The sequence below is a fragment of the Microbacterium sp. 77mftsu3.1 genome (assembly GCF_900100525.1).
Taxonomy (GTDB): domain Bacteria; phylum Actinomycetota; class Actinomycetes; order Actinomycetales; family Microbacteriaceae; genus Microbacterium; species Microbacterium aquilitoris.
On the sequence record NZ_FNCR01000001.1, the window covers coordinates 1 to 55147 of the forward strand.

At 67.6% G+C, this 55147-nt stretch carries 61 protein-coding genes, 2 tRNA genes and 1 pseudogene (1 of these 64 cut by a window edge); 31 read left to right on the forward strand and 33 right to left on the reverse strand.

The window, feature by feature from the left end; all coding sequences use genetic code 11:
* The 3 genes and pseudogenes from BLR68_RS00005 to BLR68_RS00015 all read left to right on the forward strand — a co-directional run.
* Window positions 1-598 (forward strand): hypothetical protein (locus tag BLR68_RS00005; RefSeq protein ID WP_218123338.1); only part of this gene is annotated, 598 nt, incomplete at its 5' end.
* Window positions 598-1038 carry a very short patch repair endonuclease gene (locus BLR68_RS00010; RefSeq protein WP_256335275.1) on the forward strand — a complete coding sequence of 147 codons (441 nt, stop codon included), beginning with the start codon at window positions 598-600 and terminating at the stop codon, window positions 1036-1038. The genes BLR68_RS00005 and BLR68_RS00010, both read left to right, overlap by 1 nt.
* Before the next feature lie 10 nt (window positions 1039-1048).
* A pseudogene (locus tag BLR68_RS00015) lies at window positions 1049-1943 on the forward strand (IS5 family transposase).
* Here the strand turns inward: BLR68_RS00015 and BLR68_RS00020 are convergent.
* Complete coding sequence (locus tag BLR68_RS00020) at window positions 1915-2604, reverse strand: CatA-like O-acetyltransferase (RefSeq protein WP_018186382.1); 690 nt, start codon at window positions 2602-2604, stop codon at window positions 1915-1917. The pseudogene BLR68_RS00015 and the gene BLR68_RS00020 sit on opposite strands and share 29 nt — an antisense overlap.
* Before the next feature lie 236 nt (window positions 2605-2840).
* Between BLR68_RS00020 and BLR68_RS00025 the strand changes: the two genes are divergently transcribed.
* On the forward strand, window positions 2841-3821 hold the full coding sequence (locus BLR68_RS00025) for a DNA cytosine methyltransferase (RefSeq protein WP_018186383.1): 981 nt from the start codon (window positions 2841-2843) through the stop codon (window positions 3819-3821).
* Here the strand turns inward: BLR68_RS00025 and BLR68_RS00030 are convergent, their stop codons facing one another.
* Entirely contained in the window at window positions 3822-4760 is a 939-nt protein-coding gene (locus BLR68_RS00030) for a NaeI family type II restriction endonuclease (protein ID WP_051082774.1), read from the reverse strand.
* A 1548-nt stretch (window positions 4761-6308) separates the two neighbouring features.
* On the opposite strand from BLR68_RS00030, the gene BLR68_RS00035 reads away from it, so the two are divergent.
* From BLR68_RS00035 to BLR68_RS00045, 3 genes are all read left to right on the forward strand, one after another.
* Window positions 6309-7136, forward strand: a complete 828-nt coding sequence (locus BLR68_RS00035) for a ubiquitin family protein (RefSeq protein WP_018186385.1) — start codon at window positions 6309-6311, stop codon at window positions 7134-7136.
* Between the two features lie 323 nt (window positions 7137-7459).
* On the forward strand, window positions 7460-8374 hold the full coding sequence (locus BLR68_RS00040) for a cutinase family protein (RefSeq protein ID WP_081626435.1): 915 nt from the start codon (window positions 7460-7462) through the stop codon (window positions 8372-8374).
* Window positions 8375-8487: 113 nt separating this feature from the next.
* Window positions 8488-8727 (forward strand): hypothetical protein, encoded by a 240-nt coding sequence (locus tag BLR68_RS00045; RefSeq protein WP_256335276.1) that lies wholly within the window; start codon window positions 8488-8490, stop codon window positions 8725-8727.
* 458 nt (window positions 8728-9185) lie between these two features.
* On the opposite strand, the gene BLR68_RS00050 is transcribed toward BLR68_RS00045, so the two are convergent.
* Window positions 9186-9767 carry an HAD domain-containing protein gene (locus tag BLR68_RS00050; protein ID WP_018186387.1) on the reverse strand — a complete coding sequence of 194 codons (582 nt, stop codon included), beginning with the start codon at window positions 9765-9767 and terminating at the stop codon, window positions 9186-9188.
* Window positions 9764-10246, reverse strand: a complete 483-nt coding sequence (locus BLR68_RS17655; protein WP_143015709.1) for a hypothetical protein — start codon at window positions 10244-10246, stop codon at window positions 9764-9766. The genes BLR68_RS00050 and BLR68_RS17655 overlap by 4 nt, the downstream gene beginning before the upstream one ends.
* A gap of 207 nt (window positions 10247-10453) precedes the next feature.
* On the opposite strand from BLR68_RS17655, the gene BLR68_RS17660 reads away from it, so the two are divergent.
* Entirely contained in the window at window positions 10454-10702 is a 249-nt protein-coding gene (locus BLR68_RS17660; protein WP_026302823.1) for a hypothetical protein, read from the forward strand.
* Here BLR68_RS17660 and BLR68_RS00060 read toward each other — a convergent pair.
* Both BLR68_RS00060 and BLR68_RS00065 read right to left on the reverse strand, forming a co-directional pair.
* Window positions 10678-11490, reverse strand: a complete 813-nt coding sequence (locus BLR68_RS00060) for a metallophosphoesterase family protein (protein WP_018186389.1) — start codon at window positions 11488-11490, stop codon at window positions 10678-10680. The genes BLR68_RS17660 and BLR68_RS00060 overlap by 25 nt on opposite strands.
* Window positions 11487-11939, reverse strand: a complete 453-nt coding sequence (locus tag BLR68_RS00065; protein WP_018186390.1) for a hypothetical protein — start codon at window positions 11937-11939, stop codon at window positions 11487-11489. Before BLR68_RS00065 ends, BLR68_RS00060 begins: the two co-directional genes overlap by 4 nt.
* Window positions 11940-12131: 192 nt before the next feature.
* On the opposite strand from BLR68_RS00065, the gene BLR68_RS00070 reads away from it, so the two are divergent.
* On the forward strand, window positions 12132-12416 hold the full coding sequence (locus BLR68_RS00070; protein ID WP_081626436.1) for a helix-turn-helix transcriptional regulator: 285 nt from the start codon (window positions 12132-12134) through the stop codon (window positions 12414-12416).
* A gap of 28 nt (window positions 12417-12444) precedes the next feature.
* On the opposite strand, the gene BLR68_RS17665 is transcribed toward BLR68_RS00070, so the two are convergent.
* The 6 genes from BLR68_RS17665 to BLR68_RS00105 all read right to left on the reverse strand — a co-directional run bounded on the left by BLR68_RS17665 (window position 12445) and on the right by BLR68_RS00105 (window position 17372).
* Window positions 12445-13548 carry a recombinase XerD gene (locus BLR68_RS17665; protein ID WP_143015710.1) on the reverse strand — a complete coding sequence of 368 codons (1104 nt, stop codon included), beginning with the start codon at window positions 13546-13548 and terminating at the stop codon, window positions 12445-12447.
* Window positions 13549-13948: 400 nt separating this feature from the next.
* On the reverse strand, window positions 13949-14344 hold the full coding sequence (locus tag BLR68_RS00085; protein WP_371129968.1) for a helix-turn-helix domain-containing protein: 396 nt from the start codon (window positions 14342-14344) through the stop codon (window positions 13949-13951).
* Window positions 14292-15392 carry a tyrosine-type recombinase/integrase gene (locus tag BLR68_RS00090; RefSeq protein ID WP_018186393.1) on the reverse strand — a complete coding sequence of 367 codons (1101 nt, stop codon included), beginning with the start codon at window positions 15390-15392 and terminating at the stop codon, window positions 14292-14294. The genes BLR68_RS00085 and BLR68_RS00090 overlap by 53 nt, the downstream gene beginning before the upstream one ends.
* A 258-nt stretch (window positions 15393-15650) precedes the next feature.
* Window positions 15651-16694: a hypothetical protein gene (locus BLR68_RS00095; protein WP_018187970.1), complete on the reverse strand. Its 1044-nt coding sequence runs from the start codon at window positions 16692-16694 to the stop codon at window positions 15651-15653.
* Window positions 16687-16908 carry a helix-turn-helix domain-containing protein gene (locus BLR68_RS00100; RefSeq protein ID WP_018187971.1) on the reverse strand — a complete coding sequence of 74 codons (222 nt, stop codon included), beginning with the start codon at window positions 16906-16908 and terminating at the stop codon, window positions 16687-16689. Before BLR68_RS00100 ends, BLR68_RS00095 begins: the two co-directional genes overlap by 8 nt.
* Window positions 16908-17372, reverse strand: coding sequence for a DUF2975 domain-containing protein (locus tag BLR68_RS00105; RefSeq protein WP_018187972.1), 465 nt, complete (start codon window positions 17370-17372; stop codon window positions 16908-16910). Before BLR68_RS00105 ends, BLR68_RS00100 begins: the two co-directional genes overlap by 1 nt.
* Before the next feature lie 84 nt (window positions 17373-17456).
* On the opposite strand from BLR68_RS00105, the gene BLR68_RS00110 reads away from it, so the two are divergent.
* On the forward strand, window positions 17457-18389 hold the full coding sequence (locus BLR68_RS00110; RefSeq protein WP_026302961.1) for an AEC family transporter: 933 nt from the start codon (window positions 17457-17459) through the stop codon (window positions 18387-18389).
* Between the two features lie 16 nt (window positions 18390-18405).
* Here BLR68_RS00110 and BLR68_RS00115 read toward each other — a convergent pair whose 3' ends face one another.
* Window positions 18406-19167: an SDR family oxidoreductase gene (locus BLR68_RS00115; protein WP_018187974.1), complete on the reverse strand. Its 762-nt coding sequence runs from the start codon at window positions 19165-19167 to the stop codon at window positions 18406-18408.
* Between the two features lie 136 nt (window positions 19168-19303).
* Here BLR68_RS00115 and BLR68_RS00120 point away from each other — a divergent pair, with 136 nt between their 5' ends.
* The 4 genes from BLR68_RS00120 (at window position 19304) to BLR68_RS00135 (ending at window position 21981) form a co-directional block, all read left to right on the forward strand.
* Window positions 19304-19774, forward strand: coding sequence for an NfeD family protein (locus tag BLR68_RS00120; protein ID WP_018187975.1), 471 nt, complete (start codon window positions 19304-19306; stop codon window positions 19772-19774).
* Complete coding sequence (locus BLR68_RS00125) at window positions 19771-20733, forward strand: SPFH domain-containing protein (RefSeq protein ID WP_018187976.1); 963 nt, start codon at window positions 19771-19773, stop codon at window positions 20731-20733. Before BLR68_RS00120 ends, BLR68_RS00125 begins: the two co-directional genes overlap by 4 nt.
* Window positions 20730-21503, forward strand: a complete 774-nt coding sequence (locus BLR68_RS00130) for a glycerophosphodiester phosphodiesterase family protein (protein WP_018187977.1) — start codon at window positions 20730-20732, stop codon at window positions 21501-21503. Before BLR68_RS00125 ends, BLR68_RS00130 begins: the two co-directional genes overlap by 4 nt.
* Window positions 21504-21609: 106 nt before the next feature.
* A complete protein-coding gene (locus tag BLR68_RS00135; RefSeq protein ID WP_018187978.1) occupies window positions 21610-21981 on the forward strand; it encodes an RNA polymerase-binding protein RbpA in 372 nt (123 codons plus the stop codon).
* Between the two features lie 3 nt (window positions 21982-21984).
* Here the strand turns inward: BLR68_RS00135 and lnt are convergent, their stop codons facing one another.
* The 6 genes from lnt to BLR68_RS00165 form a co-directional block, all read right to left on the reverse strand.
* On the reverse strand, window positions 21985-23538 hold the full coding sequence (gene lnt / locus BLR68_RS00140; RefSeq protein ID WP_018187979.1) for an apolipoprotein N-acyltransferase: 1554 nt from the start codon (window positions 23536-23538) through the stop codon (window positions 21985-21987).
* A gap of 68 nt (window positions 23539-23606) precedes the next feature.
* Window positions 23607-24137: a gamma carbonic anhydrase family protein gene (locus BLR68_RS00145; protein ID WP_018187980.1), complete on the reverse strand. Its 531-nt coding sequence runs from the start codon at window positions 24135-24137 to the stop codon at window positions 23607-23609.
* 11 nt (window positions 24138-24148) lie between these two features.
* Window positions 24149-25651: an amidohydrolase gene (locus tag BLR68_RS00150; protein ID WP_018187981.1), complete on the reverse strand. Its 1503-nt coding sequence runs from the start codon at window positions 25649-25651 to the stop codon at window positions 24149-24151.
* A complete protein-coding gene (locus tag BLR68_RS00155; RefSeq protein WP_026302963.1) occupies window positions 25648-26301 on the reverse strand; it encodes an FMN-binding negative transcriptional regulator in 654 nt (217 codons plus the stop codon). Before BLR68_RS00155 ends, BLR68_RS00150 begins: the two co-directional genes overlap by 4 nt.
* Before the next feature lie 22 nt (window positions 26302-26323).
* Window positions 26324-27316: an Fpg/Nei family DNA glycosylase gene (locus BLR68_RS00160; protein WP_018187983.1), complete on the reverse strand. Its 993-nt coding sequence runs from the start codon at window positions 27314-27316 to the stop codon at window positions 26324-26326.
* Window positions 27316-27852 (reverse strand): ribose-5-phosphate isomerase, encoded by a 537-nt coding sequence (locus BLR68_RS00165; protein ID WP_018187984.1) that lies wholly within the window; start codon window positions 27850-27852, stop codon window positions 27316-27318. The genes BLR68_RS00160 and BLR68_RS00165 overlap by 1 nt, the downstream gene beginning before the upstream one ends.
* Before the next feature lie 124 nt (window positions 27853-27976).
* Here BLR68_RS00165 and pepN point away from each other — a divergent pair, with 124 nt between their 5' ends.
* The 7 genes from pepN to BLR68_RS00200 all read left to right on the forward strand — a co-directional run bounded on the left by pepN (window position 27977) and on the right by BLR68_RS00200 (window position 35904).
* Entirely contained in the window at window positions 27977-30526 is a 2550-nt protein-coding gene (pepN, locus tag BLR68_RS00170; protein ID WP_018187985.1) for an aminopeptidase N, read from the forward strand.
* A gap of 106 nt (window positions 30527-30632) precedes the next feature.
* On the forward strand, window positions 30633-31547 hold the full coding sequence (locus tag BLR68_RS00175; RefSeq protein ID WP_018187986.1) for an ABC transporter ATP-binding protein: 915 nt from the start codon (window positions 30633-30635) through the stop codon (window positions 31545-31547).
* On the forward strand, window positions 31544-32368 hold the full coding sequence (locus BLR68_RS00180) for an ABC transporter permease (RefSeq protein ID WP_018187987.1): 825 nt from the start codon (window positions 31544-31546) through the stop codon (window positions 32366-32368). Before BLR68_RS00175 ends, BLR68_RS00180 begins: the two co-directional genes overlap by 4 nt.
* 9 nt (window positions 32369-32377) lie before the next feature.
* Window positions 32378-33631 (forward strand): sensor histidine kinase, encoded by a 1254-nt coding sequence (locus tag BLR68_RS00185; protein ID WP_256335277.1) that lies wholly within the window; start codon window positions 32378-32380, stop codon window positions 33629-33631.
* Window positions 33628-34356: a response regulator transcription factor gene (locus BLR68_RS00190; RefSeq protein ID WP_051082847.1), complete on the forward strand. Its 729-nt coding sequence runs from the start codon at window positions 33628-33630 to the stop codon at window positions 34354-34356. Before BLR68_RS00185 ends, BLR68_RS00190 begins: the two co-directional genes overlap by 4 nt.
* A gap of 10 nt (window positions 34357-34366) precedes the next feature.
* Window positions 34367-35458, forward strand: a complete 1092-nt coding sequence (locus tag BLR68_RS00195) for a mechanosensitive ion channel family protein (protein WP_018187990.1) — start codon at window positions 34367-34369, stop codon at window positions 35456-35458.
* 8 nt (window positions 35459-35466) lie between these two features.
* The gene (locus BLR68_RS00200) at window positions 35467-35904 is read left to right on the forward strand and encodes a globin (RefSeq protein WP_040570621.1); all 438 of its coding nucleotides are present in this window, start codon (window positions 35467-35469) and stop codon (window positions 35902-35904) included.
* 12 nt (window positions 35905-35916) lie between these two features.
* Here BLR68_RS00200 and BLR68_RS00205 read toward each other — a convergent pair whose 3' ends face one another.
* The gene (locus BLR68_RS00205; RefSeq protein WP_018187992.1) at window positions 35917-36591 is read right to left on the reverse strand and encodes a DUF8185 domain-containing protein; all 675 of its coding nucleotides are present in this window, start codon (window positions 36589-36591) and stop codon (window positions 35917-35919) included.
* Window positions 36592-36653: 62 nt separating this feature from the next.
* Between BLR68_RS00205 and BLR68_RS00210 the strand changes: the two genes are divergently transcribed.
* Window positions 36654-37526: an acyl-CoA thioesterase gene (locus tag BLR68_RS00210; protein WP_018187993.1), complete on the forward strand. Its 873-nt coding sequence runs from the start codon at window positions 36654-36656 to the stop codon at window positions 37524-37526.
* Window positions 37527-37532: 6 nt separating this feature from the next.
* Here the strand turns inward: BLR68_RS00210 and BLR68_RS00215 are convergent, their stop codons facing one another.
* The 5 genes from BLR68_RS00215 to msrA all read right to left on the reverse strand — a co-directional run bounded on the left by BLR68_RS00215 (window position 37533) and on the right by msrA (window position 41485).
* Window positions 37533-38012: an acyl-CoA thioesterase gene (locus BLR68_RS00215; protein ID WP_018187994.1), complete on the reverse strand. Its 480-nt coding sequence runs from the start codon at window positions 38010-38012 to the stop codon at window positions 37533-37535.
* On the reverse strand, window positions 38005-39684 hold the full coding sequence (gene ettA / locus BLR68_RS00220; protein ID WP_018187995.1) for an energy-dependent translational throttle protein EttA: 1680 nt from the start codon (window positions 39682-39684) through the stop codon (window positions 38005-38007). The genes BLR68_RS00215 and ettA overlap by 8 nt, the downstream gene beginning before the upstream one ends.
* A 50-nt stretch (window positions 39685-39734) precedes the next feature.
* The gene (locus BLR68_RS18140) at window positions 39735-40232 is read right to left on the reverse strand and encodes a DUF6993 domain-containing protein (protein WP_256335278.1); all 498 of its coding nucleotides are present in this window, start codon (window positions 40230-40232) and stop codon (window positions 39735-39737) included.
* 46 nt (window positions 40233-40278) lie between these two features.
* Complete coding sequence (locus BLR68_RS00230) at window positions 40279-40764, reverse strand: single-stranded DNA-binding protein (protein WP_018187997.1); 486 nt, start codon at window positions 40762-40764, stop codon at window positions 40279-40281.
* Window positions 40765-40960: 196 nt separating this feature from the next.
* Window positions 40961-41485, reverse strand: a complete 525-nt coding sequence (msrA, locus tag BLR68_RS00235; RefSeq protein ID WP_018187998.1) for a peptide-methionine (S)-S-oxide reductase MsrA — start codon at window positions 41483-41485, stop codon at window positions 40961-40963.
* A 125-nt stretch (window positions 41486-41610) separates the two neighbouring features.
* Between msrA and BLR68_RS00240 the strand changes: the two genes are divergently transcribed.
* A complete protein-coding gene (locus BLR68_RS00240) occupies window positions 41611-41856 on the forward strand; it encodes a hypothetical protein (protein ID WP_018187999.1) in 246 nt (81 codons plus the stop codon).
* A gap of 5 nt (window positions 41857-41861) precedes the next feature.
* Here BLR68_RS00240 and BLR68_RS00245 read toward each other — a convergent pair whose 3' ends face one another.
* Window positions 41862-43286, reverse strand: coding sequence for a MocR-like transcription factor YczR (locus BLR68_RS00245; protein WP_018188000.1), 1425 nt, complete (start codon window positions 43284-43286; stop codon window positions 41862-41864).
* 60 nt (window positions 43287-43346) lie between these two features.
* Here BLR68_RS00245 and BLR68_RS00250 point away from each other — a divergent pair, with 60 nt between their 5' ends.
* The 7 genes from BLR68_RS00250 (at window position 43347) to BLR68_RS00280 (ending at window position 45983) form a co-directional block, all read left to right on the forward strand.
* On the forward strand, window positions 43347-43955 hold the full coding sequence (locus BLR68_RS00250) for a membrane protein YczE (protein WP_018188001.1): 609 nt from the start codon (window positions 43347-43349) through the stop codon (window positions 43953-43955).
* 27 nt (window positions 43956-43982) lie between these two features.
* Window positions 43983-44055: transfer RNA gene (locus BLR68_RS00255), tRNA-Arg, on the forward strand.
* A 46-nt stretch (window positions 44056-44101) separates the two neighbouring features.
* Complete coding sequence (gene orn / locus BLR68_RS00260; RefSeq protein ID WP_018188002.1) at window positions 44102-44722, forward strand: oligoribonuclease; 621 nt, start codon at window positions 44102-44104, stop codon at window positions 44720-44722.
* Between the two features lie 34 nt (window positions 44723-44756).
* A tRNA-His gene (locus BLR68_RS00265) sits at window positions 44757-44832 on the forward strand.
* A 25-nt stretch (window positions 44833-44857) separates the two neighbouring features.
* Window positions 44858-45208 (forward strand): metallopeptidase family protein, encoded by a 351-nt coding sequence (locus BLR68_RS00270; RefSeq protein WP_026302964.1) that lies wholly within the window; start codon window positions 44858-44860, stop codon window positions 45206-45208.
* The gene (clpS, locus tag BLR68_RS00275) at window positions 45199-45498 is read left to right on the forward strand and encodes an ATP-dependent Clp protease adapter ClpS (RefSeq protein WP_018188004.1); all 300 of its coding nucleotides are present in this window, start codon (window positions 45199-45201) and stop codon (window positions 45496-45498) included. The genes BLR68_RS00270 and clpS overlap by 10 nt, the downstream gene beginning before the upstream one ends.
* Entirely contained in the window at window positions 45495-45983 is a 489-nt protein-coding gene (locus BLR68_RS00280) for a DUF2017 family protein (RefSeq protein WP_256335279.1), read from the forward strand. Before clpS ends, BLR68_RS00280 begins: the two co-directional genes overlap by 4 nt.
* A gap of 10 nt (window positions 45984-45993) precedes the next feature.
* Here BLR68_RS00280 and BLR68_RS00285 read toward each other — a convergent pair whose 3' ends face one another.
* From BLR68_RS00285 to gatC, 6 genes are all read right to left on the reverse strand, one after another.
* On the reverse strand, window positions 45994-46566 hold the full coding sequence (locus BLR68_RS00285) for a nucleoside/nucleotide kinase family protein (RefSeq protein WP_018188006.1): 573 nt from the start codon (window positions 46564-46566) through the stop codon (window positions 45994-45996).
* Entirely contained in the window at window positions 46550-46870 is a 321-nt protein-coding gene (locus BLR68_RS00290) for a hypothetical protein (RefSeq protein WP_018188007.1), read from the reverse strand. The genes BLR68_RS00285 and BLR68_RS00290 overlap by 17 nt, the downstream gene beginning before the upstream one ends.
* Before the next feature lie 54 nt (window positions 46871-46924).
* Window positions 46925-48181 (reverse strand): DNA polymerase IV, encoded by a 1257-nt coding sequence (gene dinB, locus BLR68_RS00295; protein WP_018188008.1) that lies wholly within the window; start codon window positions 48179-48181, stop codon window positions 46925-46927.
* Window positions 48182-48254: 73 nt separating this feature from the next.
* Window positions 48255-49772 carry an Asp-tRNA(Asn)/Glu-tRNA(Gln) amidotransferase subunit GatB gene (gatB, locus tag BLR68_RS00300; RefSeq protein ID WP_018188009.1) on the reverse strand — a complete coding sequence of 506 codons (1518 nt, stop codon included), beginning with the start codon at window positions 49770-49772 and terminating at the stop codon, window positions 48255-48257.
* Complete coding sequence (gatA, locus tag BLR68_RS00305; protein ID WP_018188010.1) at window positions 49772-51283, reverse strand: Asp-tRNA(Asn)/Glu-tRNA(Gln) amidotransferase subunit GatA; 1512 nt, start codon at window positions 51281-51283, stop codon at window positions 49772-49774. The genes gatB and gatA overlap by 1 nt, the downstream gene beginning before the upstream one ends.
* Complete coding sequence (gene gatC, locus BLR68_RS00310) at window positions 51280-51579, reverse strand: Asp-tRNA(Asn)/Glu-tRNA(Gln) amidotransferase subunit GatC (protein WP_018188011.1); 300 nt, start codon at window positions 51577-51579, stop codon at window positions 51280-51282. The genes gatA and gatC overlap by 4 nt, the downstream gene beginning before the upstream one ends.
* Before the next feature lie 56 nt (window positions 51580-51635).
* On the opposite strand from gatC, the gene BLR68_RS00315 reads away from it, so the two are divergent.
* On the forward strand, window positions 51636-53336 hold the full coding sequence (locus BLR68_RS00315; protein WP_018188012.1) for a long-chain-fatty-acid--CoA ligase: 1701 nt from the start codon (window positions 51636-51638) through the stop codon (window positions 53334-53336).
* Between the two features lie 3 nt (window positions 53337-53339).
* Here the strand turns inward: BLR68_RS00315 and ligA are convergent, their stop codons facing one another.
* Window positions 53340-55147, reverse strand: partial view of an NAD-dependent DNA ligase LigA gene (ligA, locus tag BLR68_RS00320; protein ID WP_018188013.1) — the 3' portion only. The gene runs 517 nt beyond the window's last position; 1808 of the gene's 2325 nt are visible here — the last part of the coding sequence; its start codon lies off the right edge, out of view; the stop codon is at window positions 53340-53342.

Here is a 55147-nt window from a genome sequence, read left to right on the forward strand (position 1 = left end):
ACCTCCCACCGAGACAGTGTCGTTGGGCGGCTCCGCGCGGCGGTCGAAGCACTCATCGGTTGAAGCCACCATGAGCGCGACGCAATCGACACCGATCGCTCACAAAGAGGCGTACGAGCTGTGGTCTCGCCTGGAGGCTGAGTTTGAGCGTTATCACAGCGCGATCGGTTACATCCCGATCGACCAGACCCGTATTCAGGACGATCTGCGCCGCTACCTCTGCCTACGCTGTGCGGGGTTCCTCGAGCGGCTGGTGCATGAGTGTGTCCTTCGGTATCTGGAAGAAAAGTCATCCGGCCCAGCGCTTGAGTTCGCGAAGTCCTTCTACCGGACAACCCCGAACCTGAACGCAGAGTCGTTCGCGAAGCTCATGGCTCGTTTCGGAGACGATCACGCGGCTCGGTTTGGAGTCTTCCTGACCGTCACGCTGCGCGACAGCCTCAATGACCTATCTGCGATCCGAAATCCTATTGCACACGGTGATACTGCTGGCGGGCAGAAGCTTGATCCCGAACGTTATCGCCGACTCTGCAAGGCGGTTTACGAGTGGTTGGTGGGGGATTTCTTGAAGCCGGTGGGCGTCTCGGTAGTCAGCTAGTGACAAAGGACGGCCTATCTTGCTCCGACGGTGTTGGAGTCGACCCGACGACGCCGGGCCGCAGTCGGAACATGGCAGCTATTCGGCGCGCGGACACGAAACCCGAGATCCCACTGCGTTCTGCGCTCCACGCTCGTGGGGTCCGGTTCCGGAAAGACCTCTGCCTCGACCTTGAAGGGGCGCGCGTTCGACCGGACATTGTGTTAACTGCCAAACGGCTAGCCGTCTTCGTCGCCGGGTGCTTCTGGCACTCCTGCGCCGAGCACGGGTCGCGGCCGACGAAGAACGCAGATTACTGGCTGCCCAAGCTTGCGCGCACCGTCGAGCGCGATGCAGCGGCCACGGCCGCGCTGGTCACCGCTGGGTGGATAGTGGTGCGCGTTTGGGAACACGTCCCCCTAGGCCGTGGTGATCAAGTGCTTCCGCCACTGGCTGGGTGAGTCTTGAACGGTGACGCGGCAGGAAATCTCTGATGAGGTGTGGTCGGTTATAGGAGCGTTGATGCCGACGGTGACCGGGCGGTCGCGGCCGTGGACAGATCATCGACTCGCTGTCGAAAGGATGGCGTGGAAGTACCGCACCGGGGTGCCGTGGCGGGACGTGCCGGAGCGGTTCGGGAAGTGGAACTCGATCTACAAGCGGTTCAATCGGTGGGCCGAGGACGGCACCTGGGAGAAGCTGCTTGCCGAGGTGCAGAAGCAGGCCGACGCTGCGGGGAAGATCGACTGGGTTGTCTCCATCGGCTCGACCATCGCGCGCGTGCATCAGCACGGTGCGACCCTGAAGCGGGACACAGGGGGCCTTGCCGAATCACAAGAATCCGTGGCTCGAGCCGCCTGATCACGGCATCGGCCGCTCCCGTGGCGGGCTGACGACCAAGCTGCATCTGGTCTGCGACGGCCGCGGTAGACCTCTGGGGATGATGGTCACCGGCGGGAATGTCAACGACACGACGATGACGACCGCTGTGCTCGAGGACATCGGCGTGCCCCGCGCCGGGAAGGGCAGACCCCGCACCCGTCCCGACCGGGTGCTCGCCGACAAGGGATACCCGTCGAAGGCGAACTGCGCATGGCTCCAGGACCGCGGGATCGCCGCGACGATTCCTGAGCGGCACGATCAGATCGCGCACCGTCGCAAGAAGCAGGGCCGGCCGATCGACTTCGGCGACCAGCAAAAGACCCGCTAACGCGGCCGGAACGTCGTCGAGCGCTGCTTCAACCGGCTCAAGCAATGGCGCGGCATCGCGCCGCGCTCAGACAAGACCGCTCGCAACTACCCGGCCGCGATCAGCCTCGCTTCCACGCTGATCTGGATCAAGACTGACTTGATCGGTACGGCCTAAGGGCTGAGCGCTCCACCCATTCCGGCATCGCCATCAGTTCCCGGATGTCGTCGACGAGCCGCGCCGTATGGAACCCGTCGGCCGAGGCGTGGTGCGCCTGGACGGCCAGCGGCATGAACGTGCGCCCGCCGCGTTCGAGGTGCCGGCCGATCGTAAAGATGGGCAGCAGATGCCGGGGGCCACCGTCGATCTGAAGCGAGAACCCGGTGAAGTGCGTCCACGGCACGCTCGAGACGTCGAATACGTCGGGCGGTAGCTCGCCCTGCGGGAACATTGTGGTCGCGGATGCCGCATCCGCGACCACCTCGGCAGTGCGCTCGTGGAAAGCGACGAAGTCCCCGTCGTACTGCGACCAGACCACGGCGAACGTTTCGCGTTCCGCGTTGAACACGGTGAACGCTGGATGCAATACGGGCCACGTCGCGGGCGCGCCATCCTCGGTGAGCGCCATCCGGAACTCACGGCGACGATTCACAGCGTTCGCTATCGCCCAGACCTGCGCGAGGTAGGTCTTGCGCCCTGTGCGTCGCAGCGCAGCGAGGAGCTGGGTCACGTCGATCTCGACGGTGATGGCGTAGGTGCAGGGCACCTTCTCGCGGTAGTACTCGAACGTCTCGCGGCGCGTCCACGTTTCGAGGTCAATCGGTTCGGGCAGGACCATTCGCCCATACTCGCAGCACCTAGCGACGCGTCACCGTTCAACATCCGCCGAGAAGTCCCCGAACCCCTTGATCAACACGGCCTAGGGCTGGCAACTGAAGCCGTCCTTTCCGTAGCCGAACGTCGGCCTCGCGGAGGCTCGCCGGGGCAGCTCGTCCAGGTCAACTAACGCGGAAGGTACAGTGTCAGACGCCCCTGGCATTGTGGTGGCAGTACGGCAACCGAAAGGACCTCAATATGGCCTCCTCTGACCTCAGCGTCCTCGAGATCTGCGCGGGGGCCGGCGGGCAGTCGTATGGCCTGGAGCAGGCAGGGTTCGGGCACGAGCTGGCGGTGGAGATCGACCGCGATGCCGCAGCAACATTGCGGCTGAATCGGCCTGAGTGGCGCGTACACGAGGGGGACGTACGCGAGGTCAACGGGCGCGACTACCGCGGTGTGGATCTACTTGCGGGAGGCGTGCCGTGCCCCCCGTTCAGCGTCGCGGGTAAGCAGCTTGGTGCCGAGGACGAACGTGATCTATTCCCCGAGGCGATCAGGCTCGTCCGTGAGGCGAAACCTGCTGCGGTCATGCTTGAGAACGTGAAGGGACTGGCGTCCGCTCGATTCCAGACTTACCGTGACTCGATCCGGGGCGAGCTGGAAAAGCTCGGCTATCAGACGGACTGGCAACTTCTCTTGAGTTCGGAGTTTGGTGTCCCGCAGCTACGTCCGCGTTTCATCCTCGTGGCCATCAAAGGAGCGAAGTTCAAGCAGTTCGAGTGGCCCGGGGCCGTCGGTACACCGCGAGTGGTCGGCGAAACTCTACTGCCACTCATGAGTGTCAACGGCTGGGCGGGGGCGACTGCGTGGGCCAAGCGCGCGAACGCGATCGCTCCGACGATCGTCGGCGGTTCGAAGAAGCACGGTGGCGCTGATCTCGGGCCTACTCGTGCGAAGGCTGCGTGGCTCGCGCTTGGCGTCGATGGCAAGGGCGTCGCCGATGAGGCGCCATCCGCGGATCACCCAATCCGTCATATTCCCCGATTGACGAACGAGATGGTCGCTCGTGTTCAGGGCTTCGATGAGTCGTGGAAGTTCTCCGGGCGGAAGACCGCCGTCTACCGGCAGATCGGCAATGCGTTCCCGCCGCCCGTGGCGCAAGGTGTTGGCAGCGCGATCAAGCGCGCGATCGGTGCAGAAGCAACGAAGCGGCGTGCACTTTCCGTCGTCGCGTAGTCACTCGTCTCGAGAACCGACCTTCGGAAGTCTCGGAGCGGGTACTGTCGACGCCTCCCCAGGTTGTGCTCTGCGCCAACGGCCGGCGCCGATTGGCACGCCGTCGCCGTTCTCGGTTGGGACAATTCGAACCGAAACGTACTCGTCGCGCTGAGGAATGGGAACGCCGAGCCATTCCGCCAGATGCGGGTAGAAGGCGCCGCTCAGAATGATGATTCCCTCGCCCTTCAACGCTGAACGGGCACCTCCGTTGTAGCGCACGCGCTTCTGGTGGTCGAGCTGACGGCTGACTGTGGCGACGGCGTTACGGTGCACAATCATCCCCTCTGCGGCCCGGAAAAGTCGGTTGGTGCGTTGAGTTCCGGCGCGGTGGCCAAAGATGTGGTCGATGGTCGGGCGTGGCAGCTGCAAGAGTACGTTCGGGCGCAGTGGCGCCTCGCGCCACAACCAGCGGACGGCGCTCCTGCCGGCGGCATTGAGCTGACTTTTCTTGTCGCGATTTCCCCCCTCGCGCCGATACTCCTGTCGCACTCTGACGAGCCCAAGCGACCATCGCGACTCTGCGTCGTCACCTGTCGCGACGAGAGCAAGCTCGCCAAATACTTCGGGCGGTAACATCCACCCGCCCATCGATTGACTCCACTTGGCATCAACTTGGTGCCCCGCGATTCGGAAGTCGGTGGCATCGCCGCCATCGAACTCGAACTCGCGCTGCGCGTTTATTTCGAAGAGCGTGCCGAAGTGGGTCTTCTCAGTCTTCATGAGCTGATCCCACCGGAATCGGCCCGTCTCCTGACCGTTGTAGATCATGTCGTATGTGTGTCGCACGATAGCTGCCCATCGAGCACCCGTTGGGTCGAGCTCGAGAAGCGCGTCCGCTACTTCCTGGAGCGCGGGGTCTGGGAACGGCTCGAATTCCGCGAGCACATCATCTGCCATGCTGGCGAGCTTATCCACGCTGAGCTTTCAGCACTTGCCGAGGAACGGATCGCGCGGCCGCTTTCGACGCGGCTGCGGCGCTTCTGCGTGGATTAGTAGGTTGCTCGAGTACTTGTTCGGGCTCAGCAGGCCTAGCAGAGCACTTTCGATCAGCCACTCGGCTTAAAGAACAAATGTGTGAAACTCGGAGCTATGGCGTCGTGGCACCCCCTACTCGCTACATGGGAGGATCGCCCGGGTTGGTGGGAGCTTGGGACGCCTGACGGTGAACCTTATGGGCATGTGGAGATCCGGCTGTCAGGCAGCGCCGTTTTCTATCGCTGCTGGTTCGGGGAGATCGAGCTCACACCCGCCACCTCGCTACGCGCCGCGACGATGCGAGTTCATCGCGCCTACATCTCGACGCTCTCACCCGATCCTGCCGCCGGGAGGGGTGTATCCCGACCTGACCGGGATCCTCAACCCTTTTCGGCAGCATGATGACTAATGGGTGCGATCACCAGGATGTCGGATGAGTCGCAGTACGAAGAACGACGAGGCCGCACCCCAAGCACTCGTAGCCGCCAGCCGCATCTCGCATCAGCGTGCCGCAGTGAGAACATCGGGGTTGCTGCCCGTCATCGAATCCGTCGTCCGCCATCATTCCTGGCGACGCTAGCGCGGTGAACCACGAGATGCTGCGTCTCTCCACAGGCTCTCGAGTCGGGGGCGCGGCGCTCCTCCGGTGACCCACGATCGATCGTTCTGGTCGTACGGCATCGATTGGGCAGGTCGCCGTCCCGGGGACGGGACTCGGTGATCTATAGATCGAGCCGGACATCGAAGTAGATGAGGCGGAGCAACGGCACCCGTTTCAGGGCCCGCTCGATGAAAGTGAACCGTCTGTGTGGTCTTGTGGCACGAAGCCCAGATGTCCGAACGAATCGCCAAAGCGCTGAGCCAACGAACCTCACAGCGTCTGGCGCGTAGCGGATCATTGCAGTCGACAATCAGATAACCGTCCTTCATGCTGAGGAGGCCACAGCCGCGCGGACGAAGTGGTCGGTCGGCGACAACTTCTCATGTGAGCTCCACCTCGTCGATGCAGACTGTAACCGCGTCATTCATCAGCCGCTTCATGAAGGGCGGCTGATCACCCACGGGCGGTCAATTCGGACTGCCCTGCTTCACCGCGCTCTAGACCTTCTATACCTCCGACTGCGGGATCCCGTTCGAATACTTGGTCCCAGCCAACGACAAACCAGGACGCGGTCGACTGTTCCTGGTCTTCGCCGCCGCACGCGGCGATCCAGTCGCCGTCACACTCTCGGATGACGAGGAGTATTGGGCGGGTGCGATCGAGAACGTGCGGGCAGACGTAAGAGGCCGAGTCAGTCGGCCGCGCCGGGAGCTTTGGCACTCACGCCCCACATACTCCTCCGGGTTCGCGTCCGGTGTCACCGCCGACACAGTCGCTTGCCCCTGCCGAAAACCATCGGATTTGGGATGCAGAATCCACCTAGGAGCCCGCCGCCACGGAGAACTGGGGGTGCCTGATAGTTTCTCGCTATGGACGCACAGGGCACCGAGTTCGATTTCTGGGCGGCGGCCTACCCGTGGATTCAGGGCCTCGTGTTCTTCGCGCTGGGCATCGTGGCGACAATCATGGTGGAACGTCGCAGGGGCGCCCGCGGCGACTTCGAGTTGTGGGTTTGGGCGACGAGCGAAAGCTTGACCAAGCCTGAAATAGGGCGCGGCGGCGACCATTTGCAGTACGTCATCAACGGAACCGTCGTAAAGGACCCGTACGAGGTGACGGTGGACGTCTGGGCGAACGGCAGACGGGATATCCCTACGAACGTATTCAACGGCCGGGACGCTCGGGTCGAGCTGAACGTACCGATCGTAAGCCAGTTGGAACATCGGGTCGCGAGCGCCGACGAGACGCTTCTAGAGGTGAGCTACACAAACGGAACCGTTCTGATACATCCATCGGTTGTGCGGCGCGGCATGGCCGCCAGATGGACATTCCTGACTGACGGCAAGCCTTCCCTGCGCTTGAAAGACGCACCTATGGATACCGATTTCGTTTCTTGGCGGGACACCTACGTGGGCCCGCGTCGGTCTAAAACGGCAGCGAAGATCATCGGATTCTCGATGGTGGGGTTGGGAATCCTCTTGTTCGTTCTGTCACTGGTGTTCCGTGATTCTTCTGCGGAGCTCTCCACGGCGGAGCTCGAATCCGCCGCGATGCTAGTGGGCGTCTCGACAAGCTTCCTTATCGTGGGAGGTGGTGCAACCGTGATGTTCGGAACCTCTGCTCTCGGCAGCCGGCTCCGCACAGCGAGGAAGTCGCTCTCGAGTCGAACGCTTCACCCCATGCCCGGCTCCGAGTGAAGTCAGCGGGCGTCAGCCCCAGAGCATGCGCGGTGTGTCAGCCTCGCCTTAAGCGCCGTGGAGGAGTTGACGAGACGCTCACGCGCTTCGTTGGCTTTGACGGCGACCAATTCCCCGGAACAAGTTGCGCGCCGTAGTCGAAGACAGACCCACTGGTGGAGCCCACCACTCACTCTCGGGGCCGCGCCGGAATTGATCGATTTCGGCAGCCGTGATACCTGACGGAGGGGAGTTCCAAACGACAGCGCCGATCTTTTCATCCACCTGGAGGATTTAATCCTTGATAGCGGGATCAACTCCCGCTAGCTTGAGCAACGGCGAGCATGGGGCGCGCTCAAAGCCGATTCGAAGACCTCAAAAAACTGACGACAAGGGTGCCGTTGATGCGACGAAGTGACGTTCGGGGAAGTAGTAATCACATCGCAGGCGGGTCACGACGCCGCCTCCTCACGACCATCGCGGCCTTCCTCGGCTTGATCGCCGCCCTCGTCGTTGGGCCGCCAGCGAACGCCGAGGTCGCAACTAGTAAGTGCTCCGCTTACGCGGTCTTGATCACAGCCCGAGGAGTTGATGCGTCGAAAGGCAGCAATCTTCGCGACGGCAGAGTCTGGCTCAGCGGGGGTCACGGAGATCAGCTCGTACCGCTGGTCACCAAGATGCGGTCGGACTTCGGCGCGGGTTTCCCGGTTTGGACGGAGAGCCTGGCATGGACTGCGTCGTCAGGGTCGGACAACTTTTACGAAGCGCAGGTCAATGAGGGCGTGCGGCTTCTGTCGGATGAGATCAAGTCGATCATCGCCTGCCCGAGGGTGCCGAAGATTCTTCTGGCTGGCCACTCAGGCGGCGCCGATGTTGTCACTAGAACTCTTTGGAATCTCGCAGGGACTAGCACGGCGGCCTTCATCGACGCAGCAGCTGTCTACGGCGATCCCTCAACGAATCAGAACCAAAAGTGGAACGCGAAAGGCGTATCGGCATCGAATGGCTTCCTTAAGCGGACCGATGCCAGGACGACCGCAATCAACAACGGTTACCGGTTCTACGGCTGGAACTACGACAACCTGTCGAGCACGACGTCGGGGTACTTTCCTCGTGTCCGCGCCTATTGCAACGTTGGCGACTGGGCATGTCGCAGCCCGTACACGGGGGCGTGGAGTGACACGGCTCACAACTCGTACACCGGCAAGACCCAGGACGTCTTCAACTGGTACATGTACGTAACCGACAACTTCAACTGACCATGACGCGGAATACTGTCCGTGTGGCGAAATCAGGGCGAACAGCTGGAGGGGCAGTCGCTGCCGTCGCAGTGCTGCAGGTCGTAACAGCCGTCGTCACAACGGGGATCTGGGTGTGGCACACCATCTTCGCCGGTAACGCTTGTTCGCCCGACTGTGATTGGGCAGGGGCTGACCGAGCCGGCATGCTGTTCTTCGCCTTCACGGTCGGCAGTTTCGTCGTTACGGCCGTCGGCGTCGTGGTGGCTTGGCGCAAACAGATCGATCTCGCCTGGCTGCCTCTTTTGAGCAGTGCCATGATTGTCGCCGGCCTGTTTCTAGCACTGTTCTTATTCGATCAGGCGATGACCTGAGGCAGATTCGCGCGGCTCGGTCGGCTTCGGGCCGTCGACTCCAGATGCGCCGCGAGGATGGTGAGGAGCTTCCCGGGTTCGTCGTGGAGATCCCCGGTGACCGCGTGTCAACGGCGCCGACCTGGATGAGTTTCTCGAGAGCGAGATAACCGGTTCGCGACGGGACACCTGCCTCGTCCGCGAGCTCCCCGACACTTGCCCACCGGCACCGGCACCGGCACCGGCCACCGAGTGCCGCGTCCGCGAGGGTTCTTCAGACCAGCTCATTCCCCTTCACGGCAGGGATATCCAATGCATGCTTCTCTGCAAGGCGGCTTGCAGGTATTGCTGCGATTCGTGACGCGGGTTCGGGTTCGATCCTGGAGTGGGGGCATTCACTGCCAGCTTGATGTGCGTCGTCGTGGTGGCTCGACGCGATCACCCCGAAATACCGATGTGCGCCTCGAGGAGGTGGCTGATCACAACCGTCGAGCCACCCACTGCTCGCACGCGTCCGCATCGGCGGAGGTGAACCCTCTCTCGCGGTCGGTGACGCGGTGATAGCGGGTGGCGTCGCTTCCACCCTTTCGTCGGGCGAAGTGGAACGCGCCTGCCCAGGTGGGTTGGATCTCGTCGTCGATCCAGAGCAGCGGGTGGCCTGGTCGGTACTCGGCCAGCTGCCTCGCCTTCCAGATGATCGCGTCCTCGTCGTGGATGCCGTCGTTGACAACAGCGACGGGCAGGGATGGAAGACCGAGAGGGCGGCTGAAGTGCTGGTTGACGTACTGGACCCAGGTGGTCGCCCAGACGACTTCGACGTCGCGCGCCAGGAGGCTGCGGATCCAGTCGACGGCGGCGCCTGAGAAGGAATGCCTTTCGCGCCAGAGGCCGTGCTCGTCCCAGAGGGGTGGCATGTGGTGCTCGGTCGGGAACGCGTCTTCACTGATCGCGATCTCGGCGGTGAGGATGTTGTCGCGGTACTCCATGCCGGGTCTCGCGTTTGGGATGCGGATCACGCCGTCGAAGTCGAAGGCGATGATGGGGCGGTTCGATTCGTTCATGCGTCTGTCTTCCTGTTCGGGTCAGTCTTGCGGGCACTATCGGCTTGCTTGATCACGGCCTCGATCAGTCCCACGATCTCCTTGACGGAGCCGAGGTCAGCCAGGTCGTAGCCTCGCTCCTGGAGTACACCTCGGATCCCGCCGATGAGTTGCGTGACCCACGCGTCCACAATCGGGAACCGTTCGTTTAGTAAGTCGACCTCAGCCCTCGGGGGAAGCCGTCCTCCGATCGGCACGGTCCGTGGCGCGTCGCGGGGAGGCCGCGCGCGCATCCTCCGCCGGTGACGTCGCAGAGCCTCCTGGCCCGGGGCAGTGCGTGCGAGCGCGAGCCACCCATCCATCTCCGCCATCGTGGTGAGGGCGTGTCCGTCGGACCGTGTGATCGTCCTCAGCGCAGTGATCGCCCGGTCTGCGGGACGGCGCGAGCGGATGTAGTCCTCCTCGACCTTCTGTAGCCGGAGGTTGGTGACGATCAGCAACGGGCGTCCCTTGGCCCGCATATGGAGCGGTGACTCCACGAACTCGCTAGGCGACGGGTCGCCGGACTTGTCGGGATGTCGCGCGGAAGGCATCCGCGGCAGGCCCGGGGCGTGACCGAAGTACTCGTACCCAGAGTCGTGCCACCGTGACCACCAGACAACCTCGATACCGCGAGCGAGAAGGCTGAGCACCCACGATCGGCCGTCATGGGACAGCCACCCCCACCGGTCCCCCCGACCGGGCTCATCACCCTCACTGCACTCCGTCTCCCCGGCGGCGTCATCGGGCGTCTCGGCCTCGCGGGGATACTTCATCGCCGCGAAGCGCGGTGGGGGGTCCTTGTCGACGGCGAGCAGACCTTCCAGCTCGATTGCGACGACGGGTCGGTGCCGGTCATCGACTGGTTCGCTCTCCGTGCCCGCACCCACCGCTACTTCTCCGTCTCTGCCTCGTGAGCGCGGAGCTCACGCAGCGACGGCACCTCGGTGGACAGATCACGCAAGTCCACGATCGCGACATTGCCTTCCTGCCCGTTGCAGCCCAGGCTGATCAGCCGACGGCCATCCGGGGTGGTGCCCCCACCGGTGGCGTGCATATGCCCGTGGAACGCGAGCTTCGGGTTGACGGCATCCCACACCTGACGGACACGCACGCGCGACGCGGCCGACTCGACGATTGACTCGCGGGGGAAACCGAGAGGGTTCGTGCGGAGGATGTGACGGACTGCGCGGACCGGGGTGTCGGACGGGGATTCGTGGGTGACCATGATGTCCGCAGGCCCCCCGCTGATAGCCGCGGCCACATCCTCATCCCTGATGGTCTCGTCCGACGACCACTCATTCGGGAGCCGCCAGTACCGGTCGACCGAGGTGGCACCAGAGAGGGCGAGCACGGTCCGACCGCCCACGCTCATCCTGAAGGGCCTGGGCAATAGCCAGGAGCTTCGACTCACACGAACGGCCACACCGGGGTGCGTATTCAGCACATTCGATAGGGCGGGATAGTCGTGGTTGCCCGGAACCACCAGAACACGCTCGATCCCGAACGCGGCGCAGATCTCGTCACTCTTGCTGAGGTTCATCGACCAGTCGCCGACATGGATCACGGTGGACACGTCCGGCGCGATCCGCGAGAGGCCCCTGAGTACCAGCCGGGCCCAGCCACATTGACCGTGCCAGTCTCCGCACACCGCAACGCGGCGATCAGGGAGGTCGATCGCGGCCGCGGTACCCTGCACCTTCATGAGGGGTCGCCTCCGCGCAGCCCGCTCGATTGTTTCTTGGCACGGTCCCGACGATCAGCCTGGCGCTGACGTGACTGCTGGCGGAACGCGCGCCCGACTCGCAAGCTTCGGGACACGTTGGTGTCGAAGTTGATCCACCCTCGACGCTTCCACTCGATCGCGACATGAAGTCGGAAGAGCCGCATCGTCTGAGCTCGAGCGGACCGGGTGACGCCACTGGGCCACCTCGGGTGGATGTAACTGGTCTCGGGCAGTAGGGCTTCGAAGAGCTCGGCGAAGGTGGGTCCCTGACCGGTCTTGCGGCGCACACGTGCGATGAGAACTGCGGCGGCAAGACCCCACTCGTCCGCCAGCTCGTCGCCGGTCAGGCCTTCGAAGGCGAGGTCCCATTCAGTGGGCGGGTTTCCCTCGATAGCTCGCCACCATATTGGTCGCGTGTCGACGGTCACAACATCTCAACAATCAGGGCCGACTCTGACACGGAGCCGCTCGACGACTCGACCCGACTGTCGTCTACGGCATCACACGTGCAGTTCGAGGGCGCACCGGCGCCGCAGCGAGGACAGATTGTTTCGTATGGCTTGACGATTATGCCACACCAGTTAGGCCACACAAGTTAGGCATGTGAGGAGCCTTGAAGTGTGCAGCAGGGTGGATCAGAGGCGTCGGAGCAGTGGGCCGCGTATGGCCGCCAACTCGGGCTGAATCTGCACGCAGCCCGGATCGCGCGCGGGCTGAGCCAGGAGGACGTAGCTTACGGGGCTGGGCTGTCCCGCTGGACGTACCAAAAGTATGAGCGAGGCCTCTCCAAGCCTGGCGAGCCGATGAACCCCCGCCTCCGTGCTCTTCTTGCACTCGCTCAAGTTCTACAGGCAGAACTGGCAGATCTGCTCCCGGCCGATCCGCCAGACCTACGCTCTCGTTGATGTCGAGGCTGTCGCGCGCACGACCTCTTCAAGACTCGTCAGCGCCATCCCCGGGGTGCATTCCGTGCACGTAGCGCCGATAGCGCAGCCCGCCATACTCTTCGTGTTTGCTCAGCGCACCGTAGCTATAGCCAAGCGCGTCCGCGACGACCGGAGCCGGCATCGCAGCAACCAGTTCGTCGAGCGAGGTGTTCTTCGCAGCCAGTACATCCACCCCCGCCATGTTGAGTTCTGCTTTGAGTTGCTCACGGGAGATATGGCTGCTGGCACGTAAGCCCGGGAACAGGAAGGGGTTGGCGCTCACAGACACTGTGCGTGTGCGCGCCCGCGACACGATGTGTCGACGCAGAACGTCGTCGAACGGAGGCGGCACAGGGACGGGATCGTCACTGAACGTGATCGACATGCCCTCCTCAGGACTGTCACGAATCGCATCCAACCTCATGGCCGCGACACGGCTGAGCGGCTGCCCGTACAGCAGCAGAAGGAGTGCGACAGACCGGGCCGACAAGGTGAGCGACTCGTCGGTGAGGTAATACCGAATCCGAGCGAGTCTCTCTTCACTTGTGATCCGCCTCGTCCGTGCGCGTGCATGTCGTGTTGGTACAAAAAGCGGAGGGGCTATCCGCGCCTCTCTCGTGAACTCCAGAAAGCCGCGAACGGTATATCGACTCGTATTTCCCTCAGTGAGCCAAGTGTCGACATCCGTCTGCTCGCAGTGCGCCAGCGGCACGTGCCTTTCCTGGAGCCATACGAGAAAGTTGACTGCAGCTGTGACTTGTTGCTTCGCGTTGTGCACCGCCGGATGCGTGTCCTGACCGAGGCTACTCAGTTGCCTGACTCGGCGCAGGTGGTACCAGATGGCATACCGTTCGATGGCCCGTCGATGTTCGCCGGCGAACAGCGCAACTTTCGCCCGAACCCAGACTTCGAAACGGGTCAGCGACTCATCTCGGTGTCCCAGTACGCCTGTCCCGGTGAGGAGCGACCGCAAGTGCCGCACAGCGGGAGACTGGGGGAGTGCATCGAGTGCCGCGTGTGTCACTGGCTCGGGGTTTTCGGCGAGCCAACGGAGAAGAGCTTTGACCTTTGCTGAGCGGAGCCAGGTGAGCGTGCTGGCGGGGCGCTCCACCCGAAGAAGATAGTCTCTGAGGTGAGCTAGATCAGTGCGGCTGCTGTGTGACGGGTGCCCGAGGAGGGCATTGAGGTCGTCGCTTAGAGCGCATCTCTCGCAAAGACCCTTGCGGAAGATTGCACCTTCGGTCGCGCACCGGGTGCAACGGAAGTCGCGATCTAGTCCCGCGCATGTCACGCAAATCGGCTCACGATACTCATTCAGGCCGGGGAGTAGACGGTCTGAACCACAGGTGGCGCACGGCCCATGGGTGTGAACGGCCTTCTCGTAGCAGCGTCCACAAATGATCCCTTCAGGGAACGAATATTTGGTTGTTGAGTCAGAGCCACGTTCCCCGCATCGGGCGCACACGGCATCGCCGGACGCTCGCGGCCGACCTTTTGGCCGACGAGATTCGCTACTCAACATCATCCCGAAGTACTCGCGCTCGTCGAGGACGAGCCTTCCCGGGGGTCGAGCGCAGGTTCGCTACCTCGTTCACTGCCTTCCTAATGGTGGACGCGTCCTCAGAGTGCACGGATATGAGCTCGGCTGGACTGCAGTTGAAGATGTCGCAGAGCGCCGCCAGAAGCGGAAGGGAGAGACGTTCTGGCCGCTGAGTGACAAGCCGCCATATCTGCGCGGGGGAGAGGTCGATGCCTCGGTTGACCAGGTGTGGGGCCAGGTCGGTTGAGTTGTGCATGGAGTTCCGAGCCATGAGCTCTGCCAAATTCCAGGTGTAATCAGCTTTCCGGCGCATTTCAGTTCTCCACTCCGAGCTTGAGAGCTTGGCCGATCGTGCCGTCAAGAGCATCCCGAAGCGTCTTGATCCTGTAGTTGCTCGATACCCCGGTGTACAGAGCGGTGGTGGAAGCGTACTCATGACCGACCTGTTGTTGCACGAAGAGGGGATCAAATCCCGCCTCAATGAGGTGCGTGATATATGAATGACGGAACGAGTGGAACTTGAGTTCGGTGCCCAGACCCAGGTCGTCGCGGTATGTCCGGAATCGATCATTCAGGGCGGACTCTGAGACGAGAGTGTTTCGCTCTGTAGGAAAGAGGGCGGTCTGCGGACCGAACAGGGGTAGTCCGCGTTCGATCCACTCGGCGAGGATGTCTGATCCCCATGGAAAGACGGCCAACACATTTCGTTGTTTGTAGTCCGAACCTCTCATAGCTTTTCCGAATCGAACATTGAGGTGACCGTACTTTCCGAACTCCGGAGCATGCGGATTGCGACTGAAGTCGAATGTTTCCAGATGACGAATCTCGTTCCTTCGTAGCCCAAAACAGTACGCAAGCTTGAATAGGGTGCTGTCCCTGAACGCGGCCGCCCAGCCCTTTCTGCCGCGCCGGGCGATGATGTCCGCCTCATCGTCCGCGCGGTCGAAGAACAGTTGCAGCTCCGCATGCCGAAACGGTCGGCGCCGCCCTCCGTGCTCTGCCTCCTGGATGTGCCTCGCCATATTCCATTGATGAATAACCCGAACAGGATGGGTTCCGAACAAATCGGTACAGCGCTCCGCCCAGGCGTACGCGGGGGAGCAGATGTAGTCCGTAAAAAGCTTCAGCGCATCCTGGTAACTCCGTACCGTCGTGCGCTGATTTCCGTGGATTTCCCGGCGGTCGCCAAAGAACTCGTCAACCTGTTCAAGAGTCCACAACCAGGGATAGGTGTTCGTCGATTTCATGAATCGCCGCACAGCCTTCTCCCGCCCGTCGATCGTGTTGATCGACAGATTCCGCGCGAGTTGCTGCCGTCGCCAGCCGAGCAGCATCTCGTCGAACATCTGCTCCTCAGGGTGGAGGAGCGTGATCCCCGGCGTCCTCCTCGCGTACTCCATGATGTCGATTGGCACGGCGACCCCTTTCGTCAGATGACGGTATCTTGCATCAGATGAAACATCCGCGCAACCATCCTCGTTGAAAGCGGGTAAAGGCCAGGTCGCACCTCCGCCGGGAGTGCGTGTGTGGCACGAGCGATCTGGGGAGCGCCCCAATCAGCGCGGAATCATGCCGCTCAATCTGGGGAGTGCTGTACCGTTGCGCCTACTGAGTGATGGGGAACAGGGTTTCATCCGATGCAATAATGGATGGTCGAGTTGACATAATGTGCATTATCGGATGTCCTCTTGTTTGGAGAGACACCCTGAGGTGATCGTCCCGTGGATCGTTCCGTCGATCGTTGAACGATCGGCGATGCGCAGGGTGACCGTCGTGATCGGATCGAAGCGGATGTCCGTCTGGATCGCACGATCGACCTCGTACCCGGCGGCATCCCACGTCGCGAGGATCTTCTCCAGTGACGCCGCGTTGTCCTCGGTTGCGAACGCGAACGTCAGCGCCGATTGCGCGGCGCCACGATCGCATGTCGTCCGTGTCGGCGCGGACGACGCCACGGCGCGGCCGTCCGTGCCGACGGCTCCGGGAACCGCAGCGAGTGTCGCTGCGTACATGCGCTCCAGTTCCGCCTCGGCGCGTTCCATACTGACGGGTGCCGGCGCAGTCGGCGTCGGCGACGGACGATCCGCCTGATACGTCGGACGCTTCAGCCCGCACTCCGGCACGTGCCCCGTCAGCTCAGGCACGGTCACCGTTTCGACGACACCACTGCCCGCGGAGGCAGCCGACACCCGGAGAGTTCCGTTCTCGTCCGAAACGCCGTATGCGCCCTCGTGGAACGGCATCCCGCCATCCGCGTTCGAGATCGACGCCACGCTCGTCGCAACGAGACCGTCCATGCGGTATAGGGAGCTCGAGCTCGACAGCCAGTGGTTCTCCTCGCGGACGAGGTAAACGGTGTCGCATCCATCATCGTCGATGAGCGGCGACACGATGGTGGTCGGGAACGTCGCCAGGAACACACCTGCTCCCGCGACGAGCACCGCTCCGGTTGCCGCGACCCTCGCCACGATCACGGCAACGCGGGCCGCGACCCTCGTCGCTCGCAGACTGAAGACGAGGACGGCGAGGTCGATCATGCCCAGCAGGATGAGCACGGCCACGATTTGCGGCGAATCCAGCGTCCCCACGAGAACCGTCGTGCCCTCGCCTTCCTCGCTCGTCGCGGCGGCGACAGCGATCATCGCGGCGGCGACGAGTACCGCCACCACCGCTGTGAGGACTCGGATGCCGACGGCCACGCGCCGTGCGTCAGCCACCCGTCTCCTCGGCCGGCTCCCAGCGCAGCAGGTCACCCGGTTGGCAGTCGAGCGCCTCGCAGAGCGCGTCGAGCGTCGTGAACCGGACGGCTTTCGCCCGTCCGTTCTTCAGCACCGCGAGGTTCGCGGGTGTGATGCCGATACGTGCTGCCAGGTCGCCCACGGCCATCTTCCGGCGCGCGAGCATGACGTCGATGTCGACGACGATGGGCATCAGACGACCTCGTCGAGCTCGGAACGCATCTCGATCGCCTTCCGCAGCAGTGACCGCATCACGACCACGACGAGCGCGACTCCCCCGGTCGCCAGGGCTGCGCCGTAGACGATCCCCACCACTCCGGGGGCGGCCGATCCCGGTACCAGCATCGTCGCCAGCGCCCCGGTGAGGACGGCGGCTACGGCGATCGCTGCGATGACCACGTCGACGAAGCGGAAAGCACCAACCGAGAACACCGCGTCGGCTGCAGCCATCGACACGAGCCGCCAGATGCAGAGCGCGACGACCTGCAGGCACACGAGCCAGAGGGCGAGAATCACGATGACCGTCACTCGCCACGCGGTCGGCAGCGCCCCGAGGTCGTTCCAGATCGTCGGAAGCACCAGGATCTGCACCGCCAAGGACCCGAGCAACGACAGAACGAGCGCCGTCCGCAGGGTGAGGATCGTTACGGGACTCATGAGCGCCTTTCGATAGCCATCTATCGAAAAACGATAGCCACTCCCCCGTCTCCGGGCAACCGTGACTCCCCGTAGGCTCGAATGATGATCGAGGTGCTCACCGGATTCGCCGTCATCGGCGTCGCGATCATGGTCGGGTGGATCATCGGACGCATCGACCTCCTGGGTCCCACCGGTGGCCAGGTCCTCGGTCGGATCACGTTCTTCGTGCTGAGTCCGTTCCTCCTCTTCGTCGTGCTGGCGCGCGCCGACGTCGCGACGCTGTTCTCCGCGCTCCTGCCCGTCTCGGCGCTCGCAGCCGTCTCGGTGTTCGCCATCTTCGCCGCCGTCTCGCGATTCGTCTGGCGACGACCGGCCGGCGAGATCCTCATCGGCCTCCTCTCGGCCGGTCAGGTCAACTCGAACAACATCGGCATCCCGCTGTCGCTCTACGTGCTCGGAAGCGCGGCGTACCCCGCACCGGTGATCCTCTTCCAGCTGCTCGTGCTCACACCCGTCGTGATGGCGATCTTCGAAGCCCTGACGACGGACGGACGACGGCGGCCGTGGCCGATCCTGCGCCGGACGATCACGAACCCCATCGTGGTGGGATCGCTTCTCGGCACGATCGTCTCTGCCACCGGCATCCCGCTTCCGCAGATCGTGATCGCGCCGATGGAGCTGATCGCGGGCGCCGCCGTCCCCGTCCTGCTGATCAGCTACGGCATCTCACTCCACGGCCAGCGGGTGCTGGGGACGCCGGGACGACGCCGCGACATCCTCCTCGCCGCCGGCCTGAAGCTGCTCGTCATGCCCGTCGTGGCGTGGGTCCTCGCACAATTCGTCTTCGGCCTCTCCCCCGCCGAGGTCCTCGTCGTGACCGTGCTCGCCGCGCTCCCGACCGCGCAGAACGTCTTCAACTACGCGCAGCGATACGCGATCGGGCAGACGATCGCCCGGGACACCGTCTTCGTGACGACGATCGGATGCGTCCCCGTACTGTTCGTCGTGGTCCTGCTCCTGCGACCGGGCGGTTGAACCCGCCGGGGCGCCGTCAGACGCCGAACGAGCTCGTGTCGCCGATGAGGCGGGTGTTGTCGGCGGGGATCGGCTCCACCGCGGCGCGGGCGACCTCGGCCGCGAACTCCGACACGTTGTAGAGCTTGCCGGCGCTCTCGCGACGCTCGGCGATCGCACCGGGGTTGGCGCGCTCCAGCAGCGTCGCGGTGATGGTGCCCTCGATCATGTCGCCCGAGACCACGACGAACTCGACGCCCTTCTCGGTGAGAGCCGGGATCCGCTCGCGCAGGGCGTCCTCTCCGGCACGCTTGGAGCGGGCGACGGGCTCGTATTCGGGCATCGTCGGCGTCGTGTGGATGAAGTGGGCCTGGTGGCTCGTGACGAAAACGACGCGGCCACCGGCCGGGATCAGCGGGAGCGCGGCCTCGAGCGCACCCACCTGGGCGTCGCGGTTCAGGGTCAGGGCGTAGTCCTCGGCCATGCCGCCCTCCATGCCGCCGGACGCGTTCAGCACGAGGATGTCGAGCGAGCCGAAACGCTCCTCGATCGCCGAGACCATCTCCGACACGGATGCCGCATCGGTCAGGTCCGCGCCGACGGTGAGCACCTCGACGCCGAGCCCCCGCAGTTCGGTCGCGAGCTTCTCGGCTCGAGGAGCCTTGTTGCGGAAGTTGATGACCACGTTCGCGCCCGCCTGGGCCAGATAGCGCGCCGTGTCGGCGCCGATGCCTCGCGACGACCCGGTCACCAGGACGGTCTTACCGGTCAGGGATGCGGCGGGGACGGGCTGCGACATGGGGCTCTCCTGCGAGGTGCTCGGCGGGTGCGCGAGGCGGATGGGGCTCGACGAGCCTATCAATCCCGGCGCGTCCGACCCGCGCGAGGGAGCCCGTTGGTAGTGTGCGAGGACACGCCCACCGAAGGAGCCGACGATGTTCCCGGACCTCATCCAGTACCTGTGGATCGGTTGGCTGGTGCTCGCGGTCCTCTTCGTCATCATCGAGCTGCTTACCCTCGAATTCACCTTCCTCATGCTCGCTGCCGGCACGCTGGTCGGCGGGCTGGGAGTGAACCTCGTCGGTGGCGTCTGGTGGCTCCAGATCCTCGCGGCCGCGGCCGTCTCGGCGCTGTTGCTGTTCACGATCCGTCCGCTCCTGCTGCGGGCGTTGCACCGCTCGAGTCAGCACATCCCGACCAACGTGGACGCTCTCACCGGGATGTCCGCGCGGGTCGTCTCGGCCTTCGTCGACGGCGACGGCTCGGTCAAGCTCGACAACGGTGAGACGTGGACGGCGCGATTGACGGATGCCGCGGCATCCGTCTCCCCCGGTCAGCGCGTCACCGTCACCGCCGTCCGCGGCGCCACCGTCGTGGTGGCACCCGAAGAAGGGAACCCCGCATGAGAATCCCCCTCACCGTCAACGCCGGTGACTTCGTCGGTCAGATCTTCGTCGTCGTGTTGCTGGTCGTCGTCGCGATCTTCGTCGTCGTCGTCCTCTTCCGCTCGATCCGGATCATCCCGCAGGCCTACGCCGGGGTGGTTGAGCGACTCGGGCGCTACCAGCGCACCCTGTCCCCCGGACTGAACCTCCTCATCCCGTTCATCGACCGCCTCCTGCCGCTGGTCGACATGCGCGAGCAGGTCGTCTCGTTCCCGCCTCAGCCGGTCATCACCGAGGACAACCTCGTGGTCTCCATCGACACGGTCGTCTACTTCCAGGTCACCGACGCGCGGGCAGCGACGTACGAGATCAACAACTACCTCGGCGCCGTCGAGCAACTGACGACGACCACGCTCCGCAACGTCGTCGGTGGTCTCAACCTCGAAGAGGCACTGACCAGCCGGGACAACATCAACACTCAGCTGCGCGTCGTCCTCGACGAGGCGACGGGCAAGTGGGGCATCCGCGTCTCGCGCGTCGAACTGAAGGCGATCGACCCGCCGGTGTCTATTCAGGATTCGATGGAGAAGCAGATGCGCGCCGAGCGCGACCGCCGCGCCGCGATTCTCACCGCGGAAGGTTCCAAGCAGTCGCAGATCCTCGAGGCCGAGGGGCGACGTCAGGCCGAGATCCTGCGCGCCGAGGGCGACAAGCAGGCCGCGGTCCTCCGCGCCGAGGGCGAGGCCGAGGCGATCCAGTTCGTCTTCGAGGCCATCCACAAGGGCGATCCCGACGAGAAGCTCCTCGCCTACCAGTACCTGCAGATGCTGCCGAAGATCAGCGAGAGCTCCTCGAACAAGCTCTGGATCATCCCGAGCGAGTTCACGAACGCCCTCAATTCGTTCAGCACGGCCTTCGGCGGCTCCGACGCGCACGCCTCGAAGCCGAAGCCCGCAGACGGGACGACTCCGACGTCATGACCCACCCGTGGTTCCTCGGTGAGGCGACCCCCCGCATCCTCGCCCACCGCGGTTTCGTGCCGCCCGATTCCGAGAACGTCGCCGAGAACTCTGTCGCCGCCCTCGCGGCGGGCCGGGCGACGGGGACGCTCTATCTCGAGTCGGACTGCCACCTGACCGCGGACGGCGACGTCGTCCTCTTCCACGACGATGACCTTCGCCGCGTCACCGGCGATCCCCGCCGCGTCGCTGACATACGGACCCGAGAGCTCACCGACATCATGTCGACGCGAGGCGGTCTCGCGGTGCTCCCCGACGTCCTTCAGGCGTTCCCCGATGCCCGATTCAACCTCGATGTGAAAGCGGATGCCGCCGCCCACCAGGTCGGCACGCTCGTCGCACGCGAAGCCCACCGCGTCCTCCTCACGAGCTTCTCGGATCGCCGGCGTGAGGTCGCCCTCGCGGCCGCCCGGTCGCAGGGCGGCGAGCCTGCGACCTCGGCGGGCTCACGGACGCTCGCCGGCGTGCTCGCCGCGCTGTCGGCGCGCCTCCCCCGCCTCGCCGCGCGACGACTCGACGGGGTGGACGCCCTGCAGATGCCCGAACGCCACCGCGGCATCCCGATCCTGACGCGCCGGCTGCTCGATCTTGCTCATGCGAGGGGCATCGAAGTCCACGTCTGGACGGTGAACGATCCCGACGCCATGACACGACTGATCGGTGCCGGGGTGGACGGCATCGTCACGGACCGAGCCGATCTCGGCGCGGCCGCACGGGCGAAATCGCTATAACCTCCGGGCCTGGAAGTCGGCTGTGAATACCACATCGATTGAGGTCTTCTCGGATGATCCGCACAGGTGGGTTCGTTATACCTGAGGACGACGAGAGGACCACACAATGGCAGATCGCAGCCTTCGCGGCATGCGTCTCGGCGCTTCGAGCCTACAGAGCGAAGAAGGCGTCGTATTCGTAGAGCGCACCAACCACACCTACGTCTGCACGCAGTGCGAGCGGGAGACCGTTCTCACCTTCGCTGCAGACGCTGAGGTCCCTGAGGCCTGGGAATGCCGGACCTGCGGAGCCGAAGCACTCCGCCGCATCGGCGACACCGTCGCCGTGGTGGACCACTCCGGTGACAAGGCCGCTCGCACCCACTGGGACATGCTCATGGAGCGTCGCACCATCCCCGAGCTCGAAGAGCTGCTCGAGGAGCGACTGGCTCTCCTGCGGTCCCGACGCGGCGAGAACTCCGGCAAACTGAGCGCCTGACCCTCACACTTCAGCGGCGTCGTCCTTCGCGGACGGCGCCGCTTTCGTGCGCCTGCGGACGAGGACGCCGAGCAGCAGCAGCACGGGGAGGGCCGACCAGCCGAGGACCCACTGCACCGCCGGGCCGATGACGACGGCGGGTGTGAGGCCGGTGCGCAGCGGGACGTCCACCAGGAGGGCCCCGGAGGTGTCTGCGGCCAGGCCGTCGATGACGGAGCCGTCCGGACCGATGACCTGACTGGTCCCCACCGTCGAGATGTTGACGACGGCGCGGCCCGTCTCGATCGCCCGCATGCGCGCGAATCCGAGCTGCTGCACGTTCTCGTCGGTCCCGCGGAAATCGGCGTTGTTCGTCTGGAACATGTACACCTCGGCGCCGTCCCGGGCACCCTGCCAGATCACGTCGTCGTAGATGACGTCGAAGCAGATCGCCAAACCGACGCCCACGCCGTTCACATCGAAGAAGGGCGGGTTCGTACCCGGGGTGTACTCGCGAGTGATCAGGCCGACGAGATCAGGCGCCAAGGCTTCGAAGAACCAGCGATCGGGCACGTACTCCCCCATCGGCACGGGATGGGTCTTGTCGTGGATCGCCAGCGGGTTCTTCCGGCCTGCCTGCCACAGCATCGAGGTGTTGTAGACGAGCGAGTCGCGCTCGGTGGCGGCATTCACGAGTAGGGGCGCCTCCACCTCCCGGGACAGATCGTCCAACGCTCCTGCGATGGAGCTGTTGTTCAGCGGGTCGGCGTCGACACCGCCCTCGGGCCACAGCAGGACGTCGAGCTTCTTCCCGATGAGGGGCTGTGTCGCGGCGAGCTGGGCCCGGAACACGTCGTAGGGCTCGCGCCTGTCGAAGAAGCCCGAGGGTCCGTTGCCCTGCACCGCGCCGACGCGCATGGTTCCGGCATCCGTCGTCGGGAACTGCGGAATGAGGACGAGGACGGCGGCAGCGACGGCGGCGGGTGCGAGCAGGCGTACGCGACGCCACACGCGCAGGCGTACGGCTTCGATGGCAGCGGCGACGACGAACACCATCACGAAGGTGAGACCACTCACACCGAGCCACGACGCGAGCTCCGCGAGCGGACTGTCGGCCTGGCTCATTCCGAGTCGTGCCCAGGGGAAGCCGGTGTAGGGCCACGAGCCCATGAACTGCTCGCGCGCCGTCCACGCTGCGGCGACGAGCGCCGGAAGGAAGGTCACGCGAGCCCAGGACCCGGGGAGCAGACGCGGCAGCCATCGGTAGGACAGCGTGATGACGATCGCTCCGACCGCGCTGAGTATCGTCTCGACCCCCGCGAGAGCGAACCATGGGACAGCGCCGAGGTAGCGGGTGATCCATGCGATGTGGAGCAGGTAGAAGGATGCCGCGAACACGGCGCCCACGGCGACGGAACCCCACGCGGAGCGGCCGATCAGGGTCACGAGCGTGAGCGCGGCGCCGACGAACGCGAGCGGCCAGATGCCGATGTCGGGGAACGCGAGGTCCAGCACCGCTCCCCCGGCGATCGCGACGGGCAATGCGAGCCACAGAGGCAGCAGGGGGCGTTCGGGCACGGACGGAAGCCTAGATGAGTCGGGCTATGGCGAGGCTGGAGACGGCCCCGGTCACCAGACGGTCCCTGTCACGAGACAACACCGTGCCGCTCGGCGTGACCGAGGTAGATCTCCGCGTTGCGGAGGATCCCGGAGCGCTCCTCGTCGGTCAGCTCCCGTCGAACGCGCGCGGGCACACCCGCCACGAGCGACCCGCTCGGGATGACCGTCCCCTCGAGGATCACCGCGCCGGCGGCGATGAGGCATCCGGGTCCGATGTCGGCACCGGACAGGACGACCGCACCCATGCCGACGAGCGTTCCGTCGCCGATGCGGCAGCCGTGGACGACGGCGTTGTGGCCGATCGAGACGTCCTCTCCGACGTCCACCCCGTGCGCGGAGTCGACGTGGATCGCGACACCGTCCTGCACATTGCTCCGCGCCCCGATCGCGATCGGCGCGCTGTCGCCCCGGATGACGGCGTTGTACCAGATGCTCGCGCGCTCCCCGAGGGAGACGGCGCCGACGAGGCGGGCGCCCGCGGCGACGAAGGCCGAGTCGGGGACGGACGGGACGCCGCCCGCCACGGAGATCACAGTGGCGTCAGGTGACACGGTCATGGTTCTGCTCCTCAGCCGTCGATGTGGGTGAGGCGGCCGGCGAGGATCGTCGCTGCCGCGCGCGTCGTCCGCAGCTCGGGGTCCGTCGCGGTCAGCGGGTCTCTGTCGACGACGACGAGGTCGGCGGTGCCCCCGGGCTCGAGGGCGCTCCCCGTCAGCGAACCTCCGGCGGTGGATGCCGCGAGCGCGATCGCTGCAGACAGTCCCTGATCCGGTCGCCACGGCTCACGTCCCCCGCGCGTGCGGTGGACCGCCGCAGCCATCGCGGCCCAGGGGTCGAGCGGCGAGACCGGGGCATCCGAACCGAACAGGAGGTTGGCACCGGAGTCGGCGAGCGAGCGGAGCGGGTAGGGCAGGGCGGTCTGCGCGGACCAGACGGAATCGGTCAGGTCGCGGTCGTCGATCGCGTGCTCCGGCTGCACGCTCGCTCCCACGCCCAGCCGGGCGAACCGGGGGATGTCGGCATGGGCGACGAGCTGCGCGTGCTCGATCGTGCCCGTCGCGCCCGTGGCTGCGAACGCGTCGAGCGCGTGGGAGTTGGCGACGTCGCCGATCGCGTGGATCGCGCAGGACAGCCCCGCACCGGTCGCCCGCACCATCAGGGCACGGAGATCCTCCGGTGCCACCGTCATGACGCCCGTGTTGTGCGGGTCGTCGGGGTAGGGATGCGAGCACGCCGCGGTGCGGGTCCCCAGTGATCCGTCGGTGATCACCTTCAGCGATCCCACACGGATGAGGCCGAGGGGATCGAGCGCATCGCCGGTCGCGAGTCCCTCGGCGACGGCCCGTTCGAGAAAGTCCGGGTACACGCCGAAGGCGACGCGCACGGCATCGAAGCCGGCCGCGACTCGGCGAGCCCAGGCATCCGCGTTCCACGCCATGTCGAGGTCGACGACGCCGGTGACACCGCGGGATGCCGCGCGGTCGAGCGCCGCGACCACGTACCGGTCCACCACTGCCGGCTCGAGGTCGTTGAGGCGCCGGGAGATCTCGAACGCGGGTTCCTCGCGCAGGATCCCGTCGGCGGTGGGAGCGATCGATTCCCGGCGGAACGCAGCGCTGTTCAGCCACACGCTGTGGACGTCGGCGTTGATGAGATAGGTCGGAACCTCCCCCGTCGCCGCGTCGAGCAGATCGAGCGTGGGGGCGTCCGCCCAGAACGCGTCGCGGAAGCCGGTGCCGATGCGACGCCCGTCGTCGAGGACGGGGGCGCGTCCCATGACGGATGCCGCCTCCACAGCACTCGCGACGTCGCCGAGCGGCGTCCGCTGTGCGGTGAGGGCCCATTGGACCGTGTGCACATGGTGATCCCAGAGGCCCGGCAGGAGCCACCCACCGGCGCCGTCGACGACGGTCCCGCGGGCGGGCAAGGCACCCGCGGGTGCGATGTCGGCGATCACGCCGCCTCGCACGTGAACGTCGACGGGGTCGTCACCGAACGGGTCGACGCGGTCGGCCCCCGTCAGACGGACCCCTGCGATGACGCCGACCTCATCGCCCCGTTCGGCACTCATCCTTGCCCCTCACGCGCCCGGCGCATGGCGTCGCGCGAACGGCGCATCTCGTCGGCGAGGCGGGGATCCGCGTAGGGGCTCGCCCCGGCATCCAGTCGATCGATGATCGTGTCGACCACCTCGTCCGGCCGGTTCTGGTTGAGCTTGCGCTTCGCCGTGACGTGAGTGGGCGTGAGCCGGAAGCCGACGGTGCCCTTCTCGAGCCGACGGACGAACTCCTCGTCGTTGGGCGCCTGCCACATCGGTCGCGGTTCGGGCAGCCCCGATTCGAAGCGGTCGACCAGGCGCTCGAGCACCTCGAGGTTCTCCTCCGGAGTCAGGATCTCGGGAACGCCGCGGAGGTGGACCGAGACGAAGTTCCACGTCGGCACCGCCGGGCCGTCGCCGTACCAGCCGGGCGAGATGTACCCGTGCGGGCCTTGGACGATCACGAGGAGCTCGGACTGCCCCAGTCCGTGGATGAGGTCGTCGGGCCGCCCGACATGGCCGACGATCGTCAGATCGTCCCGCGTCGGGTCGAGGAGGACGGCGTAGTGCGAGGCGACGAGGCCCGCCTCGGTGTCGCTGACGATCGTGACCCACGGATGAGCGTCGATGAGGCGGCGCATCTCGGTCACGTCGGTCATGGCGAAGCTCGGATTCTGCCTCATCGCCGCTGCCCCTCCCCCGCCGTCACGCCTGGCACCGCGGGCACCAGTACAGCTTGCGGGCCGCCATCTCCTCCAGGACGATCTCCGTCCCGCACACCCGGCACGGCAGACCCGCCCGGTGGTAGACCCAGTGGCGGTCGTCGCGATGCGCCATGGCGCGTCGGTACGCCTCGGGATCGAGGTCGTCCATCGTCATCATCTGACCGGTCTCGACACCGATGGCCAGGAGGCGCACCCAGTCCTGCCAGAGCAGTCGGAGGGTCTCCTCCGGGACGTCGCGGCCCGGGGTGTGGGGGTTCAGGTTCGCGCGGAAGAGCATCTCGGCGCGGTAGACGTTGCCGATCCCGCTGACGACCTTCTGGTCCATCAGCAGCTGGCCGATGGGGGTGGGCTTGCGGCGCGCGGCGGCGACGAAACGCTCCTCGCCCTCGGCGACGTCGTCGACGAGCGGGTCGGGCCCGAGAGCTGCGACGGTGGCGAGCATCTCGTCGACCGTCTGCACCTGACAGGCGGTGGGGCCGCGCAGGTCCGCGCACGTCGAGTCGGTCAGCAGACGCAGACGCACCTGGCCGACGACGGGCGGCGGCCATTCGGCATCCGTCTGGTCGTCGAGACCTCGGGTCTGCTCGCTCATACGGACGGCGCCGCGGGCCCGCCGCGGCGCGCCGATGGACGCGAGCGAGTTCTCGCCGGCGGCGTCGTAAACGGGGTCGACGCCGCGCTGGTTCGTCTGCCCCATGCGTCCGTTCGCCGAGGCGATCGTCGGATCGAGCAGGATCTCGCCGGCGAAATCCCACGCGCCGTAGATGCCCAGGTGCACGCGCAGCCACACGTCCTCGTCGAAGGCCAGGAACATCTGCTTCCCGACCGCGCGCGCCTCGGTCGGTGTGCGTCCATCGAGGACGGCAGCCCCTTCGGCGAAACGCCCCTGAGGGCTCGAGGCGGACACGGGCCGCCCCACGAAGTTGCGGTCGAACTGGCGGGCGATGCGGTGGACGGAATGCCCTTCGGGCATCAGCCGGCTTCCGGGTCGAACGTCTCCGAGGCGTCGAGCACGTCGGGCGTCACGGCGCGAGGGTCGGCCTCGAGCGTGCCGTCGGTCTCGTACGCGGCGAGCTGGGCGATGCGCCTCGCGTGGCGCTCCTCGCCCGAGAACGGTGTGGCGATGAATCGATCGATGAACCCGACGGCCTCATCGAACGTGTGCTGGCGGGCGCCGATCGCGATGACGTTCGCATCGTTGTGCTCGCGGGCCAGCTCGGCCGTCGCGATGCTCCAGACGAGGGCCGCACGGATGCCGCGTACCTTGTTCGCCGCGATCTGCTCGCCGTTGCCGGAGCCGCCGAAGACGATGCCGAGCGTCTCGACGCCGCGCGCCTGATCCTCGGCCACGGCCTGCGCCGCACGGATGCAGAAAGAGGGGTAGTCGTCGAGGGGGTCGTACTCGATCGGCCCGTGGTCGACGACGTCGTGACCGCCCTCGGCCAGGTGGTGCTGCAGGCGGGTCGAGAACTCCATGCCCGCGTGATCGGTCGCGATGTGGATGCGCATGTGACGATTCTAGGGACGCCGGTACCACGTTCCGGCGAGACGGCGGCGTAGGCTGTGACGGTTGCCGTCGGCGCCAGCAGCGCCCGTCCGCGGCACCCCACCCTCACCCCTGGGAGACACGAACGTGCCTGGAGAGAACCTCACCCGCATCGAAGCGCAGGAGCGCCGCGCGACCGTCGAGACGCATTCGTACGACGTCACGCTCGATCTGACCACCGGTGACGAGGTCTTCGAGTCTCGGAGCGTCATCCGCTTCGCCGCGACCGCCGGTGCCTCGACCTTCGTCGATCTGATCGCCCGCGGCATCCGCGAGATCACCCTCAACGGCCGGACGCTCGACCCCTCCGCCGTCTACGCGGACTCCCGCATCGCCCTCGAAGGCCTCACCGACGAGAACGAGCTCGTCGTCGTCGCCGACTGCGAGTACACCAACACGGGCGAGGGCCTCCACCGCTTCGTCGACCCCGTCGACGGCGAGGTCTACCTCTATTCGCAGTTCGAGGTGCCGGATTCCCGGCGCGTCTTCGCCGTCTTCGAGCAGCCCGACCTGAAGGCGACGTTCCGCTTCACCGTCACCGCTCCGGACGCGTGGAAGGTCGTCTCCAACTCCCCCACCCCCGACCCGCAGCCCGCCGGCGACGGCGTCGCGACCTGGTCGTTCGAACCGACCCCGCGCATCTCCTCCTACATCACGGCGCTCGTCGCCGGTCCTTACGAGCAGGTGTTCTCCGAGCTCACGAGTTCGGACGGTCGCACCATCCCGCTCGGCGTCTACGCACGCAAGAGCCTGTGGCAGTACCTCGACGCCGACTACGTCTTCGAGAAGACGCGGCAGGGCTTCGCCTACTTCGAGGACAAGTTCGGCGTCCCCTACCCGTTCGCGAAGTACGACCAGCTGTTCGTTCCCGAGTTCAACGCGGGTGCGATGGAGAACGCCGGCGCGGTGACCTTCACCGAGACCTATGTCTTCCGCTCCAAGGTGACGGATGCCGTCAAGGAACGCCGCGTCGTCACGATCCTCCACGAGCTCGCCCACATGTGGTTCGGCGACCTCGTCACCATGAAGTGGTGGAACGACCTCTGGCTGAACGAGTCGTTCGCCGAGTGGGCCTCCACGATCGCGACCGCCGAGGCGACCGAATGGACCGAGGCGTGGACGACGTTCAACGCCATGGAGAAGACCTGGGCGTACCGCCAGGACCAGCTCCCCTCGACCCACCCGGTCTTCGCCGAGATCAACGACCTCGAGGACGTGCAGGTCAACTTCGACGGCATCACCTATGCCAAGGGCGGCTCCGTCCTCAAGCAGCTCGCCGCATGGGTCGGCATCGAGGCGTTCTTCGCCGGGGTGTCGGCCTACTTCCAGAAGAACGCCTGGGGCAACACGGAGCTCAGCGACCTGCTCGTCGAGCTCGAGGCCACCAGCGGCCGCGAGCTGACGACCTGGTCGAAGAAGTGGCTCGAGACCGCGGGCGTGAACACGCTCGCCCCCGAGATCCGCGTCGACGGCGACGGCACCATCACGCGTTTCGCCATCGTGCAGACGGCGCCCGCCGACTACCCGACGATCCGCCCGCACCGCCTCGGGGTCGGCTTCTACTCGCTCCAGGCAGACGCGCTCGTCCGGACCCACCACGTCGAACTCGACGTCGATGGCGACCTCACCGAGGCGCCCGAGCTCGTCGGCCTCACCCAGCCCGACCTCGTTCTCCTCAACGATGACGACCTGGCGTACGCGAAGATCCGCCTCGATGAGCGGTCGCTCAAGACGGCGACGGCCCACCTGAGCAAGATCAGCGACCCGCTCGCCCGCTCACTCGTCTGGGGTGCCGCGTGGGATCAGACGCGCGACGCCGAAGCCTCGGCATCCGAGTACATCGATCTCGTCCTCCAGAACATCGGGACCGAGACCGAGTCCACGACCGTCCGCACGACGCTCGGGCAGCTCCAGTTGGCCGCGAACTCGTACGTGTCGCCGGAGAAGCGGGATGCCGCGCGCCAGCGCGTCGCCGACGGCCTGTGGGATCTCGCCCGCGATGCCGAGGCGGGAAGCGACAGCCAGCTGCAGTTCGTGACGGCCTATGCCTCGGCGGCCGCGACCGCCGCGGACTGGGAGCGAGTCGGACAGCTGCGCTCGGGTGAACTCACCCTCCCTGGACTCGACATCGACGCGGACCTCTCGTGGGCCCTTCTCGTCTCGCTCGCCGCCGGTGGCGTCGTCTCGGCTGCCGACATCCACGACGCGCTGGCGTCCGACAACACCGCCAAGGGCGGCGAGTTCGCCGCACAGGCGCGCGCCGCGCTGCCCACGGTCGACGCGAAGCGTGCCGCGTGGGCGTCGCTCATCGACAACGCCGATCTTCCGAACACGGTCGTCCGTTCGGCGGCGGCCGGCTTCGTCCACCCCGCCGGGATCGAGGCTCTCGGCGACTTCGTCGGCGCGTACTTCGACATGCTGCTGCCCGTCTGGGAGTCGCGCACGTACCAGATCGCGCAGTACCTCATCGTGGGCCTGTTCCCGGCGCCGCTGGCGAACACCGCGCTGCGCGACGCGACGCGTGGATGGCTCGCAGACCACCGCGACGCACCCGCGGCCCTGCGTCGTCTCGTGAACGAGAACCTCGCGGGCGTCGAGCGCGCCCTCTCGGTGCAGGAGCGCGACGCGCAGGACTGAGCACGGCCGCGGCGGGGCATGTCGTACCACAGGGGGACATGCCCCGCCGCGATCTCCCGCTCACGGGGGACGCGGGGTGGGCCAGCCGCTCCGTAGCGTGGGCTGCATGATCGTTGCAGAAGGCCTCACGAAGAGGTACGGAGACAAGACAGCCGTCGATGGCGTGAACTTCACGGTCCAATCCGGCAAGGTAACGGGGTTCCTGGGGCCGAACGGCGCCGGCAAGTCCACCACCATGCGAATGATCGTGGGACTCGACAAGCCGACCGCCGGACGCGTCACGCTGGACGGACGCGACTACCGATCGCTGCGTTCGCCTCTGACCGAGGTGGGGATCCTCCTCGACGCGAAGGCGGTGCACACCGGGCGGAGCGCGCGCAACCACCTGCTGGCCATGGCGGCGACCCACGGCATCCCCCGTTCACGCGTGGACGAGGTGATCGAGATCACCGGTCTGCAGAGCGTCGCGAAGCGCCGAGCCGGCAAGTTCTCGCTCGGCATGGGACAGCGGCTCGGGATCGCGGCGGCGCTTCTCGGCGACCCGCAGACGCTCATCCTCGACGAGCCCGTGAACGGTCTCGACCCCGAGGGCGTGCGCTGGGTGCGCCAGTTCGTGCGCGCACAGGCGGCATCCGGCCGCACCGTGCTGCTGTCGAGCCACCTCATGAGCGAAATGTCCCTCACAGCGGACCACGTCATCGTCCTCGGCCGCGGTCGAGTGCTGGCCGACGCCAGCATCTCGGATCTCGTCGCGGCATGGACACGGAGCGCCGTCAGCGTCCGCTCCCCGCGCGCCGCCGAACTCGCGCAGCTGGTCGCGGGAACCGGGATCACCGTCACGTCGTCGGAACCCGGCCTCCTCGACATCGCCGGCGCCACCGCTGCCGCCGTCGGCGAGATCGCGGCGCAGCACGGCATCGCCCTCCACGAGTTGACCCCGCGCAGCGGATCGCTCGAGGACGCCTATCTCGCCCTCACCGAGGGATCCGTCGAATACCGCACGCAGGGGGCCGCATCATGACCATCACGACCGAGTCCCGCGCCGCGGTTCGACCCACGGCACCATCGTCCTACCGTCTGGGCTTCTTCCGCCTGGTGCAGAGCGAACTGCTCAAGCTGTTCACCCTGCGTTCCACGTGGTGGTCGCTGATCGTCACGGTCGTCCTGGCGGTCGGCATCTCGCTGCTGATCGCGCTGGTCATGAACAGCCTTGGCGACTCCGCCGGTCAGATGTCGTTGAATCCGACGACCGCCGTCGTGTCGCCGCTGCAGTTCACGATGCTCGTGGCGGGCATCCTCGGGGCGATGGCGATCACGGGCGAATACTCCACCGGGATGATCCGATCGAGCCTGACGGCTGAGCCGCGACGAGGTGCGGTGCTGCTCGCCAAGGCGCTGGTCGTGACCGTCACCCTGGTGGCCACCACCGTCGTGACCTCGCTCATCTCCGTGCTCGTCGTCACACCGATCTACGGTGAGAACGGTTTCGAATGGGGCGACGCGGAACGGACCTGGATCCCCCTCGGCTGGGCGGTCATCTCGATGGCGACGTTCGCCCTGCTGGGCCTGGGGTGGGGATTTCTCATCCGGAACGGCGCCGGGGCGATCGCGGCGACCGTCGGCATCCTCTTCGTGCTGCCGATCGTCGTGAGCCTGTTCTCGTTCGGCGGTGAGTCGTGGCAATGGCTCATCGACCTCTACAACTACCTGCCGTCGTCCGCCGCGGCGGCCCTGACGACGAACCCCGCGAACGAGACCGTGCGGAACGTCATCGTGCTGCTCGCCTGGCCTGCGGCAGCTCTCGTCGGGGGCTGGGCAGTCCTGCGGACGCGGGACGCGTAGGGTCTTGGCGTGACGAATCGAAGCCGCAGCTCCTCCTCCAGCGAGGGGGAGCTGCGGCTTCCGCGTCCGCCGGGGCTCCTCCGGCGGTACTGGGCACGGCATCCGCTGTTCGCAGACATCCTCGTCGTGGTCGTGTGCCTCCTCGTGTCAACGATTCCGGTGATCGCTACGCCGATCCTGCCCGAGGGCATCGGTACCAACTCGCGGGAGTGGCAGAGCGTGCTGCCCGCGCTGAGCGTCGTCGTCGTCCTGGGGTGCCTGGCTCTCCTCATCCGGCGACGGCATCCCCTCATCGTCCTCGCCGCCTCGTGCGTCGTGTCTCTCGCATACATGTTCGCGCCGGCGCCGATCAACGGTCCGCTCCTGCTCGTCGCCACCTACTCGGTCGCCGTCCACGTCGGTTCTCGCGCGGCTCTCATCGGAGCCGGGACCGTCATGACCGTCCTCACAGGTGCCGGTCTCGTCCTGATCGCGACCGATCTCAGCTCGACGACCGTCGTCTGGGGCTCGCTCGTCAACGAGGGCCTCAACGCGGTGATCGGCGGGCTGATCGGAGCCAACGTCGGTTCCCGCGCCAGGTACGTGAAGGCGCTGATCGACCATTCGCAACGCCTCGTCGTCGAGCGCGACCAGCAGGCTCAGCTCGCCGCTTCGACCGAACGCGAGCGCATCGCGCGGGAGCTCCACGACATCGTCGCCCACTCGCTCACCGTCATGGTCGCCCTGGCCGAAGGCGTGGCAGCCTCGAACGATGCCGAGCGCACGCGCCCCGGCGTCGAGGCCATCGCGGCGACGGGCAGAGAGGCGCTGAGAGACATGCGGGCGACCCTCGGCATCCTGCGCGACGCGGATGCGGCTCCGCTCGCGCCGCTCGCCCGGGACACCACGACGGAGACCGTCGCGTCCGCGCGCGCGGCCGGGTTCGACACCCGATTGGTCGTCTCGGGTGATCCGGCAGATCTTGACTCCCGCACTCAGCTGGCCGTCTCGCGGATCGTGCAGGAGAGCGTGACGAACGTCCTCCGCCATGCGTCGGCGGCCACCCGCATCGACGTGGCGATCCAGCACGATCCGGACGGCGTGTCCGTCACCGTCACGGACGACGGCCTTCCGACGTCCGCCTCAGAGCACACCGCTGGCTTCGGCCTGCGCGGTCTGCGAGAGCGCGTCGGGCTCGCGGGAGGCACCATCACGGCAGGTCCGCGCCGTCCCCACGGCTGGTCGGTCGCCGCCCGCATTCCCCGACAGGAGTCCACCTCATGAGTACGTCCCCTTCCGCCGCGGTGCGGGTGCTGATCGTCGACGACCAATCGCTCATCCGCCTCGGGTTCCGCATGGTCCTCGAAGCCGCCGACGGGATCGAGGTGGTCGGCGAGGCCGGGGACGGTGCGGAGGCCATCGAGGCGACGGCACGCCTGCGTCCCGATGTGGTCCTGATGGACGTCCGGATGCCGGGGGTCGACGGAATCGAGGCCACGGCGACGATCGCTCGGGACCACCCCGGCGCCCGCGTGCTCGTACTCACCACGTTCGATCTGGACGAGTACGCGTTCGGCGCCCTCCGCGCCGGAGCGGGCGGCTTCCTTCTGAAGGATGCCGGGAGGGATGAGCTCGTCGCCGCTGTCCGCGCCGTCGCCGCGGGGGAAGCCACTCTCGCCCCTCGCATCGTCCGGCGGATGATCGAACTCGTGACCGCAGGACAGGGGGCGGATGCCGCTCCCCCGTCGGCGACGGGGTCGGCCGGGCTCGATCTCCTCACGTCGCGCGAGCAGGACGTGCTGCAGGCGATGGCGCGGGGCCTCACGAACACCGAGATCGCCGAGGAACTGTTCCTCGGCGAGTCGACGGTCAAGACGCACGTCGGCCGGATCCTCGCGAAGCTCCCGGCCCGCGACCGCGTCCACGCCGTCCTCATCGCCCACGGGCTGGCGAGTCCGTGGGAGCACGCCGCCGAGGGCGTTCAGGTGGACGGTGGGACGCGTCGTTAGGATCGAGACGATGACCACGATCGTTGACGCCGCATCCGCTTCGACCCCTCCCGAAGGGTGGGAGGCCATCCGCGACGGATTCCTCGCCTTCCTCGTCTCGGCGGGCTGGAGCCTCCTGTGGGTCGTCGTTACCGTCGTGCTCGCACTGCTCCTCTCGTGGATCATGCGCCGACTGATCGGCCGAGTCGTCGATCGCATCGTCACCGGCGCCAAGTCGCGCGCCGCGGCGGAGGACACGCGCGCGATCGACATGTCGCCGCTCGCACAGGTCCGGGTCGTGCAGCGCACCCGCACCCTGGGGTCGATCCTCACCAACATCGTCAACGTCGCGATCGTCATCATCGCCGCGCTGACGATCGTCTACATCCTGAACCCGGGTGTCCTCGCGTCGTTCACACTGCTGTCGGCGGCGATCGGCGCCGGCCTCGGATTCGGAGCGCAGAACATCGTCAAGGACGTCCTGAACGGCATCTTCATCGTCGCGGAGGACCAGATCGGCATCGGCGACGTCGTCGACGTGGGGCTGGCGACGGGTGTCGTCGAGTACGTGAGCGTCCGCGTCACCCACGTCCGCGACGTGAACGGCACACTGTGGTTCGTCCGCAACGGCGAGATCCTCCGCATCGGCAACATGTCGCAAGGCTGGGCGCGCGTCGTTATCGACGTGGGCGTGCCCGTCGACGCCGACCTCGACGCCGTCGAGGACGCGATGCTCACGGCCGCGAAGGACCTCGTCCGCGAACCGAAGTGGCGCACGCGCATCATCGACAAGCCCGAGGTCTGGGGTCTCGAGTCCATCGGCGGCGAGACCATCGTCACGCGCCTCGTGGTGAGGACCCGCCCGAACGCGAAGGACGACGTGTCCCGTGCGCTGCGCGCACGACTGAAGAAGGCGCTCGACGAGCTGGGCGTCCCCCTCCCCCAGCTCGACTCCGTCTTCCTCACCGGAGCGGACGCGGCTCAGAGCGTGCGCGGTGCGAACCCGCCCAAGACGAAGCCACAGCAGATCACTCCGCCGGCGGCGCCGCAGCGTCTCGCGTGGCGTCCGAAGAAGCGGGGACGGACCGACGGGGACGCCCCCGAGGGGAGTGCGGCGCCGTGAGCGAGCAGATGAGCTTCTACGACGAGGTCGGCGGACACGACGTGTTCCGTCGCCTCGTGGATGCCTTCTACCGCGAAGTGGCCGCCGACGACATCCTGGGGCCGATGTACCCCGAGGAGGACCTCGGACCCGCCGCTGAGCGGCTGCTGCTGTTCCTCGAGCAGTACTGGGGCGGACCGACGACCTACGGCGAGACGCGGGGTCACCCGCGCCTCCGCATGCGTCACATGCCTTTCCACGTCAACCCCGAGGCGCGCGACCGCTGGCTGCGGGCGATGCGGATCGCGGTGGACGAAGCGCAGCTGTCGCCTCTGCACGAGGCGACCCTCTGGGACTATCTTCAGCGCGCCGCCCACGCGATGGTGAATACCTTCGAACCGACCGGCGCCGGCCCGAAAACCGAGCCCCGCGGCGGCACGAACCTGCCGTTGCACCCCGGGGCGTGAGCCCCCGCGCGGTCAGCGACCGCCGGTCGAGCGGACCGTGGTCAGTCCGGTCGGGTTGCCGGCCCGGACCAGCACGTGTCCGCGGGACAGGCTGACACGGGTCCACGTCCCGGTCCGTCGGACGGATGCCTCTTCGTTCCCGTCCGCGCCGAGGAACCCGAGGGCGTCCGCCGCGAACGCCACTCCCGCGACGAGACCGTCCAGCTCCGCGTCGGGTGCGCCCCACACGGCGGCTCGGACCGTCCGGACGAGGTCCTCGCCGGGTGCCGCCGGCAGCGCCGTCGCCACGGCATCCACTCCGCGACGGACCGACCGTGCGAGCGCATCGACCGCGACCGGCGAGCCGGGCAGCCAGCCCGCGCGGGGCGGCGAGATGCCCGCCCACGCGGCGGAGACGCCGCTGTCGGGAAGTCCCACACGCGTCGGGTCCTCGCCCGCGCGGAGGGCACCGGCATCCACGACGAGGTCGCACTCCAGTTCGGGGTCGATGGAGAGGAAGCGCATCCCGAGGACCGTCGGGGTGTCGTCGCCGAAGCCGCGCGGCGACAGCGGGGCCGCGGAGACGGCCAGGGTCCCGCCGGCGGCCCGCAGCCGCACCGCCGGGTCGCCCAGCCGAGCGGCCCGCCCGGCGAACGTGAGGAGGTCGGCCGCCGAGCGCGGGTCGGGGAAAACGAGCTGCGGGGACATCCGACCTAAACTACCAAGCGGGCGCCCACGGGATGACATCGGGCTCCCCGGAAAGGAACGCCGTGAGCGAATCGGGCCACGTCGACGGGCTGCTGGCCGTCCTGGATCTGTCCTCGAGCGACGCCCGCACCACGGAGGACATCTTCACCGGGGTGTCGCAGGCGATGCCGTTGGGTCGGGTGTTCGGCGGTCAGGTCCTCGCGCAGGCGGTCATCGCGGCGGAACGGACGGTCGACGACGGCCGCGCCGCCCACTCGATGCACGGGTACTTCCTCCGCCCGGGTGACTCGACGCGCGGCATGACCTTCTCGGTCGATCGCATCCACGACGGGCGGTCATTCTCCACGCGGCGCACCCAGGCCTTCCAGGAGGGCGTGCCGATCTTCTCCATGATCGCGTCCTTCGAGGTCGACGCGACGGGACTCGAGCACCAGGACGAGATGCCGAGCGGCATCCCCGGACCGGATGACCTGTCCGATGACTCCGTTCTGGCTGGTCTGCACCCGATGAGCAAGCGCCATTTCGATCAGAGCCCCGTCGAGGTGCGCCACGTCGAAGATCCTATCTATGCGAACGTCGGCAGCGACCGCGTCGCGCACCAGTCGGTGTGGGTGCGCACGCGGGGCGAGGTTCCCGACGATCCGCGCGTGCATCGGGCCGCGCTCGCGTACATGAGCGATCTGACGATCCAGGAATCGGTCCTCCGTGCCCACGGAGCCTCGTGGGCCACGCCCGGACTGAAGGTCGCGAGTCTCGACCACGCCATGTGGTGGCACCGTCCCGCCCGCGTCGACGAGTGGCTGCTGTACGTCCAGCAGTCGCCGAGCGCGCAGGGCGGCCGGGGGCTCGCGACGGGGCGGATCTTCTCTCGCGAGGGAGAGTTGGTCGCCTCCGTCGCTCAGGAGATCATGGTCCGCATCCCGGACGCGGACTGACCGGACTCAGCGTCGTCCGAGCGGCGGCAGCGGTTCGCCGAGGAACGGCTCCCAGGCCTTCCGCGTTTCGGGCGACAACCGCACGGGACGGCCAGTCCCGGCATCCACCTGGACGATGACGGTGGATGCCCGGGCGTACAGCGTCTGCGGCTCCTGGCCCGCGGGCGTGAAGACCTCGTAGTGGACCTCGGCGCTCGATCCGCCGATCTTCCCGAACCACATCTGCACGTCGATCGGATCGCGCTGGTAGGGAACCGGTGCGAGGTACTCGATCTCCTGGCGGGCGATGAGGGTCAGCTGCGCCGCGCCGTGGCTCGCGTCGATGACCGCGGTCGGGACGACCCGCTCCCCCGCGCCGGGCACCCAGAAGGCGCGCACGCGCGCCTCCTCGAGGAGCTTCAGCATCGCGGCGTTGTTGACGTGGTTGTACGCGTCGAGATCGCCCCACCGCAGGTGGATGGGAACCCGGATGCGGCGGTCAGTCACGGGTGAGCTTGCGGTACGTCGACTTCGCGGGGTTCGCCGCGTCGGCGCCGAGCCGCTCGATCTTGTTCGCCTCGTACGCCTCGAAGTTGCCCTCGAACCAGTACCACTGGTCGGGCTTCTCGGCGGTGCCCTCGTACGCGAGGATGTGCGTCGCGATGCGGTCGAGGAACCACCGGTCGTGGGTGATGACCACGGCGCAGCCGGGGAACTCCAGCAGAGCGTTCTCGAGGGAGCTCAGGGTCTCGACGTCGAGGTCGTTCGTGGGCTCGTCGAGGAGGAGCAGGTTCCCGCCCTCCTTCAGCGTGAGCGCGAGGTTCAGGCGGTTGCGCTCACCGCCGGAGAGCACGCCCGCCTTCTTCTGCTGGTCCGGTCCCTTGAAGCCGAACTTCGAGACGTAGGCGCGCGAGGGGATCTCGGTCTTGCCGACCGTGATGATGTCGAGGCCGTCCGAGACGACCTCCCACAGCGTCTTGTTCGGGTCGATGTTCGAGCGCGACTGGTCGACGTAGCTGATCTTGACGGTCTCGCCGATCTTCAGGTCGCCGCCGTCGAGGGGCTCGAGGCCGACGATCGTCTTGAAGAGCGTGGTCTTGCCGACGCCGTTCGGGCCGATGACGCCGACGATGCCGTTCGGCGGCAGGCTGAAGCTGAGGCCGTCGATGAGCGATCGGCCGTCGAAGCCCTTCTGGAGCTTCTTGGCTTCGATCACGACACTTCCCAGGCGCGGCCCGGGCGGGATCGAGATCTCCTCGAAGTCGAGCTTCCTCGTCCGCTCCGCCTCGGCCGCCATCTCCTCGTAGCGGGCCAGGCGCGCCTTCGACTTCGTCTGGCGGCCCTTCGCGCTCGAGCGGACCCACTCGAGCTCTTCCTTCAGGCGCTTCGCGAGCTTGGCGTCCTTCTTGCCCTGGACTTCGAGACGCTCGCCCTTCTTCTCGAGGTAGGTCGAGTAGTTGCCCTCGTAGCCGATGAGGCGGCCGCGGTCGACCTCGGCGATCCACTCCGCGACGTTGTCGAGGAAGTACCGGTCGTGGGTGATGGCGATGACCGCACCCTTGTAGGCCTGCAGGTGCTGCTCGAGCCAGAGCACGCTCTCGGCGTCGAGGTGGTTGGTGGGCTCGTCGAGGAGCAGAAGGTCCGGCTTCTGGAGCAGGAGCTTGGCGAGGGCGACGCGGCGCTTCTCGCCACCGGAGAGCGGGGCGATCGCGGCGTCTGCCGGAGGCGTGCGGAGTGCGTCCATGGCCTGCGACAGCTGCGAGTCGAGGTCCCAGCCGTCCGCGGCGTCGATCTCCTCCTGCAGCGTCCCCATCTCGGCGAGGAGCGCGTCGAAGTCGGCGTCGGGATCGGCCATGAGCGCGGAGATCTCGTTGAACCGGTCGAGCTTGGGCTTGATCGCCACGCCGTCCTGGATGTTCTCGAGGACGGTCTTCGACTCGTCGAGCTCGGGCTCCTGCATGAGGATGCCGACCGAGAACCCGGGCGAGAGCTTCGCCTCGCCGTTGGACGGGGTGTCGAGACCCGCCATGATCTTCAGGATCGTCGACTTACCGGCGCCGTTCGGGCCGACCATGCCGATCTTGGCGCCGGGCAGGAACGCCATCGTGACGTCGTCGAGGATGAGCTTTTCGCCGACGGCCTTGCGGGCGCGGACCATGGAGTAGATGTATTCGGCCATAACGGCCCAAGTCTACGTGGGTCGTCCCTCGTGACGGGACGGTCCGAGTGTCACCAATCGATCGATCGGGTCTGTCCCAGCAGGCACGCACCGTCGGCGAGGCCGGGCATCACGAGCGCCGTCGGCTTCGCCACCGACGGACCGACCTGTCCGACGAGGCACTCGTCGCCGATTCGTACGGAGAACTGGATGCTGTCCGCGGGATCACCGATCGAGGTCTCGTCCTCCGTGACCTGCATCGCCTTCTTCGGGAACCCCGCCGCCACGAGGGCGTCGACGTAGACGCGCCCCTTGACGGATGCCGAGTCCCGCCAGACGGCATCCATCACCGACGTGAAGTCGGGCAGACGCGCCTCGGCGGAGTCCGCAGCGGCTGTGGGGGTGGGTGTCGCCGACCCCGAGGGGCGGGGCGCAGCCGCAGAGGACGTCGCGGGCTCGGAGGGCGCCGGGCTCGACCCGGGTGCACATGCGGCGAGCGTCACCACCACCACGGGCGAGAGCGCGAGCAGGAGCAGGCGGGATCCCCGGGAGGGCTGGTGTCTGCGCACGGGCGAGAGTCTAGGGCGTGCGGCCTCCGAGCCGGCTGGGTGCGAGTCAGAACGGCGTGGCGGCGGGTTCGGCCTGCCAGGTCCGCTCGTCCGCGCTGTCTGCGTCGGCCCCGGATTCCGCGCCCGGCGCCGCCCACTCCGTCGCCGATTCGCCGGTGTCGGCCTGACCGCGCGGCTTCTCGTCGCGCGTGAACACCGACGTCCCGAAGGCGAGGTCGTGTCCCAGTGCGACGGCGTCGATCTCGGCATCCGTTCCGGACTTGTCACCGGCCTCCCACCGCTTGATGGCGAGGGTTCCGTGCACGACGATGCGCTGACCTCGACGGACGGAAGCGGCGACGTGCTCTCCGAGCGTCCGGAAGACCGAGACGCGGTACCAGCTGGTGAGCCCGTCGACCCACGCGCCCGCCTTCACGTCGTAACGGCGGTCGGTGCTGGCGACCCGCAGCGACACGACGGGCGTGCCGTCGGGAAGTCGACGGTACTCGGGGTCGGCCCCGACGTTGCCGACGATCGTGATGTGATCCTTCATTTCGACTCCTTCAGTCGTCGGGGCACGGCTGTGCCCGCTCGATGCTCCGACGCCCGCGTGCCCGGCGGGCGTCGGAGCCCCTTCAGGATTCCGTTGACGCCCGGCACGACGGCGCCCCGGTCGCCGAACGGTGGAAACCGTCGGCGACCGGGGCGCGTGGGGAGAAGGCGGAGACCATGAGGTCCGCCGGGGAGGATCAGCGGCGGGCGTACTCCCCGAACCGGGCCCGGACCTTGTTCACCTTCGGCACCGCGACGGCCAGGCAGTAGCCCTGGCCCGGGTTCTTGGTGAAGAAGTCCTGGTGGTAGTCCTCGGCGGGGTACCACTCGCCGAGGGGCTCCATCGTGGTGACCAGTCCGCCACCCCACCAATCCGCGGCACGTTCCGCGGCGCGCTGGAACTCCTCGCGCTGCGCGTCATCGGCGGGGAACATGGCGGAGCGGTACTGGGTGCCGACGTCGTTGCCCTGCCGGTTGAGCTGGCGCGGGTCGTGCATGGTGAAGAACGCATCGAGGATGACGTCGGAAGGGATGATCTCCTCGTCGAACGTCACCTTGACGGCCTCAGCGTGACCGGTCGTGCCGGTGCACACCTGCTCGTACGTGGGCGACGCCACGGAACCGCCGATGTAGCCAGATTCGACCGACTCGACTCCCTCGAGAGCGCGGTACGCGGCGTCGAGACACCAGAAGCAGCCTCCGGCAAGCACATAGGTCTGCATGCGAGACCTTCCTTTCACTGTGGGATCGTCACGAGGGACAACGCCGACGGCGGGCGCGATGTTCCGTCCCGAAGGTGCGTGTCGGTGGCCGAGCGTACCCTGCGAATCGACGCAGAGGAGGCCCCGTGACCACCATCGCACCGAACACCGATGTCCGGCTCCGCCGATATCGCCTCACACCTGTCTCTGACCGCCTGTCGCGCGTCGTCGACCCCGAGGGCCGGGTCGTCGGACACGTGGCCCGCATCGGCGACGACCTCGCCACGCGCTATCGCGCGCGCCGGTTCCGCCCTGCGGCCGGTGGCTTCGTCGAGCTCGGCGATTTCTGGCGGATGGAGGACGCGGTGGCCGTCCTCCACGACTCGCGCTGACACGCTCAGACGATGGCGGCGACGGCCTCGCTCTCGTCCTGCGCGTGCCCCGCACCCGCGCCGCCCACTTCGGGCCACAGTCGTGCCAGCACCGTGATCGCGTCCCGCAGTTGCTCGGGCGGGGCGGTGAACGGCACGCGAAGGTGCGCGTCGTATCCGCCGTCCACGGAGAAACGCGGGCCCGCCGACAGGAGGACTCCCTCGCGCCGAGCCGCCAGGACGAGCGATCCGCTGAGCGGAGCGTCCATCCCCACCCACAACGAGACTCCGCCCGCCGGGACGGGGACATCCCACGTCGGGAACGATGCGCGGAGCGCGGCCACGGCGGCATCCCTCCCCCGGCCGAGCAACTCGGCGCGCTGCGGCAGGATGTCGGGCATCAGACGCATGAGACGCGAGGCGACGGCTTGCTCGAACTCGGCGGTGCCGAGATCGCGACGGGGGCGGGAAGCCACCAGCCGCCGCACGAAGGTTCGGTCCGCCCGCACCCAGCCGACCCGCAGCCCACCCCACACCGTTTTGCCCAGTGAACCGATCCGCACGGCATGAGGTCCGAAGTCCAACGGTTCCGGAGCGGTGCCGTCGATTATCAGCTCGGCGGTCGTCTCGTCGATCACGAGCACCGTCCCCGCGCGTTCGGCTGCGGCGCGGAAGGTCGCGGCATCCGTCGGGGACATCGACCGCCCCGTCGGGTTCTGGAACCACGGCATGAGATAGGCGAGGGTCGGACGCGCACGCCGGAAGGTCTGCTCGGCACGATCGAGGTCCCAGCCGCCGTCGACGGTCACCGGTGTTCCGGTCACGCGCGCTCCCGTGGCCTTGATCGCCTCGGTCGCATGCGGGTACGTGGGCGTCTCGAGGAGCGCCGTCATCCCCGGCCCGAGGAGAGCGGCCGTGACGAGGTGGATGGCGTGCTGTCCCCCGTTCGTGACCAGGATCTCGTCCGGGGCAGTCGGAATCCCGCGTGCGGTGTAGCGGTCGGCGATGGCCGTCCGGAGTTCGCTGCTGCCGACGATGTCGTAACCGGGCCGGCCGACGAGGGATGCGGCATCCGCTCCGACCTCGGCGATGACGCCCGCAAGGCCGGGCCACGCCGCCGGACTGGCCTGCTGCAGGTCGATGCCCTCGCCGTCGTCGAACACTCGACCGGCTCCTCGGCGCACCTGGGGAAGCGTGATGCTGCCCGATCCCCGCGTGCTCTCGATGTGACCGCTCTCGCGGAGCGAGCGATAGGCCGCCGCGACCGTCGCCCGACTCAGGCCGAGTGTCGCCGCGAGTTCGCGCTCGGCGGGCAGGGCGGTGTGGGCGGCGACGCGGTTATCGAGACAGAGAAGACGGATGCCGTCGGCCAGGGCCTCGTAGGTGGGCGTCCTGGTCCGCCAGCCACCGAGTGCAGCGGCGAGGCTTCGGGCACCGATCCGAGAGTCCATGGTCCACCTTTTCGAGATTGGACTGCATACAGAAGGCCAATCTTACGGTGGAATGGGTCCATGCTTCTGCGCCTCCTCCGCCTCGTCATCGGACTCGCCCTGTTCGGCATCGGCTGCGCCGTCCTCGTCCAGGCCGGCATCGGACTCGACCCCTGGACGGTCCTCGCCGAGGGACTCTCCGTGCAGACGGGTATCGGGATCGGCTGGATCGTCGTCATCACCGGCGCGCTCGTCCTCCTCGCCTGGATCCCGCTCCGTCAACGCCCCGGCATCGGCACGATCGCGAACATCCTCGTCGTCGGAACCGTCATGCAGGGGGCGCTGGCGGTCATCCCGCCCGTCGAGAACTACCTCTTGGGGGTTCTCGTCTTCGTGTTCGGCATCGCGCTCATCGCCGCGGCATCCGGGATCTACCTCGGCGCCGACCTCGGACCGGGGCCGCGCGACGGGTTGATGACCGGCCTCCACGCTCGGTTCGGATGGCCGATCTGGGTCTGCCGGTTCGCCGTCGAAGGGAGCGTCCTCGTCACCGGGTGGCTGCTCGGCGGCACCGTAGGCCTCGGCACGGTGCTGTTCGCGGTCCTCATCGGTCCCGGCGTCCACGTCGCCCTCGACGTGTCGGCGCGGTGGCGCGCCCTGCGCGCGCGCCGAGCGACCATAACCGTGTGAGCGGTAGCCTGGGGGGCGAGCATCCTTCCCTCCATAGCTCAGTGGATAGAGCGAGCGGTTTCTACCCGCCAGGTCGGGGGTTCGAATCCTCCTGGAGGGGCTCCGAGTCGCCGTGTCCGCGGACGACTCCTGTGGGAGGAGACCACGTGTCAGCTGCGGAGAACGACCGCCTCGTCTGGATCGACTGCGAGATGACGGGCCTCGACCTGTCGGTCGACGAGCTCGTGGAGGTCGCCGTCGTCATCACCGACTTCGAGCTCAACGTCCTCGACCCCGGCTTCCAGATCGTGATCAAGCCCGACGACTCCGCCCTCGCGCACATGAACGACTTCGTGACGAAGATGCACGAGAGCTCCGGCCTTCTCGCAGAGATCCCGAACGGCGTGAGCCTCGCCGACGCCGAATTCCAGGTGCTCGAGTACATCCAGCGGTTCGTCCCCGAAGGCAAGGCCCCGCTCGCGGGCAACACGATCGGCACCGACCGCATGTTCCTCGCGCGCTACATGCCCCGCGTCGATCGGTGGCTGCACTACCGCAACGTCGACGTGTCGAGCGTGAAGGAGCTCGCCCGTCGGTGGTACCCCCGCGCCTACTTCAACGCTCCGGCGAAGGACGGCGGCCATCGCGCCCTCGCCGACATCCGCGAGAGCGTCCGCGAGCTCGCGTACTACCGCGAGACGGTCTTCGTGGACGCCCCCGGACCGTCGAGCGACGACGCGCGCACCGCCGCGGCATCCGCCGTGTCATCGTTCGCCTCCGGACTGTAATACACTTGTGGGGTTGCCCGGAGACGGGCACATGGTGGGTATAGCTCAGTTGGTAGAGCACCTGGTTGTGGTCCAGGGGGTCGCGGGTTCAAGTCCCGTTACTCACCCCATATCTTCTCCGCATGAGGCGTGGTCATGATCGATATGGATGCCGAGGCATTCGAGGATCTGGTTGCGTCCGAACTCGATGGGTTGCCCGACGACATGGTCGTGGGGCTCGACAATGTCGTGTTCGTCGTCGAGGACCGTCCCGAGGACGGCTCGCTCGACCTGTTGGGGCTGTACGACGGCCTCGCGTTGACGGAGCGGGACCAGTACGGCATGGGTGACCTCCCGGATCGCATCATCCTCTACCGGGAACCGCACCTGGACGCGTGCGATGACGTCGACGACCTCCGTGATGAGGTGCACACGACCCTCGTCCACGAGATCGCCCACTTCTACGGCATCGACGATGCCCGACTGCACGAGCTGGGGTGGGCCTGATGAGCATCGCGTCGCCGGAGATCGACGAGCGGACGGACCTGCAGGCATCCACCTCGGGACCCTGGCAGACCGTCGTCTGGAACGACCCCGTCAACCTCATGAGCTACGTGGAGCACATCTTCCGCCAGTACTTCGGATTCTCGCGTGAGAAGGCGCACCGGCTGATGCTCGCCGTCCACCACGACGGGCACGCGGTCGTCGCCGAGGGGTCGCGGGAGCAGATGGAGCTGCACGCTCAGGCGATGCACGACTACGGGCTGTGGGCGACCGTGCGAGAGGCGGGGTCGTGACTGCCCACGCTGTCGCCATGGAGCTGACGCTCCTCGAAGCCGCGCATCTTTCCGATCTCGTCGGACAGTTCGAAGACGTCGTGACCTCGCACGACGGCTCCGACCCGGCCGTGCGCCGACTCGTGCCGGACGCCTACGCCGACGACGCAGAGGCAGCGGCGGAGTTCCGTCGCCTGACCGAGGACGACCTCCTGGCACGACGGGCGGCGGATGCGGGCATCGTCCGCGCGTCCCTGCGGCACGACGGGCAGGACCTCGACATCGATCAGCTCGACCGCGCCACCGCCGAGGACATCCTCGTGGTCGACCTGACCCCGGATGCCGCCGGTGCCTGGCTCCGCACGCTCGCCGCCCTTCGGCTGGTGCTGGCGGACCGGCTCGGGGTGACGGACGAAGAGCAGCGCGGCGACGGCGATGCCCGGTTCGGCGTGTACGAGTGGATCGGCTACCGCCTCGAGATGCTCGTTCAGGCGCTCGACGCCTGAGCAGGGACCTTCAGGGCAGCCGGAAGACGTGGCTCGCGAGCTCATCCGGGTGGTGATCCCGGAGGTGCGCCTCCTCTTGCCGCTCCCACCGCTCCCAGTGCGGTCGGTACGTCTCGCCGTCTCGTTCGAGCGCGCGCACCCGGCGGGCATCCCGGGGCGCGTCGAGCCATACGGCGACGTCCGCGAGCTCGGCCGATGCGGGCGTCAGCACACCGGAACCCTCCACGATGACGACGGCCGCGGGGGCGACGCGCCTCTCCTGCCCCGAGGGCCGATCCGTCGTCCAATCCCACACCGGCCACGACCCCGGTTCGCCCCTGCGCAGCGGCACGAGGACGCCCTGACGCACGGTGTCCGCGCCGTCGCGCAGGCCGTCCCAGCCGGGGTAGACGTCGTCGAGTCGCACGATCGCCGCACCCGCCAGCCGCTCGGCGAGGAGGTCCGCGAACGTCGACTTCCCGGCGCCGGAACGACCGTCGACCAGCACCACCGCCGGCTCGCGCCGCACGCCGTGAACGGCGTCCGCGACGTCGTCGACCGCGACGACGAGGTCAGCCCCGAGCGGATCAGCGCTTGAGTGCACGGATGACGCGGCTGAGCGCCCGTCCCGCGATCCACACGAACGGGATGCCGACGGCGACGAGCGAGACCAGATTCGGCTCGAAGCGCAGGTCATCGCCGGTGCGGATGTACGCACCGATCGGGATCGCGGCGCCACCGCCTCCGCCGCCCGCACCGCCCGACGTGTCCTCTCCCGCGCCGAAGCCCGACCAGGTCAGGGCGACGGGGATGATCCGGATGCCGTCGACGTCCTGCTGTTCGCCGTAGACGGTGGTCACGCCGAGCGAGGCGAACTGCTTGCCGAGTTCGAGGGGGAGGTTTGCCATGCCCTCACGGTAGCCGCAGGCGACGCGGAAAGCAGGGGGTTGCGCCGATTCGGGTCAGTCCGGCGCGGGGCGCGGGTTGGTGGGAAGAGCGTTGACGTCTCGTCGCGGCCCGAGGGTGCTCGCGCGCGTGACGGCGCCGCGGCCGAACCTGCTGCGGGCGTCGTCGAGAGCGGCATCCACCCTCCGCCACTCCGCGTCGTCGTCCCACAGTGCCAGACCGCCGATACCGTCGCCCGTGAGCTTCTCGCCTCGGACCCCGATCAACCGGACGGGCTGGACGAGGTCGATCTTCCCGAAGAGCTCGAGGGCGACGTCGCCGACCCGCTGACCGACGTTCGTGGGCTCAGGGACGCTCACCGACCGTGAGAGGGTCGTGAAGTCCGCGAACCGCACTTTTATGGCGATCGTCCGCGCTTCCCAGCCGCCCGCGCGCAATCGAGAGGCGACCCTGTCGGCGAGACGGCGGAATTCGCTCCGGAGCATCGCCGTGTCGGAGACATCCTCGAGGAAGGTCTCCTCGTGCCCGACGCTCTTCTCGGTGTGCTCCGTCTGCACCGACCGCGGGTCGTGGCCGCGGGCGAGCTGCGAGACACGCGCGCCCATCGCCGGGCCGAGCGCTCGATCGAGGACGCTCCGCGGGGTGTTCAGGATGTCGGACACCATCCGGATGCCGCGCGCTTCGAGAGCCTCTGCAGCTTTGGGACCGACGCCCCAGAGCGCGCTGACCGGGCGAGCAGCGAGGAACGCCTGTGTGTCGGGCTCAGCGACGATCAGCAGCCCGTCCGGCTTCGACACCGTCGAGGCGATCTTCGCGACGTGCTTCGTAGCCGCGACGCCGATGCTGCACGTCAGGCCGGTCTCCTCCAGAACCCGGCGGCGGACCATCCGAGCGATCTCGCCGGGACTCCCCCAGAGGCGGCGCGCACCGCTCACGTCGAGGAAGGCCTCGTCGATCGAGAGCGGCTCCACGAGCGGGGTGACGTCGCGGAAGATCGCCATGACCTTCTTCGACAACTCCGAATACCGCTCGAACCGCGGGACCACGACGATCGCCTGCGGGCACAGCTGGAGTGCCCGGCCGACCGACATTGCCGACCTCACCCCGAAGCGGCGAGCCTCGTACGACGCGCTTGAGACGACGCCGCGCCCCTCCATCCCGCCCACGATGAGCGGCTTACCCGCGAGCGACGGGTCGTACAGGACCTCGACCGACGCGTAGAAAGCGTCCATGTCGACGTGGAGGATGCGCGTGCCGGTGTCGTCGGCGCCGTCGGGTGAGACGATCCGTCCCGTCCCGTCACCGCGTCCCATACCTCCATTGTCGACGATGCCGCCGACACCGAGCCCGGATCGGGCAGCGGCGCGGCGGCATCATCGATCGGCGTCAGGCCTGCCCCGCGCGCTCCAGGATGAGCTCGCGGACGCGTGCAGCATCCGCCTGGCCCTTCATGGCCTTCATGACGGCACCGATGACGGCGCCGGCGGCCTGCACCTTGCCGTCCTGGATCTTCGCCAGGACGTCGGGCTGCGCGGCGAGGGCCTCGTCGATGGCGGCGATCAGCGCACCGTCATCCGAGACGACGGCGAGACCACGCGCGTCGACGACTTCCTGCGGGGTCCCCTCCCCCGCGATGACGCCCTCGAGCACCTGACGCGCGAGCTTGTCGGTCAGCGTGCCGGCATCCACCAGCTTCTGCAGCTCGGCGACCGATTCGGGCGAGACCAGCGCGGCGGGTTCGGCTCCCTGCGCGTTGGCGACACGGGTGACTTCGCCCGTCCACCACTTGCGAGCGGATGCCGGGGACGCGCCGGCGGCGATCGTCGCCTCGACCTCGGCGAGGAGACCGCCGTTGGCGACGTCCTGGAACTCGAGGTCGGTGAAGCCCCACTCGGTCTTCAACCGTCGTCGGTACACCGAGGGCGCCTCGGGGAGCGCGGCGCGCAGCTCCTCGATCAGCTCCTCGGACGGCTCGACGGGCAGGAGGTCGGGCTCGGGGAAGTACCGGTAGTCGTCGGCATCCGACTTCGGGCGGCCGGGCGAGGTGCGCCCGGTGTCCTCGTGCCAGTGGCGCGTCTCCTGCGTGATCGTGCCGCCACCGGCGAGGATCGCCGCCTGACGCTGGATCTCATAACGGACGGCACGCTCCACAGAACGCATCGAGTTGACGTTCTTCGTCTCGGTGCGCGTGCCGAGCTTCTCCTGACCGCGGGGGCGGAGCGAAACGTTCGCATCGCAACGGAGGTTGCCGCGCTCCATGCGCGCCTCCGAGATCCCAAGTGACCGCACGATGTCGCGGATCGCCGCCACATAGGCCTTGGCGACCTCCGGAGCACGGTGCTCGGTGCCGAAGATCGGCTTGGTGACGATCTCGACGAGCGGCACGCCGGCGCGGTTGTAGTCGACGAGCGAGTACTCCGCGCCCTGGATGCGACCGGTCGAACCGCCCATGTGGGTGAGCTTGCCGGCATCCTCCTCCATGTGCGCGCGCTCGATCGGGACGACGACCAGGTCGCCGCCCTCGAGTTCGATCTCGACGCTGCCCTCGAAGGCGATCGGCTCGTCGTACTGGGAGATCTGGTAGTTCTTGCCGAGGTCCGGGTAGAAGTAGTTCTTCCGCGCGAACCGGCTCGACGGCGCGATCGAGCAGCCGAGGGCGAGGCCCAGGCTGATCGAGTAGCGGACCGCGGTCTCGTTGACCACCGGCAGCGAACCGGGCAGGCCCATGTCGACCGGGGCGACGAGGGTGTTGGGAGCTGCGTCGTGGTTCGCCTCGTGCGCCGGGTTGGCCGCCGGCGAGAACATCTTGGTCTCGGTGTTGAGCTCGACGTGCACCTCGAAGCCCAGCACCGGCTCGAAGAGCTCGAGTGCTTTGTCGAAGTCCATCAGCGCGTCCTTGGCCATCAGCGGGCTCCTCCGAGGATCGGGGCGCGGTCCAGCAGCGGACCGCCCCAGCTGTCGACGAGCAGGGCCTCGAGGGCCGCGCCGACGCGGTACAGACGTGCGTCCTCCCGGACGGGCGCGACGAACTGGATGCCGACGGGCAACCCGTCCTCCGCCGCGAGGCCCGAGGGGATCGAGATGCCGGGGACGCCGGCGAGGTTGACCGGGATGGTCGTCACGTCGTTGAGGTACATCTGGATCGGGTCGTCGAGCTTCTCGCCGAGGCGGAAAGCGGTCGTGGGCGCCGACGGCGTCGCGATGACGTCGACCTGCGCGAACGCCTCGTCGAAGTCGCGCTGGATCAGGGTGCGGACCTTCTGAGCGCTGCCGTAGTAGGCGTCGTAGTACCCCGCCGACAGGGCGTAGGTGCCGAGGATGACGCGCCGCTTGACCTCGTCGCCGAAGCCGGCGTCGCGGGTCGCGGCCATGACGTCCTCGACGGTGCCACCGGGCACGTTCACCCGCATGCCGAAGCGCACGGAGTCGAACTTGGCAAGGTTGCTGGAGGCCTCCGCGGGGAGGATCAGGTAGTACGCGGCGACCCCGTACTCGAAGTGGGGTGCGCTGACCTCGACGATCTCGGCGCCGGCGGCTTCCATCGCGGCGAGGGAGGCGCGGAACGACTCCGAGACGCCGGTCTGGAAGCCGGAGTCGTCGAGCTCGCGGATGACGCCGACCTTCAGGCCCTTCAGGACCTCGCCGGTCGCCCCCTCGCGCGCAGCGGCGGCGAAGGACGGCCACGCGTCGGTGAGGGACGTGGCGTCGTGGGGATCGTGCCCGCCGATGACGTCGTGCAGGAGCGCCGAGTCGAGGACCGTGCGCGAGACGGGGCCGACCTGGTCGAGGCTCGACGCGAGCGCGATGGCGCCGTAGCGGCTGACACCCCCGTAGGTGGGCTTCATGCCGACGGTGCCGGTCACATGGGCGGGCTGCCGGATCGAGCCGCCGGTGTCGGAGCCGAGGGCGAGCGGTGCCTCGAAGGCGGCGACCGCCGCAGCGGAGCCACCGCCAGACCCGCCGGGGATCCGGTCGAGGTCCCACGGGTTGTGGGTCGGGCCGTACGCGGAGTGCTCCGTCGAGGAGCCCATGGCGAACTCGTCCATGTTGGTCTTGCCGAGCGGCACGAGGCCGGCGGCGCGGGAGCGCGACACGACGGTCGCGTCGTAGGGCGACATATAGCCCTCGAGGATCTTCGATCCGCTGGTCGACGGCATGTCGGTCGTCACGAGGACGTCCTTGATGGCGAGCGGGACGCCGGCCAGTTCGCCGAGCTCCTCGCCCGCGGCGCGGCGCCGGTCGATGTCCTGGGCGACCTCGACCGCGTGGTCCGAGACGTGCAGGAAGGCGTGGACGTCGCCGTCCACGGCGGCGATCCGGTCGAGGTGGGCCTGCGTGGCCTCGACACTCGACAGCTCGCCGGAACGGAGCTTCGCCGAGAGGTCGGCAGCGGTCAGCTTCAGGATGTCGCTCACTGCTCCTCCCCCAGGATCGCGGTCACGCGGAACCGGCCGTCGGCGGCATCCGGTGCGTTCTGCAGCACCTCGTCGAGGCTCAGCATGTCGCCGGGGACATCGGGACGGAACACATTGCTCAGCGGGATCGGGTGGCTCGTCGCGGCGACCTCGGGGGTGGCGACCTCGGAGACCTTGGCGATGTTGTCGACGATCGCATCGAGCTGGCCGGTGAGGCGTTCCACCTCCTCGTCGCTCAGCTGGATCCGGGCGAGCACGCCGAGATGGCGCACGAGATCGGGGGTGATTTCAGACACTCCCCCAGTCTAGTTCGGGCCACTCGTCGTCCGAGCGCTCGCCCTAGGCTGAGGACGTGACCGATTCGATCTCCGCCGATCGCCCCTGGCTCTCGTCCTACGACGCCGGCGTCCCGCTCGATCTCCCGCCCGTCACCGGGTCGCTCATGGATCTGCTCGACGACTCCGTCCGCGATTACCCGAAGGCGGCCGCGCTGCAGTTCTTCGGCAAGGAGACGACCTACGCCGCGCTGGCGGATGCCGTGAGTCGAGCGGCGGCCGGGTTGCGCCGCCTCGGGGTGAAGAAGGGCGACCGGGTCGCGATCGTCCTTCCCAACTGCCCGCAGCACATCGTCGCCTTCTACGCTGTCCTGCGCCTGGGCGCCGTCGTCGTCGAGCACAATCCGCTCTACACGCCGCGGGAGCTGCGGACCCAGTTCCAGGACCACGGTGCGCGCCACGCGATCGTCTGGAACAAGGTCGTCGCGACGGTCCAGGAGTTCCCGGCCGACCTCCACGTCGAGGCACTGGTGTCGGTCGACATCACGACGGCACTCCCGCTGCACACCCGGCTCGCGCTCCGGCTGCCGGTCGCGAAGGCCCGCGAATCGCGCGACGCGCTCACCGCGCCGGTGCGCGGGACGCGCACGTGGGACGACCTCGTCCGGACCGAGCCGCTCCCGGCATCCCACCCCCGTCCCGCCACGGATGACCTCGCGGTCCTCCAATACACCTCCGGAACGACGGGCACGCCCAAGGGTGCGATGCTCACCCATCGGAACCTCCTCGCCAACGCCCGCCAGAGTCAGGCGTTCATCCCGGCGGTGGTCCGCGGGGACGGATGCGTCTTCTACGCCGTCCTGCCGATGTTCCACGCGTACGGGCTCACGCTGTGCCTGACGTTCGCGATGTCGATGGGAGCGCGTCTCGTGCTCTTCCCGAAGTTCGACGCCGACATGGTGATCGACGCGATCAAGAAGCACCCGCCGACGGTCCTGCCCCTCGTCCCGCCCATCGCGGAGCGCCTGCTCGCTCGTGCCCGTGAGACCGGCGCGTCGATCCGGGGCATCGGGATCGGCGTGTCGGGGGCGATGGCCCTCTCGCCGGCGCTCGTCGAACCCTTCGAGGAGGCCACGGGCGGCTACCTCATCGAGGGCTACGGCCTCAGCGAGTGCTCGCCCGTCTTAATGGTGAACCCGCCCGCCGACAGCCGGAAGGCGGGGACGATCGGCATCCCTGTCCCCGGGACCGACGCGCGGGTCGTCGATCCGGAGGACCCGTCGCGCGTCTTCGGTGTCGGTGAGCCCGGCGAGCTCGTGGTGCGCGGACCGCAGGTCTTCTCGGGGTACTACGGCAAGCCGGAGGAGACGGAGAAGGTGCTCGAGGACGGCTGGTTCCGCACCGGGGACATCGTCGAGCGCGACGAAGACGGCTTTTTCCGGGTCGTCGACCGGCTGAAGGAGCTGATCGTGACGGGCGGCTTCAACGTCTCGCCGTCCGAGGTCGAGGCGACGCTCCGTCAGCACCCGCAGGTCGCGGATGCCGCCGTGGTCGGCCTGCCCGATCCGCACAGCGGCGAGCAGGTCGTGGCCGTCGTCATCCCCGCCCCCGGCGTGACCGCCCTCGACGTCGACGACATCCGCTCCTTCGCGCGGACACGACTGACCCCGTACAAGGTTCCGCGTCGCATCGAACCGGTCGACGACCTGCCGCGCTCGCTCATCGGCAAGGTGCTGCGGCGCCAGGTGCGGGACGCGCTGCTCGCGCAGAAGGACTGAGCCTCACTCCGCCGCAGGGGCCTCGCCGAGGGCGTCCGGCCCCTCGGTGACGAGCAGGTGGAACTGAGCCGCATCGATGATGCGGAGCCCGAGCGCTTCGGCCTTCGCGAGCTTCGATCCCGCGCCGGGGCCGGCAGCGACGAAGTCGGTCTTCTTCGAGACGCTGGATGCCGCCTTCCCCCCCGCCTGCATGATCGCCTCCTGCGCGCCCTCGCGGGTGTAGCCCTCGAGCGAGCCGGTCGCGACGACCGTGATGCCCTCGAGGACGCCGCCTGCTGCTGCGGCGGCACCGGGCCCGGGGTGGCCCGGGATCGACAGGCGCGCCCCGGCTGCGACCCAACGGTCGACGATGTCGACGTGCCAGTCGACGGCGAACCAGTCCTGCAGTGCGTCGGCGATGATCCCTCCGACGCCGTCGACGGCGGCGAGCTCATCGCGCGAGGCGGCGCGGATGGCGTCGAGTGAGCCGAAGTACTGCGCCAGCGCACGAGCGGCGACCGGACCGACGTGCCGGATGTTGAGGGCGACGAGGAACCGCCAGAGGTCCTTCGTCTTGGCCTTCTCGAGTTCGTCGATGAGGGTGAGCGCCTGAGCCGACGGCTGCGGGCCGGTGAGCCCCTCCTTCTTCTCCGCCGCGCTGGGGTTGCGGCGGAAGGGAGCGCGTCGGATCACGTCGCCGGTCTTCTCGTCGACGCGCGCCTCGCCGGTCTCGGAGTCCCGGACGATGACCTCGATCGGGACGAGCCGCTCCACCGTCAGGTCGAACAGCCCCGCCTCGGTGTCGAGGGCGGGTTCCTGCGGCGGGAGCGGCTGCGTCAGGGCGGCCGCGGTGACCTCGCCGAGCGCCTCGATGTCCAGCGCGCCGCGGGAGCCGATGTGTTCGACGCGTCCGCGAACCTGCGCGGGGCAGCCGCGGGTGTTCGGGCAGCGCAGATCGATGTCGCCTTCCTTCGCGGGGGCGAGCGTCGAGCCGCACTCGGGGCATTCGGTCGGCATGACGAACGCCCGTTCGGTGCCGTCGCGCAGTTCTGCGACCGGCCCGAGCACCTCGGGGATGACGTCGCCCGCCTTGCGCAGCACGACCATGTCGCCGATCAGCACGCCCTTGGCCTTGACGACGTCCTGGTTGTGAAGGGTGGCCTGACGCACGACGCTTCCGGCGACGAGTGCGGGCTCCATCTGCGCGTAGGGCGTGGCCCGGCCCGTGCGCCCCACCGACACGATGATGTCGACGAGCCGCGTCTGCACCTCTTCCGGCGGGTATTTGTAGGCGATCGCCCACCGCGGCGCGCGACTGGTCGCGCCGAGCTCATCGTGCAGCGAGAGCTCGTCGACCTTGACGACGATGCCGTCGAGCTCGTGCGCGACGGAGTGTCGCTTCTCGCCGTACTCCGCAACGAAATCGAGGACGCTGTCGACGTCGTCGAAGGTGCGCGGGTAGGGACTGACCGGGAGCCCCCACTCGGCCAGAAGCCCGTACACGTCGCTCTGCGCGGCGACCGGCGGGTCCGGCCACGCGCCGATCCCGTGCACGTACATGCGCAGCGATGCGAGACGGGCCTCGCCGGCCTCCAGCTCGAGACCCGACTTCTTGTCGAGCTGCTGGCGGAGTCCGCCGCTGGCCGCATTGCGCGGGTTGGCGAACGCGGGGAAGCGCCGGGCGGCGCTCTTCTGGGCCTTTTCCTCGTCGTACCGCGGCCGCGCGGCCGCGTCGGCGATGACGCGCTCTCGCAGCCGCGCCTGAAGCGCGTTGAGCTCTTCGAACGCCGCGACGGGGATGAAGACCTCGCCGCGGACCTCGACGAGAGCGG

What these genes read in the sequence shown, in the direction of transcription:
- BLR68_RS00020 (WP_018186382.1), bottom strand. Translation starts at nt 2,604, where the DNA reads ATGGTCCTGCCCGAACCGATTGACCTCGAAACGTGGACGCGCCGCGAG.
- BLR68_RS00025 (WP_018186383.1), top strand. Translation starts at nt 2,841, where the DNA reads ATGGCCTCCTCTGACCTCAGCGTCCTCGAGATCTGCGCGGGGGCCGGC.
- BLR68_RS00030 (WP_051082774.1), bottom strand. Translation starts at nt 4,760, where the DNA reads ATGGCAGATGATGTGCTCGCGGAATTCGAGCCGTTCCCAGACCCCGCG.
- BLR68_RS00035 (WP_018186385.1), top strand. Translation starts at nt 6,309, where the DNA reads ATGGACGCACAGGGCACCGAGTTCGATTTCTGGGCGGCGGCCTACCCG.
- BLR68_RS00040 (WP_081626435.1), top strand. Translation starts at nt 7,460, where the DNA reads ATGGGGCGCGCTCAAAGCCGATTCGAAGACCTCAAAAAACTGACGACA.
- BLR68_RS00050 (WP_018186387.1), bottom strand. Translation starts at nt 9,767, where the DNA reads ATGAACGAATCGAACCGCCCCATCATCGCCTTCGACTTCGACGGCGTG.
- BLR68_RS17660 (WP_026302823.1), top strand. Translation starts at nt 10,454, where the DNA reads ATGGGACAGCCACCCCCACCGGTCCCCCCGACCGGGCTCATCACCCTC.
- BLR68_RS00060 (WP_018186389.1), bottom strand. Translation starts at nt 11,490, where the DNA reads ATGAAGGTGCAGGGTACCGCGGCCGCGATCGACCTCCCTGATCGCCGC.
- BLR68_RS00085 (WP_371129968.1), bottom strand. Translation starts at nt 14,344, where the DNA reads ATGCTCTTGACGGCACGATCGGCCAAGCTCTCAAGCTCGGAGTGGAGA.
- BLR68_RS00100 (WP_018187971.1), bottom strand. Translation starts at nt 16,908, where the DNA reads ATGCCCATCGTCGTCGACATCGACGTCATGCTCGCGCGCCGGAAGATG.
- BLR68_RS00105 (WP_018187972.1), bottom strand. Translation starts at nt 17,372, where the DNA reads ATGAGTCCCGTAACGATCCTCACCCTGCGGACGGCGCTCGTTCTGTCG.
- BLR68_RS00110 (WP_026302961.1), top strand. Translation starts at nt 17,457, where the DNA reads ATGATCGAGGTGCTCACCGGATTCGCCGTCATCGGCGTCGCGATCATG.
- BLR68_RS00115 (WP_018187974.1), bottom strand. Translation starts at nt 19,167, where the DNA reads ATGTCGCAGCCCGTCCCCGCCGCATCCCTGACCGGTAAGACCGTCCTG.
- BLR68_RS00120 (WP_018187975.1), top strand. Translation starts at nt 19,304, where the DNA reads ATGTTCCCGGACCTCATCCAGTACCTGTGGATCGGTTGGCTGGTGCTC.
- BLR68_RS00125 (WP_018187976.1), top strand. Translation starts at nt 19,771, where the DNA reads ATGAGAATCCCCCTCACCGTCAACGCCGGTGACTTCGTCGGTCAGATC.
- BLR68_RS00130 (WP_018187977.1), top strand. Translation starts at nt 20,730, where the DNA reads ATGACCCACCCGTGGTTCCTCGGTGAGGCGACCCCCCGCATCCTCGCC.
- BLR68_RS00135 (WP_018187978.1), top strand. Translation starts at nt 21,610, where the DNA reads ATGGCAGATCGCAGCCTTCGCGGCATGCGTCTCGGCGCTTCGAGCCTA.
- BLR68_RS00145 (WP_018187980.1), bottom strand. Translation starts at nt 24,137, where the DNA reads ATGACCGTGTCACCTGACGCCACTGTGATCTCCGTGGCGGGCGGCGTC.
- BLR68_RS00150 (WP_018187981.1), bottom strand. Translation starts at nt 25,651, where the DNA reads ATGAGTGCCGAACGGGGCGATGAGGTCGGCGTCATCGCAGGGGTCCGT.
- BLR68_RS00155 (WP_026302963.1), bottom strand. Translation starts at nt 26,301, where the DNA reads ATGAGGCAGAATCCGAGCTTCGCCATGACCGACGTGACCGAGATGCGC.
- BLR68_RS00160 (WP_018187983.1), bottom strand. Translation starts at nt 27,316, where the DNA reads ATGCCCGAAGGGCATTCCGTCCACCGCATCGCCCGCCAGTTCGACCGC.
- BLR68_RS00165 (WP_018187984.1), bottom strand. Translation starts at nt 27,852, where the DNA reads ATGCGCATCCACATCGCGACCGATCACGCGGGCATGGAGTTCTCGACC.
- BLR68_RS00175 (WP_018187986.1), top strand. Translation starts at nt 30,633, where the DNA reads ATGATCGTTGCAGAAGGCCTCACGAAGAGGTACGGAGACAAGACAGCC.
- BLR68_RS00180 (WP_018187987.1), top strand. Translation starts at nt 31,544, where the DNA reads ATGACCATCACGACCGAGTCCCGCGCCGCGGTTCGACCCACGGCACCA.
- BLR68_RS00190 (WP_051082847.1), top strand. Translation starts at nt 33,628, where the DNA reads ATGAGTACGTCCCCTTCCGCCGCGGTGCGGGTGCTGATCGTCGACGAC.
- BLR68_RS00195 (WP_018187990.1), top strand. Translation starts at nt 34,367, where the DNA reads ATGACCACGATCGTTGACGCCGCATCCGCTTCGACCCCTCCCGAAGGG.
- BLR68_RS00200 (WP_040570621.1), top strand. Translation starts at nt 35,467, where the DNA reads ATGAGCTTCTACGACGAGGTCGGCGGACACGACGTGTTCCGTCGCCTC.
- BLR68_RS00205 (WP_018187992.1), bottom strand. Translation starts at nt 36,591, where the DNA reads ATGTCCCCGCAGCTCGTTTTCCCCGACCCGCGCTCGGCGGCCGACCTC.
- ettA (WP_018187995.1), bottom strand. Translation starts at nt 39,684, where the DNA reads ATGGCCGAATACATCTACTCCATGGTCCGCGCCCGCAAGGCCGTCGGC.
- BLR68_RS00230 (WP_018187997.1), bottom strand. Translation starts at nt 40,764, where the DNA reads ATGAAGGATCACATCACGATCGTCGGCAACGTCGGGGCCGACCCCGAG.
- msrA (WP_018187998.1), bottom strand. Translation starts at nt 41,485, where the DNA reads ATGCAGACCTATGTGCTTGCCGGAGGCTGCTTCTGGTGTCTCGACGCC.
- BLR68_RS00245 (WP_018188000.1), bottom strand. Translation starts at nt 43,286, where the DNA reads ATGGACTCTCGGATCGGTGCCCGAAGCCTCGCCGCTGCACTCGGTGGC.
- BLR68_RS00250 (WP_018188001.1), top strand. Translation starts at nt 43,347, where the DNA reads ATGCTTCTGCGCCTCCTCCGCCTCGTCATCGGACTCGCCCTGTTCGGC.
- BLR68_RS00270 (WP_026302964.1), top strand. Translation starts at nt 44,858, where the DNA reads ATGATCGATATGGATGCCGAGGCATTCGAGGATCTGGTTGCGTCCGAA.
- BLR68_RS00290 (WP_018188007.1), bottom strand. Translation starts at nt 46,870, where the DNA reads ATGGCAAACCTCCCCCTCGAACTCGGCAAGCAGTTCGCCTCGCTCGGC.
- dinB (WP_018188008.1), bottom strand. Translation starts at nt 48,181, where the DNA reads ATGGGACGCGGTGACGGGACGGGACGGATCGTCTCACCCGACGGCGCC.
- gatB (WP_018188009.1), bottom strand. Translation starts at nt 49,772, where the DNA reads ATGGCCAAGGACGCGCTGATGGACTTCGACAAAGCACTCGAGCTCTTC.